The organism is Streptomyces sp. AK02-01A, from assembly GCF_033795305.1.
GTDB lineage: Bacteria > Actinomycetota > Actinomycetes > Streptomycetales > Streptomycetaceae > Streptomyces.
On sequence record NZ_JARBAE010000007.1, the window covers coordinates 56381 to 98901 of the forward strand.

General features: G+C 69.1%; 49 protein-coding genes. 17 read left to right on the forward strand and 32 right to left on the reverse strand.

Annotation, left to right across the window (positions count from 1 at the left end):
• Positions 1-111: 111 nt before the first annotated feature.
• From folB to PV679_RS09855, 3 genes are all read left to right on the forward strand, one after another.
• The gene (gene folB / locus PV679_RS09845) at positions 112-471 is read left to right on the forward strand and encodes a dihydroneopterin aldolase (protein ID WP_319679724.1); all 360 of its coding nucleotides are present in this window, start codon (positions 112-114) and stop codon (positions 469-471) included.
• Entirely contained in the window at positions 468-1064 is a 597-nt protein-coding gene (gene folK / locus PV679_RS09850) for a 2-amino-4-hydroxy-6-hydroxymethyldihydropteridine diphosphokinase (RefSeq protein WP_319679725.1), read from the forward strand. Before folB ends, folK begins: the two co-directional genes overlap by 4 nt.
• 194 nt (positions 1065-1258) lie before the next feature.
• Complete coding sequence (locus tag PV679_RS09855) at positions 1259-1753, forward strand: DUF3180 domain-containing protein (RefSeq protein ID WP_319679726.1); 495 nt, start codon at positions 1259-1261, stop codon at positions 1751-1753.
• Positions 1754-1835: 82 nt separating this feature from the next.
• Here the strand turns inward: PV679_RS09855 and folE are convergent, their stop codons facing one another.
• From folE to dacB, 6 genes are all read right to left on the reverse strand, one after another.
• The gene (gene folE / locus PV679_RS09860; RefSeq protein ID WP_319679727.1) at positions 1836-2441 is read right to left on the reverse strand and encodes a GTP cyclohydrolase I FolE; all 606 of its coding nucleotides are present in this window, start codon (positions 2439-2441) and stop codon (positions 1836-1838) included.
• A 112-nt stretch (positions 2442-2553) separates the two neighbouring features.
• Complete coding sequence (gene ftsH / locus PV679_RS09865) at positions 2554-4581, reverse strand: ATP-dependent zinc metalloprotease FtsH (protein ID WP_319679728.1); 2028 nt, start codon at positions 4579-4581, stop codon at positions 2554-2556.
• A 241-nt stretch (positions 4582-4822) separates the two neighbouring features.
• Positions 4823-5383, reverse strand: a complete 561-nt coding sequence (gene hpt, locus PV679_RS09870) for a hypoxanthine phosphoribosyltransferase (RefSeq protein WP_319679729.1) — start codon at positions 5381-5383, stop codon at positions 4823-4825.
• A gap of 68 nt (positions 5384-5451) precedes the next feature.
• A complete protein-coding gene (gene tilS / locus PV679_RS09875) occupies positions 5452-6465 on the reverse strand; it encodes a tRNA lysidine(34) synthetase TilS (protein WP_319679730.1) in 1014 nt (337 codons plus the stop codon).
• 186 nt (positions 6466-6651) lie between these two features.
• On the reverse strand, positions 6652-7782 hold the full coding sequence (locus PV679_RS09880) for a zinc-dependent metalloprotease (RefSeq protein WP_319679731.1): 1131 nt from the start codon (positions 7780-7782) through the stop codon (positions 6652-6654).
• Positions 7783-7928: 146 nt separating this feature from the next.
• Entirely contained in the window at positions 7929-9308 is a 1380-nt protein-coding gene (gene dacB / locus PV679_RS09885; protein ID WP_319679732.1) for a D-alanyl-D-alanine carboxypeptidase/D-alanyl-D-alanine-endopeptidase, read from the reverse strand.
• Between the two features lie 177 nt (positions 9309-9485).
• Here dacB and PV679_RS09890 point away from each other — a divergent pair, with 177 nt between their 5' ends.
• Positions 9486-9980 carry an inorganic diphosphatase gene (locus PV679_RS09890; RefSeq protein ID WP_319679733.1) on the forward strand — a complete coding sequence of 165 codons (495 nt, stop codon included), beginning with the start codon at positions 9486-9488 and terminating at the stop codon, positions 9978-9980.
• A gap of 212 nt (positions 9981-10192) precedes the next feature.
• A complete protein-coding gene (locus PV679_RS09895; protein ID WP_319679734.1) occupies positions 10193-11869 on the forward strand; it encodes a threonine/serine ThrE exporter family protein in 1677 nt (558 codons plus the stop codon).
• 73 nt (positions 11870-11942) lie between these two features.
• On the opposite strand, the gene PV679_RS09900 is transcribed toward PV679_RS09895, so the two are convergent.
• Entirely contained in the window at positions 11943-12662 is a 720-nt protein-coding gene (locus tag PV679_RS09900; RefSeq protein WP_319679735.1) for a DedA family protein, read from the reverse strand.
• Positions 12663-12875: 213 nt separating this feature from the next.
• On the opposite strand from PV679_RS09900, the gene PV679_RS09905 reads away from it, so the two are divergent.
• Positions 12876-13241: a YbjQ family protein gene (locus PV679_RS09905; protein ID WP_319679736.1), complete on the forward strand. Its 366-nt coding sequence runs from the start codon at positions 12876-12878 to the stop codon at positions 13239-13241.
• A 367-nt stretch (positions 13242-13608) separates the two neighbouring features.
• A complete protein-coding gene (locus tag PV679_RS09910; RefSeq protein ID WP_319679737.1) occupies positions 13609-15057 on the forward strand; it encodes a glutamate decarboxylase in 1449 nt (482 codons plus the stop codon).
• 392 nt (positions 15058-15449) lie between these two features.
• Here the strand turns inward: PV679_RS09910 and PV679_RS09915 are convergent, their stop codons facing one another.
• The 4 genes from PV679_RS09915 to PV679_RS09930 all read right to left on the reverse strand — a co-directional run bounded on the left by PV679_RS09915 (position 15450) and on the right by PV679_RS09930 (position 19217).
• On the reverse strand, positions 15450-16091 hold the full coding sequence (locus PV679_RS09915) for a PadR family transcriptional regulator (RefSeq protein ID WP_319679738.1): 642 nt from the start codon (positions 16089-16091) through the stop codon (positions 15450-15452).
• A 64-nt stretch (positions 16092-16155) separates the two neighbouring features.
• A complete protein-coding gene (locus tag PV679_RS09920; protein ID WP_319679739.1) occupies positions 16156-16704 on the reverse strand; it encodes a DinB family protein in 549 nt (182 codons plus the stop codon).
• A 110-nt stretch (positions 16705-16814) separates the two neighbouring features.
• Positions 16815-18281 (reverse strand): aldehyde dehydrogenase family protein, encoded by a 1467-nt coding sequence (locus tag PV679_RS09925; RefSeq protein ID WP_319679740.1) that lies wholly within the window; start codon positions 18279-18281, stop codon positions 16815-16817.
• A gap of 54 nt (positions 18282-18335) precedes the next feature.
• Entirely contained in the window at positions 18336-19217 is an 882-nt protein-coding gene (locus PV679_RS09930) for a helix-turn-helix domain-containing protein (RefSeq protein ID WP_319679741.1), read from the reverse strand.
• A gap of 315 nt (positions 19218-19532) precedes the next feature.
• On the opposite strand from PV679_RS09930, the gene PV679_RS09935 reads away from it, so the two are divergent.
• Positions 19533-20027 carry an ATP-binding protein gene (locus PV679_RS09935; protein ID WP_319679742.1) on the forward strand — a complete coding sequence of 165 codons (495 nt, stop codon included), beginning with the start codon at positions 19533-19535 and terminating at the stop codon, positions 20025-20027.
• 206 nt (positions 20028-20233) lie between these two features.
• On the opposite strand, the gene PV679_RS09940 is transcribed toward PV679_RS09935, so the two are convergent.
• The 5 genes from PV679_RS09940 to rpmG all read right to left on the reverse strand — a co-directional run bounded on the left by PV679_RS09940 (position 20234) and on the right by rpmG (position 22781).
• Positions 20234-20476, reverse strand: a complete 243-nt coding sequence (locus PV679_RS09940) for a DUF397 domain-containing protein (RefSeq protein WP_319679743.1) — start codon at positions 20474-20476, stop codon at positions 20234-20236.
• Between the two features lie 362 nt (positions 20477-20838).
• Positions 20839-21081 carry a 30S ribosomal protein S18 gene (gene rpsR, locus PV679_RS09945; RefSeq protein WP_319679744.1) on the reverse strand — a complete coding sequence of 81 codons (243 nt, stop codon included), beginning with the start codon at positions 21079-21081 and terminating at the stop codon, positions 20839-20841.
• Entirely contained in the window at positions 21081-22280 is a 1200-nt protein-coding gene (locus PV679_RS09950; RefSeq protein ID WP_319679745.1) for a CobW family GTP-binding protein, read from the reverse strand. The genes rpsR and PV679_RS09950 overlap by 1 nt, the downstream gene beginning before the upstream one ends.
• The gene (locus PV679_RS09955) at positions 22280-22537 is read right to left on the reverse strand and encodes a type B 50S ribosomal protein L31 (protein WP_319679746.1); all 258 of its coding nucleotides are present in this window, start codon (positions 22535-22537) and stop codon (positions 22280-22282) included. The genes PV679_RS09950 and PV679_RS09955 overlap by 1 nt, the downstream gene beginning before the upstream one ends.
• A gap of 79 nt (positions 22538-22616) precedes the next feature.
• Complete coding sequence (gene rpmG, locus PV679_RS09960) at positions 22617-22781, reverse strand: 50S ribosomal protein L33 (RefSeq protein ID WP_043238828.1); 165 nt, start codon at positions 22779-22781, stop codon at positions 22617-22619.
• Positions 22782-22833: 52 nt separating this feature from the next.
• Here rpmG and rpmB point away from each other — a divergent pair, with 52 nt between their 5' ends.
• From rpmB to PV679_RS09975, 3 genes are read left to right on the forward strand one after another with little or no spacing between them, the layout of a single operon-like run.
• Positions 22834-23070: a 50S ribosomal protein L28 gene (gene rpmB / locus PV679_RS09965; protein ID WP_319679747.1), complete on the forward strand. Its 237-nt coding sequence runs from the start codon at positions 22834-22836 to the stop codon at positions 23068-23070.
• On the forward strand, positions 23070-23375 hold the full coding sequence (gene rpsN, locus PV679_RS09970; RefSeq protein WP_319679748.1) for a 30S ribosomal protein S14: 306 nt from the start codon (positions 23070-23072) through the stop codon (positions 23373-23375). Before rpmB ends, rpsN begins: the two co-directional genes overlap by 1 nt.
• A gap of 38 nt (positions 23376-23413) precedes the next feature.
• On the forward strand, positions 23414-23893 hold the full coding sequence (locus PV679_RS09975; RefSeq protein WP_319679749.1) for a hypothetical protein: 480 nt from the start codon (positions 23414-23416) through the stop codon (positions 23891-23893).
• A gap of 32 nt (positions 23894-23925) precedes the next feature.
• Here the strand turns inward: PV679_RS09975 and PV679_RS09980 are convergent, their stop codons facing one another.
• Positions 23926-25137: a DUF2786 domain-containing protein gene (locus PV679_RS09980; protein WP_319679750.1), complete on the reverse strand. Its 1212-nt coding sequence runs from the start codon at positions 25135-25137 to the stop codon at positions 23926-23928.
• Between the two features lie 265 nt (positions 25138-25402).
• Between PV679_RS09980 and PV679_RS09985 the strand changes: the two genes are divergently transcribed.
• Positions 25403-25963: a sugar O-acetyltransferase gene (locus tag PV679_RS09985; protein ID WP_319679751.1), complete on the forward strand. Its 561-nt coding sequence runs from the start codon at positions 25403-25405 to the stop codon at positions 25961-25963.
• 24 nt (positions 25964-25987) lie between these two features.
• Here the strand turns inward: PV679_RS09985 and PV679_RS09990 are convergent, their stop codons facing one another.
• Positions 25988-26470: an ATP-binding protein gene (locus PV679_RS09990; RefSeq protein WP_319679752.1), complete on the reverse strand. Its 483-nt coding sequence runs from the start codon at positions 26468-26470 to the stop codon at positions 25988-25990.
• Between the two features lie 137 nt (positions 26471-26607).
• On the opposite strand from PV679_RS09990, the gene PV679_RS09995 reads away from it, so the two are divergent.
• The gene (locus tag PV679_RS09995) at positions 26608-28311 is read left to right on the forward strand and encodes a bifunctional 3'-5' exonuclease/DNA polymerase (RefSeq protein WP_319679753.1); all 1704 of its coding nucleotides are present in this window, start codon (positions 26608-26610) and stop codon (positions 28309-28311) included.
• A 71-nt stretch (positions 28312-28382) separates the two neighbouring features.
• Here PV679_RS09995 and PV679_RS10000 read toward each other — a convergent pair whose 3' ends face one another.
• Together PV679_RS10000 and PV679_RS10005 are read right to left on the reverse strand one after the other, a co-directional pair.
• Positions 28383-29090, reverse strand: coding sequence for a GntR family transcriptional regulator (locus PV679_RS10000; RefSeq protein ID WP_416069686.1), 708 nt, complete (start codon positions 29088-29090; stop codon positions 28383-28385).
• A gap of 119 nt (positions 29091-29209) precedes the next feature.
• Positions 29210-29533: an L-rhamnose mutarotase gene (locus PV679_RS10005; protein WP_319679754.1), complete on the reverse strand. Its 324-nt coding sequence runs from the start codon at positions 29531-29533 to the stop codon at positions 29210-29212.
• Positions 29534-29750: 217 nt separating this feature from the next.
• Here PV679_RS10005 and PV679_RS10010 point away from each other — a divergent pair, with 217 nt between their 5' ends.
• Together PV679_RS10010 and PV679_RS10015 are read left to right on the forward strand one after the other, a co-directional pair.
• The gene (locus PV679_RS10010) at positions 29751-31154 is read left to right on the forward strand and encodes a sugar porter family MFS transporter (RefSeq protein ID WP_319679755.1); all 1404 of its coding nucleotides are present in this window, start codon (positions 29751-29753) and stop codon (positions 31152-31154) included.
• A 146-nt stretch (positions 31155-31300) separates the two neighbouring features.
• Positions 31301-32413 carry a mandelate racemase/muconate lactonizing enzyme family protein gene (locus tag PV679_RS10015; RefSeq protein WP_319679756.1) on the forward strand — a complete coding sequence of 371 codons (1113 nt, stop codon included), beginning with the start codon at positions 31301-31303 and terminating at the stop codon, positions 32411-32413.
• 103 nt (positions 32414-32516) lie between these two features.
• Here PV679_RS10015 and PV679_RS10020 read toward each other — a convergent pair whose 3' ends face one another.
• The 12 genes from PV679_RS10020 to PV679_RS10075 all read right to left on the reverse strand — a co-directional run bounded on the left by PV679_RS10020 (position 32517) and on the right by PV679_RS10075 (position 39403).
• The gene (locus PV679_RS10020) at positions 32517-32795 is read right to left on the reverse strand and encodes a gas vesicle protein K (protein ID WP_319679757.1); all 279 of its coding nucleotides are present in this window, start codon (positions 32793-32795) and stop codon (positions 32517-32519) included.
• Positions 32792-33022, reverse strand: a complete 231-nt coding sequence (locus PV679_RS10025) for a gas vesicle protein (RefSeq protein WP_319679758.1) — start codon at positions 33020-33022, stop codon at positions 32792-32794. The genes PV679_RS10020 and PV679_RS10025 overlap by 4 nt, the downstream gene beginning before the upstream one ends.
• Positions 33023-33025: 3 nt before the next feature.
• The gene (locus PV679_RS10030) at positions 33026-33838 is read right to left on the reverse strand and encodes a GvpL/GvpF family gas vesicle protein (RefSeq protein ID WP_319679759.1); all 813 of its coding nucleotides are present in this window, start codon (positions 33836-33838) and stop codon (positions 33026-33028) included.
• Complete coding sequence (locus PV679_RS10035; RefSeq protein ID WP_319679760.1) at positions 33835-34242, reverse strand: gas vesicle protein; 408 nt, start codon at positions 34240-34242, stop codon at positions 33835-33837. Before PV679_RS10035 ends, PV679_RS10030 begins: the two co-directional genes overlap by 4 nt.
• On the reverse strand, positions 34239-35303 hold the full coding sequence (locus tag PV679_RS10040; protein WP_319679761.1) for an SRPBCC family protein: 1065 nt from the start codon (positions 35301-35303) through the stop codon (positions 34239-34241). Before PV679_RS10040 ends, PV679_RS10035 begins: the two co-directional genes overlap by 4 nt.
• A gap of 6 nt (positions 35304-35309) precedes the next feature.
• Positions 35310-36176, reverse strand: a complete 867-nt coding sequence (locus tag PV679_RS10045) for a histone protein (RefSeq protein WP_319679762.1) — start codon at positions 36174-36176, stop codon at positions 35310-35312.
• Positions 36173-36433: a gas vesicle protein GvpG gene (locus PV679_RS10050; protein ID WP_319679763.1), complete on the reverse strand. Its 261-nt coding sequence runs from the start codon at positions 36431-36433 to the stop codon at positions 36173-36175. Before PV679_RS10050 ends, PV679_RS10045 begins: the two co-directional genes overlap by 4 nt.
• Before the next feature lies 1 nt (position 36434).
• Positions 36435-37232 (reverse strand): GvpL/GvpF family gas vesicle protein, encoded by a 798-nt coding sequence (locus tag PV679_RS10055; protein ID WP_319679764.1) that lies wholly within the window; start codon positions 37230-37232, stop codon positions 36435-36437.
• 3 nt (positions 37233-37235) lie between these two features.
• Positions 37236-37685, reverse strand: coding sequence for a gas vesicle structural protein GvpA (locus PV679_RS10060; protein ID WP_319679765.1), 450 nt, complete (start codon positions 37683-37685; stop codon positions 37236-37238).
• 53 nt (positions 37686-37738) lie between these two features.
• Positions 37739-38059: a gas vesicle protein gene (locus PV679_RS10065; protein WP_319679766.1), complete on the reverse strand. Its 321-nt coding sequence runs from the start codon at positions 38057-38059 to the stop codon at positions 37739-37741.
• Between the two features lie 241 nt (positions 38060-38300).
• A complete protein-coding gene (locus PV679_RS10070; RefSeq protein WP_319679767.1) occupies positions 38301-38774 on the reverse strand; it encodes an SRPBCC family protein in 474 nt (157 codons plus the stop codon).
• 203 nt (positions 38775-38977) lie between these two features.
• Positions 38978-39403 carry an Asp23/Gls24 family envelope stress response protein gene (locus PV679_RS10075; RefSeq protein WP_319679768.1) on the reverse strand — a complete coding sequence of 142 codons (426 nt, stop codon included), beginning with the start codon at positions 39401-39403 and terminating at the stop codon, positions 38978-38980.
• A gap of 282 nt (positions 39404-39685) precedes the next feature.
• On the opposite strand from PV679_RS10075, the gene PV679_RS10080 reads away from it, so the two are divergent.
• Positions 39686-40510, forward strand: coding sequence for a helix-turn-helix transcriptional regulator (locus PV679_RS10080; RefSeq protein ID WP_416069687.1), 825 nt, complete (start codon positions 39686-39688; stop codon positions 40508-40510).
• 237 nt (positions 40511-40747) lie between these two features.
• Positions 40748-41491, forward strand: a complete 744-nt coding sequence (locus PV679_RS10085) for an SDR family oxidoreductase (RefSeq protein WP_319679871.1) — start codon at positions 40748-40750, stop codon at positions 41489-41491.
• The last annotated feature ends 1030 nt before the right edge of the window (positions 41492-42521 follow it).

The window sequence follows — 42521 nt, forward strand, 5'->3', positions numbered from 1 at the left end:
GGCCCCCACAGGAGAGCACCGCCGGAGCCCGCAGGTAGATTCGGAGAGGGCACCGTGCCGCCCGTTGGCAGCCGTTTGCCCCGACGACCAACGACAGCAGGAGTGATTCGCGTGGATCGTGTCGCGCTGCGCGGCCTCAAGGCCCGCGGGCACCATGGCGTCTTCCCCCGGGAGCGCGAGGAGGGTCAGACCTTCATCGTCGATCTGGTGCTCGGCCTCGACACCCGCCCCGCGGCCGCCGCCGACGACCTGGCGAAGACCGTGCATTACGGGATCGTGGCCGAGGAGGTCGTGGAGGTCGTCCAGGGAGAGCCCGTCGATCTCATCGAAACGCTGGCGGAACGCATCGCCCAGCAATGCCTGAAGCACGACGGCGTCCACGAGGTCGAGGTGATCGTCCACAAACCCGACGCCCCGATCACCGTGCCCTTCGACGATGTGACCATCACCATCACCCGGAGCCGAGTATGAACACACAGAGCGACCCGACCGTCCAGCCGGTGCCCGCCTCCGTGGTCGCGCAGGTGGACGCGGCGGATGTCACACTCTCCAACCCTCAACGGGCCGTGGTCTCCCTCGGTTCCAATCTCGGCAACCGGCTGGAGACGCTCCAGGGCGCCATCGACGCTCTGGAGGACACGCCGGGCCTGCGCGTCAAGGCTGTCTCTCCGGTGTACGAGACCGAGCCCTGGGGCGTCGAACCCGGCACCCAGCCGTCGTACTTCAACGCGGTCGTCGTGATCAAGACGACGCTGCCGCCGTCCTCGCTGCTGGAGCGCGGCCAGGCCATCGAGGAGGCCTTCCACCGGGTCCGCGACGAGCGCTGGGGACCGCGCACCATCGACGTCGACATCCTGGCGTACGCGGATGTCGTCTCGGACGACCCGCTCCTCACCCTTCCTCACCCCCGGGCCCATCAGCGCGCCTTCGTACTCGCTCCGTGGCACGACGTCGATCCGGAGGCCCAGGTGCCGGGCCACGGCCCCGTCGCCGAGCTGCTGGCGGATGTCGGCCAGGGCGGTGTCCACCCACGGGGCGACCTGGAACTCCGCCTGCCCGAGTAGTCGTTAGGCTCTGCGGGTCGGTACGGAGCGCTGTGACGCGCCGGCCGGCCCGCGCGATACGGACTGACGCGGCAGAGGTCCACCCGGCACGGATTGACGCGGCACGCAGAGATGACGCAGGACAAATCGATACAGATACAGCACACGTCGGTACGGCGCCGGCCGGTACAGCGAGGCGAAGGGCGGCTTTCTCGGTGAAGCAGTTGAGGATCGGCGTGCTGGCCGGCCTGTTCGTGGTGGCCGGAGTGCTCTCCTGGGCCGGTGCCCGTCTGTGGGACTCCATGGGCACGCTGCCGAGTGTGCCGCTCGCGGCGCCCATCGTGCTCGCGGTGATCGCCGTCATCCTCACCGCCACCGCGCTCTCGCTGCGCTCCCGGCTGCGGGCCCAGCGGGAACGGCGTCAGGACGCCAAGGGCGTGGATCCGCTGATGGCCGCGCGGGCGGTGGTTTTCGGCCAGGCCAGCGCGCTGGTCGCGGCGCTGGTCTCCGGCGTGTACGGCGGGACTGGCGTCTTCCTGCTCGGCTCTCTCGACATCCCCGCCCGCCGAGACCAGGCCATTTACGCGGGCTTCTCGGTGCTGGCGGGCATCGCCGTGATCGTGGCGGCCTTCTTCCTGGAGCGCGTCTGCAAACTGCCCGACGACTCGGACGACGACAAGAACGGCGCGGCCCCCGCCGGTCCCGTCTGACGGCCACCACGTCCCGTCCGCCGGCCGGCCGTCACCTCGGTGACGGCCGGCCGGTGTGCTTCGGGGCCCCGCTGACCAGGTGTCAGCGGGCCAGTATCAGGCTCATCGCCTCGGCACGCGTCGCGGCGTCCCGCATCTGACCGCGCACCGCCGAGGTGATCGTCTTCGCTCCCGGCTTACGGACGCCGCGCATCGTCATGCACATGTGCTCGCATTCGACGACGACGATCACTCCGCGCGGGTCCAGGATCTGCATCAGGGAATCGGCGATCTGCGTCGTCAGCCGCTCCTGGACCTGCGGCCTGCGGGCGTAGACGTCCACCAGCCGGGCCAGCTTCGACAGCCCGGTGATCTTGCCGTCCGCCGACGGGATGTAGCCGACATGCGCGACCCCGACGAACGGCACAAGATGGTGCTCACAGGAGGACATCACCTCGATGTCCTTCACCAGGACCATCTCGTCATGGCCGAGATCGAACGTCGTGGTCAGGACATCCTCCGGCGTCTGCCAGAGACCGGCGAATATCTCCTTGTACGCACGCGCCACCCGGCCGGGAGTCGCCCGAAGACCCTCACGATCCGGATCCTCTCCCACCGCGATCAGGAGCTCACGGACGGCATTCTCGGCCCGCTTCTCATCGAATTCACGGATCGGGCTTTCGCCGTCCAGCGTCACCGGGTCGGTCATATGTGCCTCGTTCCTGTGCCGTCCTTGTGGGCGGGCATACGAATGCCGCGCCCCCACAGGCTAAAACCTGGGAGGCGCGGCATCCATTCCGGGCCAGGTGAGGCGCCCGGGATCAGCTCTCGGGACGGTCCTCGGGCAGCGACTCGGTACCCGCGTCGCCGTTGGTCACCCCGGGAAGCCCGCCGTTCGAATTGATCGCGCCATTGGTCAGCGACAGCTCCTTGGGCGAGAGCACCGGCGGCCGCGTCGAAGGCGTACGACGCGACGAACCGGTCCACGCCGGACGGGACGGACGCTTGACGATCGTCGAGAAGATCTCGGCGATCTGCTCCTTGTTGAGCGTCTCTTTCTCCAGGAGCGCGAGGACCAGGTTGTCGAGAACGTCGCGGTTCTCGACGAGGATCTCCCAGGCCTCGTTGTGCGCGGTCTCGATGAGCTTCTTGACCTCTTCGTCGACCAGCGCCGCGACCTCTTCCGAGTAGTCGCGCTGGTGCGCCATCTCACGGCCGAGGAACGGCTCGGTGTTGTCGCCACCGAACTTGATCGCGCCCAGCCGCTCGGTCATGCCGTACTGGGTGACCATCGCCCGGGCAGTGGCCGTGGCCTTCTCGATGTCGTTGGCCGCACCCGTGGTCGGGTCGTGGAAGACCAGCTCCTCGGCCGCGCGCCCGCCCAGCATGTACGCGAGCTGGTCGAGCATCTCGTTACGCGTGGTCGAGTACTTGTCCTCGTCGGGCAGGACCATGGTGTAGCCCAGGGCCCGGCCGCGCGACAGGATCGTGATCTTGTGAACCGGGTCGGAGTTCGGAGACGCCGCCGCGACCAGGGCGTGGCCGCCCTCGTGATAGGCGGTGATCTTCTTTTCCTTCTCGGACATGATCCGGGTCCGCTTCTGCGGGCCCGCCACGACGCGGTCGATCGCCTCGTCCAGCGAGTGGTTGTCGATCAGCTTCTTGTCGCTGCGCGCCGTCAGGAGCGCGGCCTCGTTCAGCACGTTCGCCAGATCCGCGCCGGTGAAACCGGGCGTACGGCGGGCGACCGCACCCAGGTCGACGTCCGGGGCGACCGGCTTGCCCTTCTGGTGGACCTTGAGGATCTCCAGCCGGCCCTGCATATCGGGGCGGTCGACGGCGATCTGCCGGTCGAACCGGCCCGGGCGCAGCAGCGCCGGGTCGAGGATGTCCGGCCGGTTGGTGGCGGCGATCAGAATCACGCCGCCCTTCACGTCGAAGCCGTCCATCTCGACAAGGAGCTGGTTCAGCGTCTGCTCGCGCTCGTCGTGGCCACCGCCGAGACCCGCACCGCGGTGCCGGCCGACGGCGTCGATCTCGTCGACGAAGACGATCGCCGGAGCGTTCGCCTTGGCCTGCTCGAAGAGGTCGCGCACCCGGGAGGCACCGACACCGACGAACATCTCGACGAAGTCGGAACCGGAGATCGAGTAGAACGGCACGCCGGCCTCACCCGCGACAGCGCGGGCGAGCAGCGTCTTGCCCGTACCGGGCGGACCGTAGAGCAGCACACCCTTCGGGATCTTGGCGCCGACGGCCTGGAACTTCGCCGGCTCCTGGAGGAACTCCTTGATCTCGTGGAGCTCCTCGACCGCCTCGTCGGACCCCGCCACATCGGAGAAGGTCGTCTTGGGGGTGTCCTTGGTGATCAGCTTGGCCTTGGACTTCCCGAACTGCATGACCCGGGAGCCGCCGCCCTGCATCTGATTCATCAGGAACAGGAAGACCACGACGATCAGGACGAAGGGCAGCAGCGAAAGCAGCACCGATACGAACGGGCTCTGCTTCGACGGCGAGACCGTGTAGCCCTTGGTGATGTCGCCGTTCTGGAACTTCGTCTGCAGCGTCGAGGCCAGATTGGCGCCCTGGTCACCGATGTAGCTGGCCTGGATCTTGTCGCTGCCATTGATCTTCTGGCCGTCCTTGAGGTCGACCTTGATGATCTGTTCGTCGCCGGTGGTCAGTTTGACCTGTTCGGCACGGTTCTTGTCGATCGCCTGGACAACCTGACCGGTGTCCACCGTCTTGTAGCCGCCCGACGAGCCGACGACCTGCATCAACACGACCACGGCGAGGACGGCCAGCACGATCCACATGACCGGCCCACGGAAGTATCGCTTCACGTCCATCCATACGGAGCGAAATCGCCCCGTCCCTCCTGCCCGTAGGTAAATGCTGCTATGAGAAAAGACTGTTCTTGGGACGGTACCCCAGCATTGTCACCCGCGACCGCAGTGCACTGGTGACAAACCCGTCTTCCCATGCTCCAACGCCGGGAGGGGCGCTGGGGTTCCCGCCGCGGCGAAGCCTTTCCCGGACGCTTCGCCGCTCTTCGCGGGCGCCGACGCGACTTCCGGGGCGCCGACGCGCTCAGCCGCCGTAGACGTGTGGCGCGAGCGTGCCGACAAAAGGCATGTTGCGGTACTTCTCCGCATAATCCAGGCCATATCCGACGACGAACTCATTGGGAATGTCAAAGCCGATCCACTTGACGTCGATCGCGACCTTTGCGGCATCCGGCTTACGGAGCAGAGTGCAGACCTCCAGCGAGGCCGGCTCCCGTGAACCGAGGTTGGAGAGCAGCCACGACAGGGTCAGACCCGAGTCGATGATGTCCTCGACGATCAGGACGTGCTTGCCCTTGATGTCGGTGTCCAGGTCCTTGAGGATCCGGACCACACCGGAGGACTGGGTGCCGGCTCCGTAGGAGGAGACGGCCATCCAGTCCATCGTCACGGGGGTGGACAGGGCGCGCGCCAAGTCCGCCATGACCATCACGGCGCCCTTGAGGACCCCGACGAGAAGCAGATCCTTGCCCGCGTACTCCGCATCGATCTTCGCGGCCAGTTCGGCCAGCTTCGCGTCGATCTCTTTCTTGGTGATGAGCACCGACTGGAGGTCGTCGCCCATGTCCTTGTCGTCCACCCGCATCACTTTCGTTGTCGGCCAGGGGTCCGGGGCTTGTGGCCCGGGAGACACAGCCGTAGTGCTTGAGCGCTTCAGCCCTGCCGGACGACCAGTCTGCCACCCTGCCTCCTGGCCTCCACGCGGCCGGGCAGGTTGATGGCTCCCTGGCCGCGCCAGCCCGTGATCAGGCGGTCGACCTCTTCGATGTGCCGGGCGAAGAGGGAACCCGCGGGGGCGCCCGCGGAGATGAGCGCACGGCGCAGCACTCTGCGGCGGACGGCGGGCGGCAGCGCGTACAACTTGGCGCATTCCAGCCGGCCCGCGCCGTCCCGCACGCGGCTGTCCGCTTCGGCGGCCCAGGTGTCCAGGGCGTCGGCGTCGTCACGGGAGAGCTGCGCCGTACGGGCCAGGGCCTCCACGACGCCCTTGCCGAGCGCCTTCTCCAGCGCGGGCAGACCCTCGTGCCGCAACCGCGCGCGGGTGTACGCGGGATCGGCGTTGTGCGGGTCGTCCCAGACCGGGATCGACTGGACCAGGCATGCCTTGCGTGCGGTCTGCCGGTCCAGTTGGAGGAAGGGGCGGCGGTAACGGCCGGCCGGTCCGGAGACGGCCGCCATCCCGGCCAGGGAGCGCGTGCCCGAGCCGCGCGCGAGCCCCAGCAGCACGGTCTCGGCCTGGTCGTCCCGGGTGTGGCCGAGCAGCACGGCGGCGGCGCGATGGCGCTCCGCGGCGGCGTCGAGAGCGGAGTAGCGGGCGTCACGGGCGGCCGCTTCGGGCCCGCCCTCCCGGCCCACGGTCACGGCGACGGACTCGACGGGATCGAGCCGCATGGCCCCGAGCCGGGCGACGACTTCGGCCGCGCGGAGCTCGGAACCGGCCTGCAGGCCGTGGTCGACGGTTACGGCGCCGGCCAGCACGGAGAGTTTCGGGGCTTCGAAGGCCAGTGCGGAGGCGAGCGCCATGGAATCGGCGCCGCCGGAGCAGGCGACCAGCACGAGCGGCTGCCCGCCGGAGGCGGGAGGTGTCTCGGAACGGTCGATGAGGATGTCGTGGAGTACGCGGCGAACCGCCAGGCGTATCGCCGCGACCGCAGGATGGGGACCCATATCCGGTGCCCTTCGTGATGTTTTTTGGGGGTGCCTCGGTCGGAGTCAGGACGGGGAGCGTCACTCAGAGTGCGTCGATGGTGACAGAACCGAGCCATTACCCGAGCATTGCACGCCTATCCCTCACTCACGGTCCCTCGGATGGGTGATACCTCAGGCGCTCTTCCGCCCCGGGCCGGATCCGGCTCAGGAATCCGCCTTGCGGTGCACCCTCGCGATCCAGTCCGCCGGTTTGGCGATCTCCGCCTTGGTCGGGAGGGTGTTCGGCGAGGTCCAGACGCGATTGAAGCCGTCCATGCCGACATCCTCGACCACGGCCCGTACGAAACGCTCCCCGTCGCGGTACTGGCGCAGCTTGGCGTCCAGCCCGAGGAGCTTGCGCAGCGCCTGGTCGAGACGGCTGGCGCCGCGGGCCCTGCGCTGCTGGAACTTCTCCCGGATCTCGGCGACCGTGGGCACGACCTGAGGTCCTACGCCGTCCATCACATAATCGGCGTGGCCTTCGAGGAGGGACATCACGGCGGTCAGCCGGCTCAGCACCTCGCGCTGGCCCGGGGTCTGCACCAGTTCGACGATGCTCCGGCCCTTCTCGTCCTCCTCGCCCTCGGGACGGCTGCCGGAGAGCGACTGGGCGGCCTCGCGAAGGCGTTCGAGCACGGTCATCGGATCGACGTCGGTCTCGTCGAGGAATGACTGGATCTCGCCGCGCAGATGGTCCCGCAGCCACGGCACACCGGTGAACTGCGTGCGGTGGGTCTCCTCGTGGAGTGCGACCCAGAGCCTGAAGTCGTGCGGATCGACGTCCAGTTCGCGCTCGACATGCACGATGTTGGGCGCGACGAGCAGCAGCCGGCCGCCGCCGGCCCCGGCGGACGGGAGGTCGCGGCCCGCGGGCGCGAACGTCTCGTACTGGCCGAGGACCCGGGACGCCATGAAGGACAGCAGCATGCCCAGCTCCACGCCGGTCACCTTGCCGCCGACCGCTCCGAGCACGGCGCCGCCCGGTGTGGCCGAGCGGCGTTCCTGCATCTTCTCGAAGAGCGGCTTGAGCAGTTCACGGAAGCCCGCGACGTTCGCCTTCACCCAGCCGGCCCGGTCGACGATCAGGACCGGGGTGTCCTGGGGCTCGTGGCCCTCGGGGATCATCCGCGTGTAGCCGCGGACGTGCAGCTCCGAGGACTTGGCGTGCCGTCGCAGCTCGGCGACGATCTCGCGCGCCTCGTCCCTGGTCACTTCGGGACCGGGCCGTACCAGCCGGGTCGCGGTCGCCACCGCGAGATTCCAGTCGACCATCTCGGCACCACCGATGCTCGTCATGCGTCAACCGTACGTGGTCGGCCCGGGATGCGGAGTGGTGTCGACGGCCCGGTTCTCGGCCGGTCCCACCCTCCGGGGCATCGCGGACGGCCCGGAATCAAGCCGCGGAAGCGGCCTGGGGAGCGGCCCCGGCCGAGGTTGGGCCGTCAGGGAACCAGAGCCGCGGAGAGCCGGTCCAGGGCCGCCTGGGCGGCGTCGGGCGCGGGGGTGGCTCCGGCCATGAAGGCGAACGCCAGCAGCCGGCCTCTGGCGTCGACGACCGTACCGGCGAGGGTGTTCACTCCGGTGAGCGTGCCGGTCTTGGCCCGGACGAGTCCGATGGCGGGCGCGGCGTTCGCGTACCGGCTCTGGAGGGTGCCGCTGAACCCGGCGACCGGCAGCCCGGTGAGGACGGAACGCAGCTCGGGCCTGGCCGGGTCGGCGGCGCGCGCCAGCAGCGTGGTGAGCAGCGACGCGCTGGCCCTGTCCTGGCGGTTGAGACCGCTGCCGTCGGCGAAGCGGGCACCGCCGAGCGGCACTTTGAGCTTCTTGAGCCGCGCGGCGACGGCCCGTTCCGCGCCGGCGAAGCTCGCGGGCTCGCCGGCCGCGATGGCCGTCTGGCGGGCCAGGGCCTCCGCCGTGTCGTTGTCGCTCTCCGTCAACGCCCGCTCGACCAGGGCGGCGAGCGGGCGCGAGTAGGTCCTGGCGACAAGCTTGGAGCCGGTCGCGGGCTTGTGCGGAGAGGAGGCGACGGACGTCTTGATCCCGCGGTCGCGCAGCAGCCCGGCGAAGGCGTCGGCGGCGTCACCGGCCGGATCGCCGCTGCGGGGCGCGGGCCCTCTGGTGGACTTGTCGAGACGGCCCTGTCCCGCCATCAGCGCGGTGACGGGAGCGATGTTGTCGTTGGGGCCGATGGGATGCAGACGAGGTCCTGAGTAGAGGGAGATGTCATAGCCGACCTTGACCGTGGTGACACCGCGGTCGCGCAGGGCCCGCGCGGTGTCGTCGGCCAGGGCGCGCAGTCCCGTCGCGTCGAGCGTGGCGTCGCCGCCGCCGACCAGAGTGACCGTCCGGCCGTCCCGGGCCGCCACGACCGTGGTGGCGATGCGGTGATCGGGACCGAGCGCGGAGAGCGCCGCCACCATGACCGCGATCTTGACCGTGGAGGCCGGCGTCATCGGGCTGCCGGCGCCCTTGCCGTACAGCTCCTTGCCCGTCGCGACGTCGACGACCGACGCCGTACGCGTACGGCCGAGCGCGGGGCTGTCCAGGAGCGGGCCGAGCTTCCTGCCGAGCCCGGCGGGCGCGGCGCCGGGAGCGCTGAGCGCGGCGAGCACGGCGGGCGCGCTGGGAGCGGCGTCCGGGGCGGCTGGGGCCGTCGTGTCGTGATGTGCGCCACCCGTACGGCTCTGGGCGGCCGCCCACTCCCGCTCGGCCTTACGCTGACCGGAGTCCCACGGACCGGCCGCGGCGACCGCACCGGCGGCGAGCGTCAGACCGACAACGACGGAACCTGCCGTGAGCTGCCACACTTTCGGCTCAAGCACGGCTGAACAGCCCCTTTCGCGATCACACTGCTGCGTGGGGGACACTTAATCACTGCGCCTTGCCACGAGCATGGCACCCCGACCGGCAGCGGGCCTGTCAGGCCGGGGTCCGGGGGGTCCTTCTCCACGGAGACGCAGCATCACCGGACATATGTGTTGATCATGGAGGAGCCACCCGTGGAGTTCGACGTCACCATCGAGATCCCTAAGGGTTCGCGGAACAAGTATGAGGTGGACCACGAGACCGGTCGGATCCGACTTGACCGTCGTCTCTTCACCTCGACCAGCTACCCGGCCGACTACGGCTTCGTCGAGAACACCCTCGGCGAGGACGGCGATCCGCTGGACGCGCTGGTCATCCTGGACGAGCCGACCTTCCCGGGCTGCCTCATCAAGTGCCGTGCCATCGGCATGTTCCGGATGACGGACGAGGCCGGCGGCGACGACAAGCTGCTGTGCGTCCCGGCGTCCGACCCCCGGGTGGAGCACCTGCGTGACATCCACCATGTCTCGGAGTTCGACCGCCTGGAGATCCAGCACTTCTTCGAGGTCTACAAGGACCTGGAGCCCGGCAAGTCCGTCGAGGGCGCCGACTGGGTCGGCCGCGCCGAGGCCGAGGCCGAGATCGAGGCCTCGTACAAGCGCCTTGAGGCACAGGGCAACGCGCACTGACGCGTACCGCGTGTGACCGGCGGACAGCCGGACGGACGACGGGCGGCGCATCCTTCTCGGAGGGTGGGCCGCCCGTCGTCCGTGTGGGTGCCCGCCCATGTCCGTGCTCATACTGGGCAGACGCGGACCGGGATGAAGATCGGATCGCACGGACCGCCGATCGGGACGACTGAGTGACGGGGCCGGCACAGCAGGGAGTGAGGGCGTGAACAGTGGTTGCCGAGCCGGACGGTTTTGAGGACCGAAAGCCGCTGTCGGACGAGGCACACAGCGCGTTCACTCCTCCGCTCGGAGTGGAGAGGCCACCGGTTCCCGAGGACGACCAGCCGACCTCGGAGTTCGCGATTCCGGACGGGCTGAGCGCGGAGCCTCCGACCGAGACCGAGAGGTCGGCCTTCGGGACACCGGGCGGTACGCCGGCCGGCACCGGCTCCCGGCAGTCGCCTCCCGCGTTCACTCCCGCCCATGGCGTCCCGCTGGTCGGGCTGACCAAGGAGGCGCCCTGGCAGGACCGGATGCGCACGCTGTTGCGGATGCCGGTCGGCGACCGTCCGGTGCCGGAGACGGTGCAGCGGCCCGACGACGACGGGCCCGCGGTGCCCCGGGTGCTCGACCTGACGCTGCGTATCGGCGAACTGCTGCTGGCCGGTGGCGAGGGCGCCGAGGACGTCGAGGCCGCGATGTTCGCGGTCAGCCGTGCGTACGGGCTGGACCGCTGCGAGCCCAACGTCACCTTCACTCTGCTGTCGATCTCCCATCAGCCGTCGCTGGTCGAAGACCCGGTGACCGCCAGCCGGACCGTACGCAGGCGCGGCACCGACTACACCCGGCTGTCCGCCGTCTACCGGCTCATCGACGACATCACCACCGAGGACACGGACGTCACTCTGGAGGAGGCGTACCGGCGGCTGGCGGAGATCCGCCGCAACCGGCATCCGTATCCCGGATGGGCGCTGACGGTGGCGAGCGGGGTTCTGGCCGGGTCCGCCTCCGTGCTGGTCGGTGGTGGCCTGGTGGTGTTCGTGGCCGCGGCGCTCGGCGCGATGCTCGGAGACCGGCTGGCCTGGGTGTTCGCGGGCCGTGGGATGCCGGAGTTCTACCAGTTCGTGGTGGCCGCGATGCCGCCGGCCGGAATGGGAGTGGCGCTGACGCTGCTGAGCGCGGCCGCGCAGTGGGAGGTGCGGCCCTCGGCGGTGATCACCGGTGGTCTCTTCGCGCTGCTGCCGGGACGGGCCCTGGTCGCCGGTGTGCAGGACGGTCTGACGGGCTACTACATCACCGCGTCCGCCCGGCTGCTGGAAGTCATGTACTTCTTCATCGCGATCGTCATCGGCGTGCTGATCGTGCTCTATCTGGGCGTGCAGCTCGACGCGCAGCTCAATCCGGACGCGGCCCTGCACACCGCCGAGCGGCCGGTGGTGCAGATCCTCGCGGCGGTGGTGCTGAGTTTCGCCTTCGCGATACTGCTCCAGCAGGAGCGCTCGACCGTGCTGATGGTGTCTCTCAACGGTGGCGTCGCCTGGACGGTCTACGCGGCGATGCATGACACCGGCGACATCTCGCCGGTCGCCGCGACGGCGATCGCGGCCGGTCTGGTGGGGCTCTTCGGACAGCTCTTCTCGCGCTACCAGTTCGCCTCCGCGCTGCCGTACGTCACGGCCGCGATCGGGCCGCTGCTGCCTGGCTCCTCGACGTACTTCGGGCTGCTGGGCATCGCGCAGAACAATCTGGACCGCGGGCTCGCGTCGCTCTCCAAGGCCGCGGCGCTGGCCCTGGCCATCGCCGTCGGAGTGAATCTCGGCGGCGAGATCTCCCGGCTGTTCCTCAGGGTGCCCGGCGCGGGCCGGGCTTCGAGCCGCCGGGCGGCGAAGCGGACCCGCGGCTTCTGAGGGCCGGACGCCACACAGCGAACCCGCGAACCCGGCGGGACCGGCTCCGGCCCCGCCGGGCCAAGCGGCCGGGTCAGCGCTTGGCGTGACGTCCGCGCGGCGCTCCGGGAGCGCCGCCCGGCGCCTCGGACACGGCAGCACCGGCAGCGCCGTCCGTCGTCCGCGCGGCCTTCTTGGACTTGGAGCGCGCCCGAAGGAACTCGAACGCGATCGGCAGCACCGAGATCAGCACGATGGCGATCAGGATCATCTCGATGTTCTTGTGGACGAACTCGATCTTGCCGAGCGCGGCACCCAGCAGTGTGACGCCCACGCCCCAGAGCGTGCCGCCGATGACGTTGAAGATGATGAACGACCGGTAGTTCATCCGGCTCACACCGGCGATGATCGGCGTGAACGTCCGGACGACGGGCACGAAGCGCGCCAGGACCAGCGACTTGGGACCGTACTTCTCGAAGAACTCGTGTGCCTTCTCGACGTTCTCCTGCTTGAAGAGCTTGGAGTCGGGGCGCTTGAAGAGCGACGGGCCGACCTTCCGGCCGAAGAGATAGCCGACCTGGTCGCCGATGATCGCCGCGAGCGCCACCAGCGTGCAGACGAGCCACAGCGGGGACTTCAGCGTGCCGGACGTCACCAGCAGGCCGGTGGTGAAGAGAAGCGAGTCGCCCGGCAGGAAGAAGCCGATGAGGAGGCCGGACTCGGCGAAGACGATGACCAGGACACCGATCAGTCCGAAGGTCCCGATCAGATAGTCCGGATCCAGCCAGCTAGGGCCGAGCGCAAGGGTGGTCACGGGTTCCGGACTCCTGAGTCGATAGTCGGTCGATCGTCGATTCGGCGTGGTCGGCCGCCCACAAGCTATCAACGCCCGGCCGCCGCTCCAGGTTCCACCCGGCCCTTCGAAATGCACTCTACGCATACCAGTACAAAGCTATGCGTCACAAGGCTTCGGGAGGTCACCCGGCCTCTCGGAGGGGCCACCGGTCTGCGCGGAAGGCGGACGCACATGGGCATCGAGGAGTACGGCGGCGGACAGCGCTCCTGGTCCGACGTTCTGGTCGTCACCACCAATGACGTTCCCGGCCATCAGGTGCGGAAGGTCATCGGCGAGGTCTTCGGCCTCACCGTCCGGTCACGGCATCTGGGCGGCCAGATCGGCGCCGGACTCAAGTCGATGATCGGCGGCGAGCTCAAAGGAGTCACCAAGACCCTCGTGGAGAGCCGCAACCAGGCGATGGAACGCCTGGTCGAGCAGGCCCGGTCGCGCGGCGCCAACGCCGTGCTGATGATGCGCTTCGATGTGACCGAGGCATCCGACGTGGGCACGGAAGTGTGCGCGTACGGCACGGCCGTCGTGATCAACGAGCTCTAAGGCCCTGTCTGACACATCCCGCCTGGCCTGCGACGCCTGGCACGCACGCTCACCGCGTTGTCGGAGTCATCCGAGTACGTCCAGTACACGGATGATCCTCCGCCTTGGGATCGCACGCACCAGACGTCGCAGGCCCCGCCCCCCGGGCGGACGGCGCTATGTGTCAGACACGTCCCAGTTGGCCCGGCCCGGATCACCTCCGCGCGCGACGTCGGACCACTCCGCCGCTCCGGCCGGGCAGCGGCGGCGCCGCCATGAGCCGAACGGCACACACCTCACGCACCCGGCGAGCCGATCACACCATTTGTCCGTATCGTCATCGTCGTCATCGTCGCCGCGAAGGCCACGGAGGGAAGACGGGAAGCCGATGCCACTTCAGCGAGGCGGATACCGCACCGCGAGCGGATCCGCCGAAGAATCCGAGAGCGAGCGCGCCGAGCGGCTCCGACTGTCGCTCAACCCCTTCTTCGGAGAGGCCGATCCGGTCAGCGGGATGGCTTCCGCCCCGCCCACGCACCGGCTTCCGGACGGCCCCATGCCGCCCGCCACGGCATATCAGCTCGTCCATGACGAGCTGATGCTCGACGGCAACGCCCGGCTCAACCTCGCCACGTTCGTCAGCACCTGGATGGAGCCCCAGGCCGAGCGACTGATGTCCGAGTGCTGGGACAAGAACATGATCGACAAGGACGAGTATCCGCGCACCGCCGAACTGGAGCGGCGCTGTGTCGCGATGCTCGCCGACCTCTGGAACGCTCCCGACCCGGCGGCGGCCGTGGGCTGTTCGACGACCGGCTCCAGCGAGGCCTGCATGCTCGCCGGAATGGCGCTCAAGCGCCGCTGGAGCAAGCGCAACGCGTCCCGCTATCCGGCGAACGCCCGGCCCAATCTCGTCATGGGCATCAATGTCCAGGTCTGCTGGGAGAAGTTCTGCGCGTTCTGGGAGGTCGAGGCGCGTCAACTGCCCATGGAGGGCGACCGCTTCCATCTCGATCCGGAGGCCGCCGCCGGCCTCTGCGACGAGAACACCATCGGAGTCGTGGCCGTGCTGGGCTCCACCTTCGACGGCTCGTACGAACCGGTCGCGGAGCTGTGCGCGGCGCTGGACGCGCTCCAGGAACGAACGGGCCTCGACATCCCCGTCCATGTCGACGGGGCTTCCGGTGCCATGATCGCGCCGTTCCTCGACGAGGATCTGCTCTGGGACTTCCGGCTGCCGCGCGTCTCCTCCATCAACACCTCCGGGCACAAGTACGGACTGGTCTATCCGGGCGTCGGCTGGGCGCTGTGGCGCTCGCAGGCCGAACTCCCCGAGGAGCTCGTCTTCCGCGTGAACTACCTCGGCGGCGAACTGCCCACCTTCGCACTGAACTTCTCCCGGCCGGGCGCGCAGGTCGTCGCGCAGTACTACACCTTTCTGAGGCTGGGCCGGGACGGTTTCCGGGCCGTCCAGCAGACGGCCCGGGACATCGCCCGGAAGCTCGCCGGGCGGATCGAGGCCCTGGGCGACTTCCGGCTCATCACCCGAGGCGACGAACTGCCCGTGTTCGCCTTCACCACCGCGCCCGGCGTGCGGAACTACGACGTCTTCGACGTCTCCCGCCGGCTGCGCGAGCACGGCTGGCTGGTGCCCGCGTACACCTTCCCGGCCAACCGCGAGGACCTCACCGTCCTCCGGGTGGTCTGCCGCAACGGCTTCTCCGCCGATCTGGCCGATCTGCTGGTGGCCGATCTGAGCCGGCTGCTGCCGGAACTGCGGCGCCAGCCGCGTCCGCTGAACCGCGACAAGTCCGTCGCCACGGCCTTCCACCACTGAGCGCGCCCGCGCGCCCGGACCGCGCGCTCTCCCGCACATCCGCCCCCGCCTCCACGCCCGGACCCCATACGCGCGAACCCCGAACGCCCATCCGCGCGCCCACCCCGGCACCCCGCTCATACGCTCCCCCGTCCACGCCGCCGCTTCACGCCGCCGCCCGACCCCGTCTCCGCCGGGCCGGCCGCTGTCATCTCTGATACACCGCCGCCCCGCCCCGGGTTCCACTCCGGAGGCGTGGCTTTCCGGCGCACCGCCCAGTGGCTGAGCCGCGCGAACCACCTCACCGCCGGCGAAAAGAGCCCGTCCGGTCGCTCAGGCTGATGAACTCAGGCTTGATGACTTGACGACTTCACGGCTTGACGACTTCACGGCTTGACGACTTCACGGCTTGATCAGTGGCGATCACCTTCATCGGGAATCCCGGTCGCGTACGGGTTCTCCTCACCCTCGGCGAGCACGCCCACGAACGTCTCGCCCTCCCCGGAGAAGGTGTACGCACCACCCTCGACGCGCTTGATCAGGCCCCGCGTCCACGCCGCTCCGACGTCCGCGGAATGGACCCACAGATTCATGATCTCGCCGATGTGCCCGAGCTGCTCCGGACCTTCCTCGGGCACATAGTGCTCGGTCACCGAGGCCCGCCACGCCTCGATCGCGCGCACCCGCTCCCTGAGCAGTTCGACGGCCTCGGCGCGCGGCAGATCGACAAGGAAGCCGATCCCCGCCGACAGCACGTCCATCTTCTGGTCGTACGACGTCAGCGACTCGCGCAGCAGTCTGAAGTACTCCTCGCGGCCCGCGTCGGTGATCTCGTACTCGGTCCTCGGCGGCCCGCCCGCCGTGCTCGGCGCGACCTCGTGCGCCAGCAGCACGCCCTGCTTCGCCATCTGCTTCAGCGCGTGGTAGATCGAGCCGGGCTTCGCGTTGGACCACTCATGGGCGCCCCAGTACTCCAGGTCGTTGCGGACCTGATAGCCATGGGCCCGCCCGTGCCGGCGGACCGCGCCGAGCACGAGCAAACGGATCGCTGACATCGCTCCAGGTTATGACCCTGGCCGGAGCCCAGGTCATGGCACCCCGGTCCGTCACGGCCCCGCCTCAGCCCTGCTCGCCGCCCCGCTCCAGCGCGACCAGTTCGAAGGCGGTCCGCCCGTCGAGCGACTCCCGGATGATGTCCGCGTGGCCCGCGTGCCGGGACATCTCCGTGATCAGCCGCAGCAGCAGCCAGCGCATCGACACCCGTTCGTCCGGCGGGAACCACGGCGCGTCGGGCAGCTCAAAGGTCTCGTCCAGGCTCTCGCGGCCGAGGATGAACATCTCGGTCTGCCCCGCGACCTTGTCCCAGTACGCCAGCTTCTCCTCGACCGTCTCCTCGCCGACGAGCCGGAAGCTCTCGTGCCAGTTCTCCTCGGTGCGCGGTGTCTCGGGGTCGGTTCCCCTCGCTCTGGCGAGCCAGCTCTGCTCGACCTCCGACGCGTGCTTCAGCAGGCCGGAGAGCGACAGCTCGCTGGCGCTCGGCACGCTCGCGGCCCGCTCCTCGCTCAGCCCGAGGAGCGCCCTGCGGATACCGCCGCGCTCGGCCTCCAGGAACGCGAGGAGCGCACCGCGCTCGTCGCCGCGGGCTTCCGCGTTCACCTGCGTGACCATGGGCTCTGCCTCTCGTTCGGTGCCGTTCCTTCTCGACACCCACGAAGCTATGGGCCCTTGCGGTCAGCTTCTGTCCTCGACTCGCGCCCGGTGAGCCCGGGAACCACAGCTCAGAAGCGGAACTCCGTGCGGCCGTGCTGCACCGAGATCCACTTCTGCGTCGTGAAAGCCTCCACCGTCGAGTCCCCGTTGAGCCGGCCGAGCCCCGAGAACTTCTCGCCGCCGAACGCCACCAGCGGCTCGTCCTGCACGGTCGAGTCGTTGACGTGCATCATGCCGGTGACAATCCGCTTGGCGAACCGCACGCCGCGCTCCACATTCGAGGTGTGCACGGCCCCGCTCAGCCCGTACGGCGTGTCGTTCGCGAGCCGTACCGCCTCCTCCTCGCCGTCGAACGGGATCAGCAGCACCACGGGCCCGAAGATCTCCTGGTGCATCAGCGGAGAGGTCTCGGGCAGCCCCGAGAGCACCGTCGGCTCCACGAGATTGCCGCGCGTCCGTCCGCGTACGAGCGCGGTCGCACCCTCCGCGAGCGCCTGGTCCACCAGTGCCGTCAGCGCGTCGGCCTGGAACGTGTTGATGACCGGGCCGATCTGGGTCTCCGGGTCACGCGGGTCGCCGGTCTTGAGCGCCGCCACCTTGGCCACGAACTTCTCGGTGAACTCGCGCTCGACACTGCGGTCCACCAGGATCCGGTTGGCGGCCATACAGACCTGGCCCTGATAGATGAACCGGCTGACCACCGCCGCGTCCACCGCGTAGTCGATACCCGCCTCGTCCAGATCGTCAAGGACGACCAGTGCGCTGTTGCCGCTCAGTTCGAGTATCGCCCGCTTGAAGTTGCCGCCCGCGACCGCGCCGACATGGCGGCCCACCCGGTCGGAGCCGGCGAACGAGATCACCTTGGGCACGGGATGCTCGATCAGCGCGTCGCCGATCTCCGCGATGTCCGTCACCAGGACATTGAGCAGCCCGGCCGGCAGCTCCGCGTCCTCGAAGAGCTTGGCTATGAGCCCACCGCCGACGACGGGCGCGTTCTGATTGGGCTTGATCACCACGGCGTTGCCGAGTGCCAGTGCCGGTGCCACCGACTTGATCGTCACCAGGAAGGGATAGTTGAAGGGAGTTATCACTCCGATGACACCGACCGGAAGCCGGTAGACCCGGTTCTCCCTGCCGTCGACCGCGGACGGCAGGATCCGTCCTTCGGGACGCAGCGCGAGCTGCATGGCCTCGCGCAGGAAGTCCTGCGCGGCATGGACCTCGTACAGCGCCTTGAGCCGTGTGCCGCCCAGCTCGTCGACGATCGCCTCGACGATGTCTTCCTTGCGCTCGTCGATCAGCGTGAGCACGCGCTCGAAGACAAGCCTGCGGGCGTACGGATTGGTCTCGGCCCAGGCCCGCTGCGCACGCTCCGCCGCGCGATACGCCTCGTCGACCTCAAGGGCGGTGGCGATCGTGATGGCGGCGAGCTTCTCTCCGTTGTACGGATTGAAGTCGATGATGTCCCACGAGCCGCTGCCGGTCCGCCACTCGCCGTCGATGTACTGGTGGGCCAGGTCGGTGAAGTAGGACATGCGATCCCTTACTGCAGGTGCAAACTCCTGATGCGAATTCATCGTACTGATGCCTCAGATAAGTTGGAGCAGGCCGCGGAGCACATCTCGGCTCTCCTCGGAACCCGGGCTGTCTCCTTGTAGTCGCTCCATCACCCGTTCGTACTGGGCGACCTCTTCGCGCTTGTCCAGATACAGCGCGCTGGTGAGCTGTTCCAGATAAACGACATCGGAGAGATCCGACTCCGGGAAGCGCAGCATGGTGAACGCTCCGCTCTCGCCCGCGTGCCCTCCGAAACTGAACGGCATCACCTGAAGTGTGATGTTCGGCTGTTCCGAGATCTCGATCAAATGCTTCAACTGGCCCTGCATCACGGAGCGATCGCCGTACGGCCGGCGCAGCGCCGCCTCGTCGAGGATGGCGTGGAAGCGGGGCGCCCGCTCGGACACGAGGACTTTCTGCCGCTCCAGCCGGAGAGCGACCCGGCGGTCGACCTCGGCCTGCGGCGCGTCCGGAATCCCGCGGGTGACAACCGCGTGCGCGTACGCCTCGGTCTGCAACAGACCGTGCACGAACTGCACCTCATAGATACGAATCAACGAGGCGGCGCCTTCGAGACCGATATAGGTCTGGAACCAGCCGGGCAGCACATCGCCGTAGCTGTGCCACCAACCCGCGACATTGGCCTCACGGGCGAGGCCGAGAAGGGCCCCGCGCTCGCCTTCGTCGGCGACACCGTAGAGGGTCAGCAGGTCCTCGATGTCTCTGGCCTTGAAGCTCACCCGTCCCAACTCCATACGGCTGATCTTGGACTCGGATGCGCGGATCGAGTAGCCGGCGGCCTCGCGTGTGATGCCGCGCGTCTCGCGCAGCCGCCTCAGCTGTGAGCCCAGCAGGATGCGCCGCACCACGGAACCGCCCGATTCGGCTGCGGTCACGTCTCCAACCCTCCCCATCGCATGTGGTTCTCCCAGGAGCACCCCCGAGCCCCAAGTGCCGGATTCTGCCACCAAAACGCTTCAGCCCGTACTCATTCGATTACGGAAATAAGAAGGCTTTGCGGAGGGAGCGAAACTGGTCACAGGGAGAAATGCGAAAGAAGCACCCAGGTCGGTGCAGGCCGGGCGCGTGCACGTGCATCTGCCCTTGCATCTGCCCAACGCATTCGGAACCATGGTCCCCGCGCACCTGCGTGCTCGATCGTGATTGACGTGTTGTGACGCTGGACCATCGCAGTATCGCTACGGCCGCGAATCCTGGGAGTGCCTCGCATGGGGACGAATGGATCGACCATGCTCGAGCCGTTAAGGCAGGGGCTTCCCCCCATCGACGCCGCGGGCGCCGCCAGTTCGGCGTCGTGCGCGCTGCCGGCCCGCTACGAGGCGGTGCGCGGGGCACGACAGTTCACCAGGACCACACTGGGCCAGTGGGAGCTGAACGACCGCTTCGACGATGTCGCGCTGGTCGTCTCCGAGCTCGTCACCAACGCACTGCGGCACGCCCTGCCCGCCGACACGCCGCGCGAGCCGCAGGAGCATCCCGTACGGCTGCATCTGATGCGGTGGACGTCACGGCTGATCTGCGCGGTACGGGACCCCAGCCACGCGGGCCCGATGACACGCAAGACGGACGAGGACTGCGCGGCGGAGTCCGGCCGTGGGCTGTTCCTGGTGGATTCCTTCAGTGACACCTGGGGCTGGCACCCATTGGCGGGGTCTCTGACCGGCAAGGTGGTCTGGGCGCTGTTCCAATTGCAAGCTGACTGATTCTGGTCGCTACGAGGCCCCGTGCGAGCGGCCGGGGCCTCGAACGGTGCGCCTCTATTCAGCCATGATCTCGTGAAAATCGGCGTGAACTGTGCGATCCGTACGGGCGCACAGCAAGGAAATCACCGAGGCGACACGATTGGCTCCGCTCCGCCGCCGGCCGGATCCGCGTGGTCCGTCCAGCACCGGCCGATCGGTGCGCGCGCTCAGCCGCCCGCCGTCAGATGGTCGAACTCGCCGTCCTTGACGCCGAGCAGCATGGCCTCGATCTCGGCAGGCGTGTAGACGAGAGCGGGGCCGTCGGGATGGCGTGAATTCCGCACCGCCACCTCTCCGCCCGGCAGTTTGGCGAACTCCACACAGGATCCCTGGGAGTTGCTGTGCCTGCTCTTCTGCCAGACAACTCCGTGAAGCTCTGTGGCCGTTATGCCGTTGTACACGTGGTGCACAGGTCGCTCCCCGAGTTGCAAGGTGCAGGTGTCAACTTTCCCGGATCATAGCTGTGTTCATGTGCCAATGCATGAGCAGATGCACGTGCACGCGGGGTGTTCCCTTGGTTACAGACTCTCGGACCGGCTGAATGTCCCGGCTTGGATCCCCCCGTGCCTAAAGAGAGACGTATTCCGCGGCCATTTGGCTCCAGTGTCCAGGTAATGGTCATGTCCCCGGCATCCGGGCCCGTACACAACCGCCTTGACCGCTTCGCCGGCCTGACCGTGCCGCGGACACGGCGACAGCCAGAAGACTCCTCGTCCGTCACGCGTGAGGAGTCTTCTGGCTGTCAGGACGCGGCGCGCCGCTCGCCCGCCGGTCAGCGCGGCGCCGAGCGGTACGGCAGCAGAGCCATCTCCCGGGCGTTCTTGATCGCGCGCGCCAGCCGCCGCTGCTGTCGCACGCTCACATGTGTCACCCGGCGGCCGCGTATCTTGCCGCGGTCCGAGATGAACTTCCGGAGCAGATCGGTGTCCTTGTAGTCGATATGAGTGATGCCCGCGCGGTCCAGCGGATTGGCACGGACGGCGGGCGGCTTACGGTCCCCACGGCGGACGGACATCAGACCTCCAGAAGGGAGTCGAAGGCGGGCGGAAGGCGCTTCCAGGCCGCACGGCCCCCGGCGTATTCGGCATCGGTCAGCAGACAGGAGTCGAGGAGCCGTTCGATCCCCGCACGGTCGAGGCCCGGCGAGACGAAGACCAGATGCTGGCAGCGGTCGCCGTGCTCGGGATGCCAGTCCAGAGCGGCGGCGGCCCGGCGCAGCGGCGGGACCGTCTCCCAGTCGGCGTCCGGCAGCGACGCCAGCCAGGGGCCCGCGCCCTCCACGCAGAGCGCGCCGCCCGCCGCGTCCCAGGCCAGCAGGGTGTCGGGCCGGTCGGCGAGCCAGAAGCGACCGCGGCTGCGAGCCGCCGAGCAGGTCAGATCCTCCAGCGCGCGGTAGAGCCGCTCCGGGTGGAAGGGACGGGCGCGGTGCCAGACATACGTACCGACTCCGCACTCGTCCGCCTCCTGTGGCAGCAGCGCGCAGGCCGGATGCTGCCGCGCGGCCGCCGCCTCGACGTCGAAGCCGGCGAGCGCGGCGGCGGCCAGCTCCGCGGCGGACGCCGCGTCGCCGTCGATCGGCACCTGCCGCGCCGTCGGATGCAGTTGGGCCAGCAGCGCGCGGTCCTCGTCGTCCGCGAGCGGACTGTCGGCCACGGCGAGCACCGACGCGTATTCCAGTTGCCGCGCCCAGGTGTCGGCGATCGTCCGCCGGTCGGAGGCAGCGGCGGCGAGTCCGGCGTCCGCGAGATCGTCGCCATTGCCGAGATACGGCAGCGTCAGTGCCGGATCGACCGCGGTCAGTACCGAGCTGACGGTCAGCCGCTCGCCGTGCGCCGCGACGACCTCGGCCATCGCTCTCGGCTCGACCGAGTCCCACAGCTCGACGATCGCCAGCCGGGTCAGTCCATCGTCCGCGAGCCGCTCCAGCTCCGGCACGAGGTCTTCGCGCAGCGCGCAGCAGGCGCAGTCGTTGACCAGCGGCGCCTCGCCGGTGCTGAGCACTTCGGTGGCGTCGCGGACCGTGCGTACGACGGTGCCGCGCTCCGCCGTCGACAGGTCGTGGTGGAGCGCGACACTGCCCGGCACGGTGGCGAGCAGGCGTCGCACGGTCGCCTCGCGCGCCTCGGAATGCAGTCCGCCGACGATCGCGACGGGCAGTCTGCCGCGCGTGGTGTACGGATCTTCCGGGTCGTACGGATCTTCCGCGCGGGCCATCAACGGGCCTCGGGCCGGCGGCCGTAGCGGCGCTCGAAGCGCTCCACGCGGCCGGCGGTGTCCAGGACGCGGGCGGTACCTGTGTAGAAGGGATGGCTCGCCGAGGAGATCTCCACGTCGACCACGGGACAGGTGTTGCCGTCCTGCCACTCGACCGTCTTCTCGCTGGTGGCGGTCGAGCGCGTCAGGAACGCGAAGTCGGCGGCCCTGTCGCGGAAGACGACGGGCCGGTACGCGGGGTGGATTCCGGGCTTCATCTCGGTCCTCCTGGTCCTCTTTGTCGGTGTGTTTCGCCGCCGGACGGCGTGCTGCGCCGGCCGGCTCTTGTCGCGCCGGTCAGCGTTCTTCGCGGAAGTCGACATGCCGGCCCGCGACCGGGTCGTACTTGCGCAGGGTCATGCGGTCGGGGTCGTTCCGGCGGTTCTTGCGGGTCACATACGTGTAGCCGGTCCCCGCCGTGGACCGGAGCTTGATGATCGGGCGTAGTTCATTGCGGGCCATGGGGCTAGTATATGGAAACGATTTCCATTTCCAAAGCGAAGGGTGCTCGACCATGTCCGCTCACTGCCAACTGACCGGCGCCGAACCCGGTTTCGGCAACCGGATCTCCCACTCCCATCGGCGCACCTCCCGTCGCTTCGACCCCAACATCCAGCGCAAGCGCTACTGGATGCCGAGCGAAGGCAGATATGTCCGCCTCACGCTCAGCGCCCGGGCGGTCAAGACCATCGACACCATCGGCATCGAGGCCGCCGTCGCCCGCATCCGCGCCCGCGGAGTGAGGGTCTGATGGCGAAGAAGAGCAAGATCGTCCGCAATGAGCGGCGCAAGGAAGTCGTCGAGCGGTACGCGGCGCGGCGGGCCGAACTGAAGGAGATCCTGCGGCGCCCCGACACCCCGGAGGACCAGCGGATCGCGGCACGGCAGGAGCTGCGGCGTCAGCCGCGCGACGCGAGCGCCACACGCGTGAGGAACAGGGACAGCGTGGACGGCCGGCCGCGTGGGCATCTCAGGAAATTCGGGCTGTCCAGGGTCCGGCTGCGCGAGCAGGCGCACGCCGGATTCCTTCCCGGGGTGCGTAAGTCCTCCTGGTAGCTTGGCGCTGGTCCGGCAACCGACAGGGGGACTTGAACGTGCGCAGGCTTGTACGAACCAGCGTCATCGCGGCCGGGCTGGTCGCCGCACTCGCGCTGACCGGCTGCGGCGCCGGCGACAGCGGTGCCGACCCGGCCGAGGACCGGAGTGGCACCGCCGCCTCGGGCCCGACCGGGAGCGGCGCCCCGGACTCCGGCGGGGACGCCGCGAGTGGCGGCATCGACGGGACATGGGCCGCGCTGACCGACGGCAAGGCCGTCGCACTGTCCGTCAAGGCCGGCAAGGTCGCACTCGTCGCGGACCAGCATGTCTGCCAGGGCTCGGTGGAGGACATGGGCGAGCCCATGCTCTCGCTCAAGTGCCCGGACGGAAACTCCGACCGCACGATGGGCGCGATCGAGTCCAACGACGGCAAGACCCTGGTGATCTCCTGGGGCTCGGGCAAGAAGGACACGCTGACGAAGACCGTGGACGGCAAGCTGCCCGGCGGGCCGCCGACCAGCGTTCCGTCGCTCTGACACCCGGGCGGAGGCCGGGCTGCCCGGTCCCGTCAGCCCGCGGGGCGGATCCGGCCGCGGCGGTCACCGGCGGCCGGACCGCCCGGCACCCGCGCCGCGTCAGCCGCCGAGATGCCGTGGTGCCATCCCTCGGCGTCCGTCGCGCCCCGGACCCGGGTCGCCACCGTCTCCGGGAACATCCGGTCCGTGCGGTCGGTCACCGCCATGTCCCGCGCGGCGAGCACCGGCAGCAGACCGCCACCGGCGCCGTCCTGCCCGGTCGCCTGTTCCGTCGCCTGTTCCGTCGCCGTCGCCAGGCGCTCACCGACGCGGTGGGCGTAGGCCATCAGGAACGACTGCCGGAAGGTCTTCGTCCGCTTACGGCCGGCCGCGCGCTGCCCGGCCTCCGCCCGGGTCATCGCCGCCGTGCCCTGCACCAGCAGGGAGGTGTGGAGCAGCTCGACCGCCTCCAGGTCCGGCTCGAAGCCGACGACCGTCGAGAATCCGTACGCGCTGTTCCACACCGCGCGGCAGCGGTTCGCGGAGGCGACGGCGTCCAGCAGGATCGCCTTCGCGGTCTCGTACGGAGCGTCCACGCCGATCCGGCAGGCGCCGGGCACATCGCCCCGGTGCGTCCGGTCGGCGAGGAGTGCCTCGTCGATGCTGTGCCGCGCCATCAGCTCCTGTGCCTTGGCGGTGAGCGCCTCCGCCTCCTGCGGATAACCAGTCGCCTCCGCCTTGGCGAGCAGCGCGCGGATCCGGCTGAGCATGCGCGGTTCACCGTCCGCCGGAGGCAGATGCACGGGTGTGCCGGGCACCGGCCCCACCGGCTCGACGGCGGGCAGCCGGATCAGCAGCACATACAGCTCAAGCACGGTGGTCGCGGCCGAGAAGCGGTCGGTCCCGGCGGCCCCGGAGCGTGGTCCAGGCTCGGCGGCGAGCTCCGCGAGCTGAGCGGCCCAGCGCGGCGCGAGCCGCTCGTACCGGCGCGCCTCCGCCGTTATCAGCTCGGCCACGAGCCGCAGATGCGGTACGCCGAGGTCGCGGCGGACCAGCCGTACGACATCGGCCGGCTGCCAGCCTCGCTCCCAGGCCAGACGTATGAACTGCTCACCGCGCCGCCGCAGCCCGGCGTCGGCGGCCGGATCGGCGGCGAGCAGGGACGCGCCCGTGTCGATCCCGTCGCCGCCGTCCATGGACAGTACGGCCGCGAGAGCCCGCTCGACGGTGCGGGAACCGGCGTCGGCGCCGCTCGCGTCACTCATGCCGCGACCGCCGTGTGCCGCACGGGCCTGGCGGGCTCTGCGGGCTTTGTGCGCCGCACATACATGCGCGTGCCTCCTCAGACGTACTCCCTGTCACGCGTCCGATGATCCCAGGTCGGGCCGGACGGTCTCGGCGCTCGCTCGCCGAACCCGGTCGTCCACAGCCTGTGGATATCGAACTGCCGCGCTGCCTGGGCGAGGAGAATTCTGTCCACAGGTGAGGCGCCGGACTACCGTGGCTGCCCCGGCGCACGAGAGGACATCCATGGGCGAGAACAAACGGCGCATGCTGGCCGGCGAGTGGTACATCGCCGACGACGAGGAACTGGGCGCGGACACCGAACGCCGCTTCTCGCTCTGCGCCGCGTACAACGCGCACGGCGGCGCCACTCCGGCCGAGCGGTCCAGGATCCTCGCGGAGCTGCTCGGTTCGGTGGGCGAGGACGTCCGGATCAGGCCGCCGTTCCAGTGCGACTTCGGCAGCTACATCCGCATCGGAGACCGTACGTTCGTCAACTTCAACGCGGTCTTCCTCGACTCGGCGCCGATCACCATCGGTTCCGACGTGCAGATCGGCCCGAATGTCCAGCTCCTCACACCGCTCCATGAACTCGACACCGAACGCCGCCGCGCAGGCTGGGAAAAGGCCTCGCCCGTGACGATCGGGGACAACGTCTGGCTGGGCGGCGGTGTGATCGTCTGCCCGGGAGTGACCATCGGCGAGAACACGGTGGTCGGCGCGGGCTCGGTGGTGACGAGGGACCTCCCCGCGGGCGTCCTGGCGGTGGGAAATCCCGCTCGGGTGATCCGGACGCTGACGGACTGAGGAGGGCCCGGTCCGGTCCACACCTCAGCCGCGGCGCACAGCGCCCGGGGCCGTGAACTCGCACCACACCACCTTTCCCCGCAGCCGCCGCGCGTGGTCGCCCCAGTCCGCCGCGAGCCTCGTGACCAGCAACAGCCCGCGCCCCTCCTCCGTCTCCGCGTCGACCGAGTCGACACCGGTCGGCCATCTCGGCGGCGTACGGGACGGGTCCGCCACCTCGACCCGCAGGCGGTCGCGCGTCCTCATCAGGGCCAGGGAGACCGCGCCACGGGTGCAGCCACAGAGGCATACGCCGTGCCGCACCGCGTTGGTGACCAGCTCGCTGACCGCCAGCTCGACGGAGGCGGCCAGATCGCCCTCCACCCGCCGGACGGCGAGGACCTCGCGGATGTGGCCGCGGGCCCTGGGAGCCGCCTCCGGCTTGTGCGGGAGCGGGATACGGGTGAGAGGAAGCCAGGCCCGGCCCAGGTCGTTGACATCGTGCGCAAGTCCATTGTCAGTGAGCATCGTTACTCTCAGACATCAGTAGGTCACTGAAAGCAACCCATGGTGCCCGAGAGGAGCCCTGTCATGCCACACCGCCGTCCCTCGGCCGTGCCGGATCCACCGAGCCTTTGTCAGACTCTCCTGCCACACTCGCCATCATGACCGAACGATGGGCTCTGGCCCCGGCTGAGGGCGCCGGTGCGCTGCTTGCTCCGCTGGGTCCGGACGGGAGGCCCTCGGGGCCCGTCCTGAAGGAGCCCGATCTGGTCGTGGCGGTCAGGGCGCGACTGCCGGAGGTCGTGCGGTGGGTGTGGCGTTCCACCGCCGAGCTGTATCCGCGGCTGCTCTCGGCGGGAGTGCGGATCGAGCGGTGTTACGACATCGAGGCGGCGGAGCTGCTGCTGCTCGGCCATGAGGGACGGCTGGGCGAGCCCCGGTCGGCCGCCGCGGCCTGGGCCCGGCTGCGGCACGGTCCTGTGCCGCCCGATCCGCCGCCGCGATCGGCGGTACCGGGCTCGCAGTCCTCGCTGTTCGAGCCGCACGCCGGGACGGAGGTGCCGTTCGAAGGGCTGCTGGAGGTGTACGCGGAACAGCAGCGACGGCATGCTGCCGCCGAATATCCCGGCCGGATGCGGCTGCTCACCGCGTCCGAGTCGGCGGGCATGCTGGTGGCCGCCGAGATGAACCGGGCCGGGCTGCCGTGGCGGGCGGATGTGCACCGGGAGGTGCTGAACGAACTCCTCGGTGAGCGCTACGCGGGCGGTGGCGAACCACGGCGGCTGGCGGAGCTGGCGGACGAGGTGTCGGAGGCGTTCGGGCGACGGGTGCGGCCGGATCTGCCGGCGGATGTCGTGAAGGCGTTCGCGGGAGCCGGCATCAAGGTGAAGTCGACCCGGCGCTGGGAGCTGGCGGAAATCGACCATCCGGCGGTGAAGCCGCTGATCGAGTACAAGAAGCTGTACCGGATCTGGACGGCGCACGGCTGGAGCTGGCTTCAGGACTGGGTGCGGGAGGGACGCTTCCGGCCCGAGTATCTGCCGGGAGGCACGGTCTCGGGCCGGTGGACGACCAATGGCGGCGGCGCCCTGCAGATCCCTCGCGTGATCCGCCGGGCGGTCGTCGCCGACGAGGGCTGGCGGCTGGTGGTGGCGGACGCCGATCAGATGGAGCCGCGAGTGCTGGCCGCGATCTCCCGCGATCCGGGGCTGATGGAGGTGGCCGGACACGACGGCGATCTCTACACCGCGCTGTCCGACCGGGCGTTCTCCGGCGACCGCGACCATGCGAAGGTCGCGCTGCTGGGCGCGATCTACGGTCAGACGTCCGGTGACGGACTGAAGAATCTGGCGGCGCTGCGCCGCAGATTCCCTCGCGCCGTGGCGTATGTGGACGACGCGGCCCGCGCGGGCGAGGAGGGACGGCTCGTACGGACCTGGCTGGGCCGGACCAGCCCGCGCGCGGCCGGTGCGGAGGACAACGACGAGGCCGGGCTTCCGCAGGAGACGGTGGAGGGACCGGACGGATCGTCCTCCACCGGCGGCGAGTTCACGCCGGGCTACGCGTCGTCCAACGGCCGGGCCCGGGGCCGCTTCACCCGGAACTTCGTCGTCCAGGGCAGTGCGGCCGACTGGGCGCTGCTGATGCTGGCGGCACTGCGGCGGGCGACCGCGGGGATGCGGGCGGAGCTGGTCTTCTTCCAGCACGACGAGGTGATCGTGCACTGTCCGGAGCAGGAGGCCGAGGAGGTGTCCGAGGCGATCCGCGCCGCCGGGGAGCTGGCCGGACGGATCGCCTTCGGCGAGACACCGGTGCGGTTCCCTTTCACCACGGCCACGGTCGAGCGGTATTCCGACGCGAAGTGATGATGGCGGCCCTCCGTCACCTCGCGGAGGCGATCGGGTGGGCTCACACCCCAGGGCTGATGGCTCACACCCTAAGACTGATGCCGGTCGCGCTGGCGCTCCAGGCTGAGCCGCAGGTGTTCCGTCATCGCCTCGGCGGCCCGTTCCGAGTTGCGGCGCAGGACGGCCCGCAGGATGCGGTCGTGTTCGGCGAGCGTGAGAGGGCCGGCGCCCGGCAGGCTGCTGAGCCGGAAGATATGCAGATGGGAGTGGAGACGGCTGACCGCCTCCGCGAGCAGCGGCCGGTCCGCCGCCTCGGCGATCGCTTCGTGGAAGCGCTGGTCGGCGGCCGCGAACTCGCTGTACAGGACATACCGTTCACCGGATCCGGGACGCTCCCGCATCTCCTCGACAAAGCCCTCGATACGGTCGAGCTGGGCCTCGTCCGCGTTCGCCGCGGCCAGCGCCGCCGCCCGCGGTTCCAGCAGCAGCCGCATCTCGAAGAGCTCTTCAAGGCCCTGTGGCGTGAGCAGTTCGGTAGCCCGGTAGCCCGCCAGCGACCGCTTGGTGACCAGCCCTTCGGACTCCAGCCGGGCCAGCGCTTCCCGTACCGGCGTCGGTGACACGTCGAGCGTGCGGGCGAGGGCCTCGATACCGACCCGGGCGCCCGGCTGGATCTCATGGTCCATGACCATCGCCTTGATGGCCTCGTAAACGCTGTCGGCCAGTACCTGCCGCGGCGGCTGCGGGACTCCGCCGTCGTCCGGGCTTCCGAGCTGATCGGAAGGGGTGTCCGACAACGTCCGGCCTCCTCTGACCCGTCCGGTCCGGCCGGTCCGGAATTCGCGAGCCGTTCCCCGCATTCTATAGGGCCGATATCAACGGGTCTGATCGCATACGGTCAGGCCCGGCGCCGCGCCTACTCCATGAGAAAGACCTGCTCCATCGGCGCCCACCAGTCTCCCGGCCCGGCCTCCGGGACCGGCTCCTGGCAGGGATCCGTCAGCTTCCACCACTGCCGGGTCGCCGCGTCCTCCGCCATCGCCGCGAGGTCCGCCGCCAGGTCCTCGCCGTGGTACTCGAAGTAACTGAACAGCCGGTCGCCCAGCAGATGAATCGAGTAGTTGGCGATATGGCTCCCGCGCAGCCGGGCCAGGACGGGTTCCGGCACCGCGCGGTGCAACTCCCGGTACTCGTCCAGCTTTTCCGGCCGCACCTTGATCACTTGCGCGATGCGCCGCATGGCCTCTCCTCGTCACCAGGAAGCAGAACCGTCAGCGGAAACCTATAGGAAAATCGAGAACCAGAGAAGCCTTCTCTCTTCACCAAGGCTCAGCCGAGGTCGGCGATCCGGAAAAAACAAGGGTCCTACCGCTTGACGTTCAACCAGGACCCCTAGCTAACCTCCAGACGTCCTAGATTTCCTATAGGAAAAGTCCGGCTGTCCTTGGAGGCACGCCATGGCCGACCCCGCCCTGTCCACCAGCGCCACAGCGCGTCCGACCGCCGGAGACCCGGCCGCCGCGCCTCCGCCCCTCCCTCGGTTCGTCAAGGCCGTCGCCGTGCTCGGCGGCATGGCCGGACTGCTGTACGGCTACGACTCCGGCGCCATCGCCACGGCGCTGCCTTTCGCGACCGAGCGTTTCGGTCTGTCCTCGACCGAGCAGGGCCTGGTCACCAGCCTGATCCTGCTCGGCGCGCTGCCCGCGATCGTGGCCGGATCCCTGGCCGCCAAGCGCTTCGACCGCCGCCATCTGCTGATCGCGGCCGGTGTGATCTTCGTCGTCGGCTCACTCGGCTGTGCCTGGTCCACCCATGTCACCACCTTGCTGATCTCGCGCTTTGTCCTGGGACTGGCCGTGGGTCTCGCCAATATGTTCGGGCTGATCTATCTCACCGAACTGGCCCCGAAACGTACCCGTGGTCTGATCAGCGCCCTGTACCAACTCAGCGTGAATGTCGGCATCCTGGTCGCGTACGGCACCGGGGACGCGCTGCGCGGCGCCGGTGCCTGGGAGTGGATGCTCGGTCTGGGCGCCGTCCCGGCCGTGCTCTTCCTCATCGGCATGCTGCTCAGCCCGGACAGTCCACGCTGGCTGATCCTGCGCGGCCGGGACGCCGAAGCCCGTGCCGTGCTGCTGCGGCTGCGGGCGTCGGAGGACGAGGCCGACACGGAGGCGACGGAGATCCGGCAGAGCCTCGGCCACCAGGAGGCCGGTCTGCGCGACATGCTCCACCGCTACCGTCCGGCCCTGAACATCGGCCTCATCCTGACCTTTTTCCAGGTGTTCACCGGCATCAACGCGGTTGTCTACTACGCGCCAACGGTCTTCGCCGACGCCACCGGCCACGCCGGCGACACCGGCATCATCGCCAACTACAGCGTCGGCGGCGCGCTGGTGATATCGACCGCCGTCTCGCTGCCGCTGATCGACCGGCTGGGCCGGGTCAAGCTGCTCGCGTTCAGCCTCGGCGGCCAGGTGCCTCCGCTGGTGCTGCTCGCTCTCTTCCCGCACTCCTCGACGCTCGATGTCATCTGTGTGTTCGTCTTCACCTTCGCCTTCGGCTTCGGACTGGGTCCGGTGTTCTGGCTCTACATCCCGGAGATACTGCCGCTGCGCGCCCGCGCGCTGGGCATGGGTGTCGTCACCTTCACGCAGTACCTCTTCAACTTCCTCTTCTCGCTGACCTTCCCGGACATCCTGGCCGCCATCGGCTTCTGGGTCTTCGGCGGTTACGCCGTGATCTCCGCGCTGGGCCTGGCGTTCGTCCTGACACGCGTACCGGAGACGGCGAACCGTTCACTGGAGGCGATCGAGGAGGAGTGGCGCCGCAAGGAGCGGGCTCCGGCCACCGCCGCCTGAGCCGCCCGGCCGACGGCCGGGCGCACCTCTTCCGCGCGCGCGATCCCAGGGTCATGCCCCGGCCGCACCGCGCGCGTCCGAAGCGTCCTCCGCCACGCGGCACGACGAACCATAAAGTTACGCGACGAAAGCAGATGACCATCCATATGAGCAGGACCAGCACCACCGGCCCGAGCACGATCAAGAGTGTCGAATGCCGGTTGGTCTTCATCGAGCCCGAGACGCTGCGGACCGACGCGAGCCAGACCTTCGTCCGCCAGGAGACCATCCTCGTCACCGTCGAGACGGCCGACGGCCTGCGCGGCACCGGCTACTCGTACACCATCGGCACCGGCGGCAGCGCTGTGCTGGCGATGCTCCGCGACCACCTCACCGCCACCCTGCTGGGCACCGACTCCCGTAATGTCGAGGCGATTTGGGCCGCCATGCTGGCATCGACCCGCGCGACCGCGTTCGGCGTGCTGACCTCCCTCGCCCTGGCCGCCGTCGACACGGCCCTGTGGGACCTGCGCTGTCTGCGGGCGGGCGAGCCGCTGTGGCGGCTCGCGGGCGGAGCGCACGACCGGCTGCCGGTGTACGACACCGAAGGCGGCTGGCTGCATCTGTCGACCGAGGAACTCGTCGAGAATGTCACGGCTGCCCAGGCCACGGGCCTGCGCGGCGCCAAGCTGAAGGTCGGCAAGCCCACAGCGGTGGAGGACGCCGAGCGGCTCGCCGCGGTACGGGCCGCGACAGGGCCCGCCTTCGAGATCATGGTCGATGCCAACCAGTCGCTGACGGGTGCGGAGGCCATCCGCCGGGCGCGTACCTTCGAGCCGCTCGACATCGCCTGGTTCGAGGAGCCGCTGCCGGCCGAGGACGTCGCCGGTCACACGCGGCTCGCGCGGTCCACCACCGTGCCCGTCGCCGTGGGCGAATCGGTCTACAGCGTGGGCCACTTCGCCGAATATCTGTCGGCGGGCGCGGCGGGCATCGTGCAGGTGGACGTGGCCAGAGTCGGCGGCATCACGCCATGGCTGAAGGTCGCGCACGCCGCCGAGGCGTTCAATGTGAAGGTCGCGCCGCACTTCCTGATGGAGCTGCACACGAGTCTGGCCTGCGCGGTTCCGGCCGGTATGTATGTGGAGCACATCCCGCAGCTCGGAGCCATCACCCGCGGTGCGCTGGTGATCAGGGACGGCTGCGTGGTCCCGCCGGAGAGCGCCGGGCTGGGCATCGAGTGGGACGAGGACGCCATCGCGGACCTGCGCGTCGCCTGAGAAGCGCCGCCCAAGACGCGCTGCCTTATGACGCGCTGTCTGAGACAGGCCGCCTGAGACACGCCGCCGCCGTCCTCGCACCGGATGTCCATCGTGCCCTCCGTCAATCGCGAGGCAGCAGTGTTCCCAGCGGGCCGAGATCGAGGTTGAGGTCTTCGGCCGTGAGTCCATGCTGTTCGCAGAGCTCACTCATGCGTTCGTCCAGCAGCATCAGCGTCGTACCGATCCGGTCCACCTGATCGTCCGTGAGATCGCCCTGCTCTACGCGGCGGATCGCCTGCCGCTCCATGAGCTGACGCAGCAGCTCCACCACGGTCAGGACCAGCGCGACAAGGTCCCGGCCCATCTGATCGCGGTCCACATCGAAGCGTGTGCTGGTCACAGAGGGCCTCCGTCCGCCCAGGGAGCAGGAACGCGTTCGTTGACCGAGGACAGCAGTGCGTGCAGCGACAGCCGTACCAGAGGCACCTCGGCGATCGCGATGACAAGATCGCCGCTCACCACCACACCGGTCCCCAGCACCCGGTCGAGAAGATCGACGAGTGGCACTCCGATGGGGCCGGTCAGCGGCTCCGGAGAGTCCCACGGAACTGTCTCGCGCGTCGTCATGGCTCACACCTCGCCGGCGAAGGAGTACGGCACCCACGGTCCGGACATCTCGATGTGCGCTCCGGTCAGCCGTCGCAGGGAGCGCACCGCGTCGGCGACTTCTTCGGTCCGGTCCGCGGCGACCAGATAGGCGGCGTTGAGCACCTGCGCGCCACGGGCACCGGTGGGCTCCTGGCCGTGCGTCCGCAGCCGCCGGGACGCCGCGGCCAGCGCGCGCAACGCCGTGTCGACGGTGTCGGCGGTGCGAAGCGCCTCGTCGTGGTGGAGTTCGCGCCGTCGCTGGACTCCCCGTTTACGGTCCAGATAGGCGCGGCCGGCCCCAGGAGCGGGCCGGCTGACGCCCGTTGGCGCGAGTGGCGGTGCGGCGGGTGCGGCGGGCGCCGTCGCCGCGTACACCTTCACCCCCCATTCGACGCGTCCTTCGATACGCCGCAAAGCGGTGTGGAAGCGGTCGGCGTCCTGCTGAAGTGCCTGGCCGGCCCGTTCGTCGCCACGGTAGAGAGTGGCGAGCGCGAGCGGCACGGTCGGTCCGCAGGCGGCGGCCGCGGACACCACCTGGTGATGGGCCCGCGCGCAGCGCTCCAGTTCGCGCTGGTCCGACAGGCGTTCCTGCCAGGCCTCGGCGGTGAAGAGCGCTGCCTCGACATGCTGGACGACGGCCGTGAGCGGCCCGAAGCGCAGAGCGCGCACGGGCGTGTTCCCGCTGAGCCCGGGCAGGGCGCTGAGGACGGCCGGATCGAGTCCTCGGCAGACGGCGAAGACATAGGTGGCGATGGTTTCCGGCGCGCCGGGCGGATCGGAGTCGAGCGTGCTCATGTTCCTCGGCTCTCCTTTGTACGGGGCCGGCGCGGAGCCGCGTCGTCACCGGAGCGCGAAGCCTCTGTGCCGTCCGGAGCGGATTCGAGGTCAAGGCCGGATTCGAGCGTGCTCAGGCGCTCGCGCAGCCGGTGGTTCTCGTCCTCCAGGGCGCTGCGGGCGGCCCGGGAGCTGAGGGCCGGGTCGGTCTCCCACCAGTCGATGCCGGCCTTCCTGGCGGTGTCCACCGACGCCACGAACAGCCGCAGCCGGATCGTCAGCAGCTCGATGTCGAGCAGGTCGATCTTGATGTCACCGGCGATCACGATGCCCTTGTCGAGGACGCGTTCAAGGATGTCGGCGAGATTGGTGTTGCTCGGGCCGGGAACGAACGTGCCTTCCCGTCTGAAGTCGACATCGGTCACTTGGCCACTCGCTCCTCTTCCTCGTCCTCAGCGGGTTCCTCGTCCTCTTCTTCTTCGTCCTCGTACTCCCACTCGCCGTCCTCGGCATCCTCGGCGTCTTCGGCGTCTTCGGCGTCTTCGCCGTTCTCGGCGTCTTCGGCCTCGGCGTCCTCGGGATACTCGGCGTCTTCGGCGTCTTCCGCGTCGGCGTCTTCGGCCTCGGCGTCCTCGTAGCCTTCTTCCTCCTCCTGCGCCGCCTCTTCCTCCTCCATCGCCTCCTCATGAGTACGGACGACCTCGCCGTCACGGATTTCTCCGCGCCACGCCTCCGGCTCCTCGTCGGTGAGCGTGACGTGCCGCTGGAAGTGCTTGAAGTCCAGGCGGAGTCGGCGGCCCTGGGCTCGCCACAGGTTGCCGGTCTTCTCGAAGAATCCGGACGGGTAGTACTCGACCACGAGGACGATGCGGGTCAGCGCCGGTGCCAGTTCGTGGAAGCTGACGGCCCCGCGCGTCGTGCCCTTGGCACCTTCCGAGGTCCATACGATGCGCTCGTCCGGCACCTGCTCCTGAACGGTCGCCTTGAAGCCGCGAGTCGAAGGTCCGACCTTGGCCTTCCAGTCGCTCGTCACCTCGTCGCTCTGCGAAACGTTGCGCACGCCCTTGGTGAAGCTGCTGAACTTGTCGTACTGCGTCCAGTGGTCGTACACGGTACGAAGCGGCAGACCCACATCGAGGACCTCGATGATGTTCGTGACCTTGGTGTCGCCGGCCTTGCGTCCGCCTTTGGCCTTTCCGAAGACGCCCTTGACCTTGTCCACGACGCTGTCTTTGACGCCCTTCGCCTTCTCGGAGAGAAAGGCCTTCAGAGGCGACTCGCCCTGGAGGACGCGGGCGCCGATCGCGGGCAACTGTCCGCCGTTGTCCGCGATGCCGGTGAGATGCCCGGTGACGTCGGTCAGTTTGTCGCCGGCCTTCTCCGCCAGTCGCTCCACCTGCGCGCCGAGGTAGTGGGTGAGTTCCTCGCGCAGCCGGTCGACGCCCGATCCAGCGGAGTCAGCGGTGTCCTGTTCTTTCTCTGCCATGGCTGACTACCTCCGGCGATCGGCGCGTGTGGATGTCCTCTTGGCCGCCCTCTTCGATGGTGAAGCCGTTTTCTTCGCGGCCGTTTTCTTGGCCGGAGCCGTCTTCTTGGCGGCGGTCTTCTTGGCCGGAGCCGTCTTCTTCGCCGCGCTCTTCGCGGCCGGAGCCGACTTCTTGGCCGGAGCGGTCTTCTTGGCGGGAGCCGCACGCTTCGCCGCCGTCTTCCTGGCCCGATCGGCGGGAGGTGTCTTCTTGTCCGCCGTCTTTCGCGGCCCTCGCCCGGGAGCGCGCTCCTCGGAGCCCCGGCGGCGGCGCCTTGGCGGCTCCTCCTCGGCCTCTTCGGGCTCTTCGGCCTCTTCCGGCTCTTCGGGCTCTTCGGCTTCTTCCGGCTCTTCCTCCTCCTCTTCCTCTTCTTCCTCGTACTCGTCCTCGGCCTCCTCAGGCTCGGGCTCCTCTTCGTCCTCCTCTTCCTCGTCTTCGGCCTCGTCCTCGTATTCGGCGCCGTCTTCGTCCTCGTACTCGTCCTCGTCCTCTTCGGCCTCGGGCTCCGCCTTCTTGCTCTTGGCGCCGAGGCTGAGTGTGCGATCACTGATCGCGTCGGCGAGGGAGCCCATGCCACGGTTGGCGACCGACGACAGGGCGCTGCGGGCCGCTTCGAGTCCTTCGGTCCGAAGTTGCTCCTGGAGCTCCGCGACCTGCGGTACGTCACCGAGCTTCCGCACTCCCGCGGCGACCAACTGCCGTGGTTCGAGACCGAAGCTCTTGCCCGCCAGATAGGTCGCGACGCTCAGCGCGAACCGGCCTTTCTTCGTACGTCCCAGCACATAACCGCCGACGACTGCGGCGGCCAGAGCCACCTTGGTCTGCTCATTCATGAGTGCGCCACCTTTTCGCTCGTCCGGTCCGACCGGCCTTCGTAGAGCCGGTCGAGTAGTCGTTCCTCCTCGGCCTCGAAGGCATCGAGGCCGAGATGTCCGTCTTCGAATTCCTGGTTCAGCGCCGCCAGTTGTGACCGGATCACGGCCGGGTCGTGCACCTGGCGGTCCGCGGCGTCCAGGAGCTGCTCCGCGACCCAGGTCACTCCGCGTACCGGTGCCAGCGGCAGGGTGAGGATTCCGCTGATCAGTCCCATGTCAGGCCCCCGTGCTCACCAGAGGGCCGGGGCCCTCGGGTGCGACGAAGCTGTAGCAGGGCAGCGGTCCCGCGACGCGCAGCTCGACATGATCACGACGGAGCGCGGCAAAATCCCGCGCCGCTGTCCGGAACCGGTCACTGGCCGCTCTGTCGACGAGAAAGGACGTATTGAGCACGCAACCGGAGACCTCGGGCCCGGCGGCGACAGCACAGGCCAGCGGTGTCAGCTCCAGCACGGCGCGGCGGCCGGCCTCCGCCGCCCTGCGCGACAGCGCCGTGACAACCGCTTCGCCCAGTCGCAGATTGGCCTCGTATCCGGGATGCCGCCGTGCGGCCCGCAGGAGTTGCTGAATCGTTTCGTCTTCACGCACCAGGCCGGCCAGCGCGTCGGACGGCGGAAGTGCCTTCAGATTCAGCTCGACCCGGTCCACCAGCCGCTCCAGAGCCTTCAGATGGCGGACTCCGGCAGCGGCCAGTTGTTCACGGACCGTCGCCTCGTCCGGCGCGACCATGCCGAACCGCATCGGCAGAACCGGTCCGCTCTCCGAGAGACGCAGCAGCAGTTCCTGGTGCGCGAGCAGGTCGCGGCGCCGGGCACGCAGCCTGGGCGGAGCCTCGCTGACGACGGCCGCGACCGGTCCTTCCACCAGCACCCGGACGGGCATGGGCGGGCCTCCCACGCCGCTGATCCCGGCCGGAACCGGCTGCTCGGCAGGGACGATGGCGTAGACGTACACGCCGTCGTCGCAGGCACCGTCCTGGTACGCGCGGCTCGGGTACGCACCGCCGGCGGACACCGGTCAGTCCTCCGTGCGGCGGCGGCGCGCGCCGGTACGGGCCGGGGCACGCCGTGCCGGGCGCGCCTGCTCTTCCTCTTCGTCCTGGTCGTCGGAGCCGCCTCCGGCGCCGACCGCCTGGCGCACCGTGGAGCCGATGGACTCGGCCACGTTCTTCACCTTGCGCTTGCCGACGGACCTGGCCAGCCCGCCACCGATCAGCTCCGGGACCGTGGTGCTGCCCGAATCCCGCTCCAGGTCCAGCCGGTTGCACGCCTCGGCGAACCGCAGGTAGGTGTCGACGCTCGCCACCACGATACGGGCGTCGATCTTGAGGATCTCGATGCCGACCAGGGAGACCCGGATGAACACATCGATCACCATGCCCCGGTCCAGGATGAGTTCCAGCACGTCGTACAACGTGCCGGCGCGCGGCGGGCACACGACCTCGTCGGAGTAGGTGGTCGTTCTCATGGAGCGGTCCTCTCGGTCGGCTTGCCACGGTCGGTGCCGGTCGACTCACCACATCACTCGTCGGCGGCGCCTCTTCGATAGCGGCGGATCCTGCGGTACTCCAGGAGTTCGCCGTCCTGAGTGAGCTGCACCTCGTAGGAGGCGAGCAGGCTCGTCGTGTCCGGGATGCGCGGGACCTCCAGGACATCGACGACGACGCACCATCCGTCGTCGGTGCGCCGTACTCCCGACACACCTTCCGGACGATGGCTGATCAAGCCCGCCAGCCGCTCACAGGCAGCACGCGCGGCGCGCTCCGGCCCCCGCTCCGAAGGGGCACGCCGACGGGTCGTCGTGGAGGTGGGCCGAGGCCGCGTTCGACGTTCTTCTGCCATACGACAAGTCTGATGACTATCGCGCCGGCCGCATCCGGAGCGGGCCTGTCGACGTACCCGCCGCAGGCTCCTCGCACGGGATGACTCCCGTGCTCAAAGCGCTCGTTGGGCGCTGGGCTGTCCGAGGCGGAGCGGCCCGGGAGAGCCGGTCACAGGACTCGGCAGAGGCCGGTCGCGAACTCGTGCCCGGGCTTCGCGCTCCACTGGAACCGGCCCGCTCTCGCCTCGCATCGCGTGGCACTCACATCTCGGGGCCCAGGTCCCTGGTGTCCGAGGCGACCGGCCGCGGCGTCCGCTCGACGATCTCGGCGAGCCGGCCGAGCATGCTGCGGTGACGGATCTGGAGCAGCACGTCAATGGCGACGTTGTGCGCCGTGCCACCGGGCCCGCGGAGCGGATGCTCGTCCACGATCACCAGTGTGTCCTCGCCCCACGGCCGGATCTCGATGGCGATGCGCGCGGTGCCGAGCGGGCTGAAGGCTTCGAGTTCGAGCCAGTGCGGACGCTCCAACCGCCGTACGACGGTATGGCCGTCCACGGTCCTCGGTCCGAGCCGGATCTTGTATTCGATCTTCGATCCGAGCCGGGGCCAGTGTCCTTCGACCGGCCGGGACTCCGACGTACCCACGACCCAGTCCGCGTACCGGTTGCCGTCCTCCAGCACCGACCACACGGCGTCCGGGGGCCTTTCGATGAGCTGATGCCGTACGGCCATGTGCGCCTCCATGTGTCAAGGTGGCGAGGCGTCCGAGCGCTTCCGCGAGGACGTCGCACCGTACGGAATCCACCAGGGCCTGTTGCGAAGGTCCCGGCTGGCCCGCGACGCCCTCCGGGCGGACGGCGCCGCTTTCGAAAAACGCCCCAGAAGTCACCGCGGGAGCACCACACCGGAGCCACCGCACGGCGGTCACACCGGAGTCACTGCACGCGGCTTTCGCCCGGCGAACTCTCTTTGCTCGCGTCGTCGGGTCCGGGCACATGTACGTCGAGGACGCTCACATTGGCCTCCACGACTTCCAGTCCCGTCATGCTCTGCACCGTGTCGGAGACATTGGACCGGATATTTCCGGCCGCTTCCGCGATCGGTGTTCCGTACTCGACGACGATTTCCAGATCGATCGCCGCCTGCTTCTCGCCCACTTCGACCTTCACGCCCCGCGTGGCATCCTCCGAGCTGGACACCTTGTCGCGCATGGAACCCAGCGTACGAGCCATGCCACCGCCCATCGCGTACACGCCGGACGTCTCGCGGGCCGCGATACCGGCGATGGTGGAGACGACCGAGTCGGAAATGGTCGTCTTTCCCTTGACCGAGCTGTTCCCGCCGGTAGGTGCGGATGTCATCGTGGATTCATTGGCTGCCATGAGGGATTTCCCTTCCAGAAGAAGAATTTTCGCCCAGGCCCCTGCTGAGGGAAGCGGAAGCGAAATGCGCCGGGCCGCGAGAACTCGCTGCTCACAGCGGTGTCCCCTGCTCCCACTGTGCCCGGCATGCCCACGTGACGCCATTCGGGTGAGTCCGTGGCCCGGGGCCCGGCCGTCCGGCTTTTCGACGGGATGCGTACCGCCTGCTTTCCGGTATGACCAACGCCGTGGCGACCGGACCGCGCTCGGTAGAATTTCGGCATGTCCGGTATGAGCAGCAACAAGCTCGGAGAGTTTCTCCGCGCTCACCGCGCGCGCCTCGATCCCGCCGAAGCGGGACTGGCCGGCGGCGGAAACCGCCGGGTCGCCGGGCTGCGGCGGGAGGAGGTCGCGGTTCTCTCCGGCGTCAGCGCGGACTACTACGCCAGGCTGGAGCAGGGCCGGGAACGAAACCCCTCGGCTCAGGTGCTCACCGCGATCGGCAGGGCCCTGCGCCTCGACGCCGACGCGCGAGGTCATCTCCACCGGCTGGCCGGGCTGACTCCCGGCCTGAGCCCTGACCGCTCCCGTGACGTGGTCCATCCGGCTCTGCTGCGGCTGCTGGACTCGTTTCCTGCCACGGCCGCCTATGTCCTCAGCCCGGCGTTCGACGTCCTGGCCACCAATACCGTCGCCGCGGCGCTGCTGGCTCCTTTCCGGGGAACCGACAACATGATCAGGGTGCTGTTCGAGCATCCCGCCGCGCGGACCGTGTTCGTCGAATGGGACGTGGTGGTGGCGAGTACGGTCCACGCGCTGCGCCTGAACGCCGGTTACAGCCCCGCCGACCCGGCGATCCACGGGCTTGTCGAGGAGTTCCTGGCCTCGTCCGACGAATTCCGCCGGCTCTGGAACGACCAGACCGTGGGCGGTCTGACCCGGGCCTACAAGGTCTTCGCCCATCCGCTGGTGGGCCGGGTCGAGTTGACGTACCAGACCTTCGACGTACGGGACGCTCCCGGCCAGCAGCTACTGGTCGGCGCACCCGAGCCGGGCACGGCAAGCGCCGACGCGGTCGCACTCCTCGGCTCCCGCCACGCGGCCTGACGCCTCCGCCGCGCCGCGAGCCGCGCCGCACGGCCGCTCGGCCAGGTCAGACACTCGCGTACGGGTCGCGGGTCGCTCCCGCGTACGGGTCGCAGGTCGCGGGTCGCGGGTCGCTCCACAGGCTGTTCCTGGGTGCGGCGCACCCAGGAAGCCTCGGTCTTCCACCCGCTCATCGGCGGTCGCACTCTGGTCAGGGCGATGAACGGCGTCGCCGGAACCACCGGAGCGGAAACACATATGTCGAACATCATCAGCGGTGACACCAAGGTCGTCCTGATCACCGGAGCGAGCAGCGGAATCGGCGAGGCCACGGCGCGGGTCGCCGCCGCCGCGGGCCACCATGTCGTCCTGGGCGCACGGCGCACCGATCGCCTCGCCGCGCTGGAACGGGACATCCGTACGGCGGGCGGCCGGGCCGATCACCAGCGGCTCGATGTGACGGACCTGACGAGCGTGCGAGCGTTCGTCGACAACGCTCACCGGCTCCACGGCCGTGTGGACGTACTCGTCAACAACGCGGGCGTCATGCCGCTGTCACCGCTCCACGCGCTGCACATCGACGAGTGGAACCAGATGATCGATGTGAATCTGCGCGGCACTCTCAACGGCATCGCCGCCGTACTGCCGCTGATGCGGGAACGCGGCGCTGGGCACATCGTCAACGTCGCCTCCACCTCGGCGCATCGAGTGGATCCGACGGCGGCCGTGTACTGCGCGACCAAGTACGCGGTCCGGGCGCTTTCCGAAGGACTCCGGCAGGAGAACAGCGACATTCGCGTGACCGTCGTCAGTCCCGGCTTCACCACGAGCGAGCTGACCCACCAAGGAGGAGCGGCCGAGGCCCAGGCAGCCGCCCGCGCGGCGGCCGACATACTCGCCATCCCCGCCGAGGCGATCGGACGGGCGATCGCCTACGCGATCGGCCAGCCGGACACCGTCGATGTCAACGAGCTCGTCATCCGTCCCACCGCTCAGCGATGACGCTCCGACAACTCTCACCTTCAGTGCTTCACAGCCGAACATGAACCGGCTCGACGCACGGGTCGTAGTGACTGCTGAACGGATAATTATTCAGAGGAGGAGTGTTATGCCGGATCCATATGAGCACCCAGCCTTCATGAGCGGGGCGGAATTGGGCGAATACAGTTCCAGAGGTCCGTCGCCCAGATCCCCCAAAGAGCCCAGCAGGAAAGACAGCTTCGAGCATCCTGCTTTCAAGAGCGACGAAGAACTTTCGGGGCCCGATCGCAGCACTGCACCTTCCGACGCCGCACCCGTTGACGGAAACGTCAATTCACCGACGAAGGGGCCATCGACCGGAACTAATACCGCGGCAACAGTTTCCAATACAAGTATCAGCTCTCCTCAGTGGGGTCTGCCGTCAATCGCCGACGCCGCACGGCTGCGATCCAAAGGAACGCGTGGTGGGCCTTCCTCGACAGCCAACGATTCAACTCGAAGCCTCCCATCTCAATATACGCGAGCGAAGATTTCGCCATTTCCCGCCAAACCTACGCGCGGCAGGTAACCCAACGACGCTTTCACCGTCCGCGGGACCCCACGGATCACATCTGACGGCTATTCAATTACGGGACCCCGAAGTGCCCGTGTACTGTCGCGACACCCGCGCCCGACTACGCACACAAGGCGGGGCGCCCGGCGGCCACTGCCCGCCTGATCTCAGGCAGGCAGCCGGAGCCACCGGACGCCCCGCGTCAGCCTTCCTTACCTGCCGCGGCCGGCGGAAGAAGACGGCTGCTGCCCGGGAGGAAAGAACGGCCTGGAAGCAGGTCCTGCCGTCGACATAGCTCGTCGGCGCGAACGCGGTTGCTCACCCAGTTCCCGTGACGACGACGAAGGCTGCTGGGGCGGGTAACCGTACGCGCCGGACCTCGCGGCCGCCTCCGCCACGGAACTGGGACCTCCCAAAGTCTCCTGACGCCGATGACGCGACCGCTCACCCGACTCCCGCGACGACGAAGCCTGCTGCGGCGGATAGCCATACGCGCCG

Bases quoted from the DNA above. Each gene is read 5' to 3' on its own strand.
- folK (WP_319679725.1), top strand. From the start codon at position 468: ATGAACACACAGAGCGACCCGACCGTCCAGCCGGTGCCCGCCTCCGTG.
- folE (WP_319679727.1), bottom strand. From the start codon at position 2,441: ATGACCGACCCGGTGACGCTGGACGGCGAAAGCCCGATCCGTGAATTC.
- ftsH (WP_319679728.1), bottom strand. From the start codon at position 4,581: ATGGACGTGAAGCGATACTTCCGTGGGCCGGTCATGTGGATCGTGCTG.
- hpt (WP_319679729.1), bottom strand. From the start codon at position 5,383: ATGCGGGTGGACGACAAGGACATGGGCGACGACCTCCAGTCGGTGCTC.
- tilS (WP_319679730.1), bottom strand. From the start codon at position 6,465: ATGGGTCCCCATCCTGCGGTCGCGGCGATACGCCTGGCGGTTCGCCGC.
- PV679_RS09880 (WP_319679731.1), bottom strand. From the start codon at position 7,782: ATGACGAGCATCGGTGGTGCCGAGATGGTCGACTGGAATCTCGCGGTG.
- PV679_RS09905 (WP_319679736.1), top strand. From the start codon at position 12,876: ATGGGCATCGAGGAGTACGGCGGCGGACAGCGCTCCTGGTCCGACGTT.
- PV679_RS09910 (WP_319679737.1), top strand. From the start codon at position 13,609: ATGCCACTTCAGCGAGGCGGATACCGCACCGCGAGCGGATCCGCCGAA.
- PV679_RS09915 (WP_319679738.1), bottom strand. From the start codon at position 16,091: ATGTCAGCGATCCGTTTGCTCGTGCTCGGCGCGGTCCGCCGGCACGGG.
- PV679_RS09920 (WP_319679739.1), bottom strand. From the start codon at position 16,704: ATGGTCACGCAGGTGAACGCGGAAGCCCGCGGCGACGAGCGCGGTGCG.
- PV679_RS09925 (WP_319679740.1), bottom strand. From the start codon at position 18,281: ATGTCCTACTTCACCGACCTGGCCCACCAGTACATCGACGGCGAGTGG.
- PV679_RS09930 (WP_319679741.1), bottom strand. From the start codon at position 19,217: ATGGGGAGGGTTGGAGACGTGACCGCAGCCGAATCGGGCGGTTCCGTG.
- PV679_RS09935 (WP_319679742.1), top strand. From the start codon at position 19,533: ATGGGGACGAATGGATCGACCATGCTCGAGCCGTTAAGGCAGGGGCTT.
- rpsR (WP_319679744.1), bottom strand. From the start codon at position 21,081: ATGTCCGTCCGCCGTGGGGACCGTAAGCCGCCCGCCGTCCGTGCCAAT.
- PV679_RS09950 (WP_319679745.1), bottom strand. From the start codon at position 22,280: ATGGCCCGCGCGGAAGATCCGTACGACCCGGAAGATCCGTACACCACG.
- PV679_RS09955 (WP_319679746.1), bottom strand. From the start codon at position 22,537: ATGAAGCCCGGAATCCACCCCGCGTACCGGCCCGTCGTCTTCCGCGAC.
- rpmG (WP_043238828.1), bottom strand. From the start codon at position 22,781: ATGGCCCGCAATGAACTACGCCCGATCATCAAGCTCCGGTCCACGGCG.
- rpmB (WP_319679747.1), top strand. From the start codon at position 22,834: ATGTCCGCTCACTGCCAACTGACCGGCGCCGAACCCGGTTTCGGCAAC.
- rpsN (WP_319679748.1), top strand. From the start codon at position 23,070: ATGGCGAAGAAGAGCAAGATCGTCCGCAATGAGCGGCGCAAGGAAGTC.
- PV679_RS09980 (WP_319679750.1), bottom strand. From the start codon at position 25,137: ATGAGTGACGCGAGCGGCGCCGACGCCGGTTCCCGCACCGTCGAGCGG.
- PV679_RS09985 (WP_319679751.1), top strand. From the start codon at position 25,403: ATGGGCGAGAACAAACGGCGCATGCTGGCCGGCGAGTGGTACATCGCC.
- PV679_RS09990 (WP_319679752.1), bottom strand. From the start codon at position 26,470: ATGCTCACTGACAATGGACTTGCGCACGATGTCAACGACCTGGGCCGG.
- PV679_RS09995 (WP_319679753.1), top strand. From the start codon at position 26,608: ATGACCGAACGATGGGCTCTGGCCCCGGCTGAGGGCGCCGGTGCGCTG.
- PV679_RS10005 (WP_319679754.1), bottom strand. From the start codon at position 29,533: ATGCGGCGCATCGCGCAAGTGATCAAGGTGCGGCCGGAAAAGCTGGAC.
- PV679_RS10010 (WP_319679755.1), top strand. From the start codon at position 29,751: ATGGCCGACCCCGCCCTGTCCACCAGCGCCACAGCGCGTCCGACCGCC.
- PV679_RS10015 (WP_319679756.1), top strand. From the start codon at position 31,301: ATGAGCAGGACCAGCACCACCGGCCCGAGCACGATCAAGAGTGTCGAA.
- PV679_RS10025 (WP_319679758.1), bottom strand. From the start codon at position 33,022: ATGACGACGCGCGAGACAGTTCCGTGGGACTCTCCGGAGCCGCTGACC.
- PV679_RS10030 (WP_319679759.1), bottom strand. From the start codon at position 33,838: ATGAGCACGCTCGACTCCGATCCGCCCGGCGCGCCGGAAACCATCGCC.
- PV679_RS10040 (WP_319679761.1), bottom strand. From the start codon at position 35,303: ATGGCAGAGAAAGAACAGGACACCGCTGACTCCGCTGGATCGGGCGTC.
- PV679_RS10045 (WP_319679762.1), bottom strand. From the start codon at position 36,176: ATGAATGAGCAGACCAAGGTGGCTCTGGCCGCCGCAGTCGTCGGCGGT.
- PV679_RS10050 (WP_319679763.1), bottom strand. From the start codon at position 36,433: ATGGGACTGATCAGCGGAATCCTCACCCTGCCGCTGGCACCGGTACGC.
- PV679_RS10060 (WP_319679765.1), bottom strand. From the start codon at position 37,685: ATGAGAACGACCACCTACTCCGACGAGGTCGTGTGCCCGCCGCGCGCC.
- PV679_RS10065 (WP_319679766.1), bottom strand. From the start codon at position 38,059: ATGGCAGAAGAACGTCGAACGCGGCCTCGGCCCACCTCCACGACGACC.
- PV679_RS10070 (WP_319679767.1), bottom strand. From the start codon at position 38,774: ATGGCCGTACGGCATCAGCTCATCGAAAGGCCCCCGGACGCCGTGTGG.
- PV679_RS10075 (WP_319679768.1), bottom strand. From the start codon at position 39,403: ATGACATCCGCACCTACCGGCGGGAACAGCTCGGTCAAGGGAAAGACG.
- PV679_RS10080 (WP_416069687.1), top strand. From the start codon at position 39,686: ATGTCCGGTATGAGCAGCAACAAGCTCGGAGAGTTTCTCCGCGCTCAC.
- PV679_RS10085 (WP_319679871.1), top strand. From the start codon at position 40,748: ATGTCGAACATCATCAGCGGTGACACCAAGGTCGTCCTGATCACCGGA.